Origin of the sequence: Ruminococcus sp. 5_1_39BFAA (genome assembly GCF_964240875.1) — a bacterium.
Lineage (GTDB): Bacteria > Bacillota > Clostridia > Lachnospirales > Lachnospiraceae > Blautia_A.
The window spans coordinates 57,672-109,645 of record NZ_CAXSVO010000013.1 but is presented as its reverse complement, the minus strand read 5'-3'; the positions used below and the strand labels follow the sequence as shown (position 1 = coordinate 109,645).

The 51,974-nt window shown below is 43.2% G+C and carries 42 protein-coding genes and 3 pseudogenes (1 of these 45 only partly in view); 33 read left to right on the top strand and 12 right to left on the bottom strand.

The window, feature by feature from the left end:
* The 10 genes and pseudogenes from ACESZH_RS14450 to ACESZH_RS14405 all read right to left on the bottom strand — a co-directional run.
* Positions 1–691 (bottom strand): annotated as a pseudogene (locus ACESZH_RS14450) (DNA primase); the annotation flags it as partial.
* Complete coding sequence (locus ACESZH_RS14445) at positions 691–1,020, bottom strand: hypothetical protein (RefSeq protein ID WP_373217338.1); 330 nt, start codon at positions 1,018–1,020, stop codon at positions 691–693. The gene ACESZH_RS14445 and the pseudogene ACESZH_RS14450, both read right to left, overlap by 1 nt.
* Positions 1,021–1,024: 4 nt before the next feature.
* Entirely contained in the window at positions 1,025–1,447 is a 423-nt protein-coding gene (locus ACESZH_RS14440; RefSeq protein WP_373217336.1) for a hypothetical protein, read from the bottom strand.
* An 86-nt stretch (positions 1,448–1,533) separates the two neighbouring features.
* Entirely contained in the window at positions 1,534–3,522 is a 1,989-nt protein-coding gene (locus ACESZH_RS14435) for a DNA polymerase (RefSeq protein ID WP_373217335.1), read from the bottom strand.
* A gap of 64 nt (positions 3,523–3,586) precedes the next feature.
* The gene (locus ACESZH_RS14430) at positions 3,587–3,778 is read right to left on the bottom strand and encodes a hypothetical protein (protein ID WP_373217333.1); all 192 of its coding nucleotides are present in this window, start codon (positions 3,776–3,778) and stop codon (positions 3,587–3,589) included.
* Between the two features lie 18 nt (positions 3,779–3,796).
* Entirely contained in the window at positions 3,797–4,369 is a 573-nt protein-coding gene (locus ACESZH_RS14425) for a DUF2815 family protein (RefSeq protein ID WP_138337770.1), read from the bottom strand.
* Complete coding sequence (locus tag ACESZH_RS14420) at positions 4,362–5,501, bottom strand: DUF2800 domain-containing protein (protein WP_373217331.1); 1,140 nt, start codon at positions 5,499–5,501, stop codon at positions 4,362–4,364. The genes ACESZH_RS14425 and ACESZH_RS14420 overlap by 8 nt, the downstream gene beginning before the upstream one ends.
* Positions 5,491–5,817, bottom strand: coding sequence for a DNA ligase (locus ACESZH_RS14415; protein ID WP_373217330.1), 327 nt, complete (start codon positions 5,815–5,817; stop codon positions 5,491–5,493). Before ACESZH_RS14415 ends, ACESZH_RS14420 begins: the two co-directional genes overlap by 11 nt.
* Entirely contained in the window at positions 5,753–6,010 is a 258-nt protein-coding gene (locus tag ACESZH_RS14410) for a hypothetical protein (protein ID WP_373217329.1), read from the bottom strand. Before ACESZH_RS14410 ends, ACESZH_RS14415 begins: the two co-directional genes overlap by 65 nt.
* Positions 6,011–6,116: 106 nt before the next feature.
* Positions 6,117–6,629, bottom strand: coding sequence for a sigma-70 family RNA polymerase sigma factor (locus tag ACESZH_RS14405; RefSeq protein WP_373217328.1), 513 nt, complete (start codon positions 6,627–6,629; stop codon positions 6,117–6,119).
* A gap of 467 nt (positions 6,630–7,096) precedes the next feature.
* On the opposite strand from ACESZH_RS14405, the gene ACESZH_RS14400 reads away from it, so the two are divergent.
* The 26 genes and pseudogenes from ACESZH_RS14400 to ACESZH_RS14275 form a co-directional block, all read left to right on the top strand.
* Positions 7,097–7,291: a helix-turn-helix domain-containing protein gene (locus ACESZH_RS14400; RefSeq protein ID WP_031475217.1), complete on the top strand. Its 195-nt coding sequence runs from the start codon at positions 7,097–7,099 to the stop codon at positions 7,289–7,291.
* 47 nt (positions 7,292–7,338) lie between these two features.
* Complete coding sequence (locus ACESZH_RS14395) at positions 7,339–10,017, top strand: N-6 DNA methylase (RefSeq protein WP_373217327.1); 2,679 nt, start codon at positions 7,339–7,341, stop codon at positions 10,015–10,017.
* Positions 10,011–11,219, top strand: coding sequence for a restriction endonuclease subunit S (locus ACESZH_RS14390; RefSeq protein WP_373217326.1), 1,209 nt, complete (start codon positions 10,011–10,013; stop codon positions 11,217–11,219). The genes ACESZH_RS14395 and ACESZH_RS14390 overlap by 7 nt, the downstream gene beginning before the upstream one ends.
* 15 nt (positions 11,220–11,234) lie before the next feature.
* Entirely contained in the window at positions 11,235–14,414 is a 3,180-nt protein-coding gene (locus tag ACESZH_RS14385; protein WP_373217324.1) for a type I restriction endonuclease subunit R, read from the top strand.
* Positions 14,414–16,969: a YgjP-like metallopeptidase domain-containing protein gene (locus ACESZH_RS14380; RefSeq protein WP_373217323.1), complete on the top strand. Its 2,556-nt coding sequence runs from the start codon at positions 14,414–14,416 to the stop codon at positions 16,967–16,969. Before ACESZH_RS14385 ends, ACESZH_RS14380 begins: the two co-directional genes overlap by 1 nt.
* Positions 16,970–16,989: 20 nt before the next feature.
* Positions 16,990–17,907, top strand: a complete 918-nt coding sequence (locus ACESZH_RS14375) for a winged helix-turn-helix domain-containing protein (protein ID WP_373217322.1) — start codon at positions 16,990–16,992, stop codon at positions 17,905–17,907.
* A gap of 39 nt (positions 17,908–17,946) precedes the next feature.
* Positions 17,947–20,979 carry a DUF4268 domain-containing protein gene (locus ACESZH_RS14370; protein ID WP_373217320.1) on the top strand — a complete coding sequence of 1,011 codons (3,033 nt, stop codon included), beginning with the start codon at positions 17,947–17,949 and terminating at the stop codon, positions 20,977–20,979.
* Positions 20,980–21,002: 23 nt separating this feature from the next.
* Positions 21,003–21,461 (top strand): hypothetical protein, encoded by a 459-nt coding sequence (locus tag ACESZH_RS14365; protein WP_015519168.1) that lies wholly within the window; start codon positions 21,003–21,005, stop codon positions 21,459–21,461.
* An 86-nt stretch (positions 21,462–21,547) separates the two neighbouring features.
* On the top strand, positions 21,548–22,900 hold the full coding sequence (locus tag ACESZH_RS14360; RefSeq protein WP_373217318.1) for an SEC-C metal-binding domain-containing protein: 1,353 nt from the start codon (positions 21,548–21,550) through the stop codon (positions 22,898–22,900).
* Between the two features lie 377 nt (positions 22,901–23,277).
* Positions 23,278–23,424: a hypothetical protein gene (locus ACESZH_RS14355; protein ID WP_373217316.1), complete on the top strand. Its 147-nt coding sequence runs from the start codon at positions 23,278–23,280 to the stop codon at positions 23,422–23,424.
* On the top strand, positions 23,402–23,701 hold the full coding sequence (locus ACESZH_RS14350; RefSeq protein WP_373217314.1) for a SymE family type I addiction module toxin: 300 nt from the start codon (positions 23,402–23,404) through the stop codon (positions 23,699–23,701). Before ACESZH_RS14355 ends, ACESZH_RS14350 begins: the two co-directional genes overlap by 23 nt.
* 2 nt (positions 23,702–23,703) lie before the next feature.
* Positions 23,704–23,964: a hypothetical protein gene (locus tag ACESZH_RS14345; RefSeq protein ID WP_373217311.1), complete on the top strand. Its 261-nt coding sequence runs from the start codon at positions 23,704–23,706 to the stop codon at positions 23,962–23,964.
* A gap of 83 nt (positions 23,965–24,047) precedes the next feature.
* Positions 24,048–25,382: an RNA-binding domain-containing protein gene (locus ACESZH_RS14340; RefSeq protein WP_373217309.1), complete on the top strand. Its 1,335-nt coding sequence runs from the start codon at positions 24,048–24,050 to the stop codon at positions 25,380–25,382.
* 628 nt (positions 25,383–26,010) lie between these two features.
* Positions 26,011–26,682, top strand: coding sequence for a response regulator transcription factor (locus tag ACESZH_RS14335; protein ID WP_373217307.1), 672 nt, complete (start codon positions 26,011–26,013; stop codon positions 26,680–26,682).
* Positions 26,683–26,688: 6 nt separating this feature from the next.
* Positions 26,689–27,594, top strand: coding sequence for a sensor histidine kinase (locus tag ACESZH_RS14330; RefSeq protein ID WP_373217305.1), 906 nt, complete (start codon positions 26,689–26,691; stop codon positions 27,592–27,594).
* A gap of 73 nt (positions 27,595–27,667) precedes the next feature.
* A complete protein-coding gene (locus ACESZH_RS14325; RefSeq protein ID WP_373217303.1) occupies positions 27,668–28,357 on the top strand; it encodes an ABC transporter ATP-binding protein in 690 nt (229 codons plus the stop codon).
* The gene (locus ACESZH_RS14320; RefSeq protein ID WP_373217301.1) at positions 28,354–31,038 is read left to right on the top strand and encodes an FtsX-like permease family protein; all 2,685 of its coding nucleotides are present in this window, start codon (positions 28,354–28,356) and stop codon (positions 31,036–31,038) included. The genes ACESZH_RS14325 and ACESZH_RS14320 overlap by 4 nt, the downstream gene beginning before the upstream one ends.
* Before the next feature lie 80 nt (positions 31,039–31,118).
* Positions 31,119–33,242 carry a recombinase family protein gene (locus ACESZH_RS14315; protein WP_373217299.1) on the top strand — a complete coding sequence of 708 codons (2,124 nt, stop codon included), beginning with the start codon at positions 31,119–31,121 and terminating at the stop codon, positions 33,240–33,242.
* 52 nt (positions 33,243–33,294) lie between these two features.
* Entirely contained in the window at positions 33,295–35,304 is a 2,010-nt protein-coding gene (locus ACESZH_RS14310; RefSeq protein ID WP_373217297.1) for a recombinase family protein, read from the top strand.
* A 979-nt stretch (positions 35,305–36,283) separates the two neighbouring features.
* Positions 36,284–37,072 (top strand): WecB/TagA/CpsF family glycosyltransferase, encoded by a 789-nt coding sequence (locus ACESZH_RS14305; RefSeq protein ID WP_373217295.1) that lies wholly within the window; start codon positions 36,284–36,286, stop codon positions 37,070–37,072.
* A 5-nt stretch (positions 37,073–37,077) separates the two neighbouring features.
* Complete coding sequence (locus ACESZH_RS14300) at positions 37,078–37,665, top strand: DapH/DapD/GlmU-related protein (RefSeq protein WP_373217293.1); 588 nt, start codon at positions 37,078–37,080, stop codon at positions 37,663–37,665.
* Between the two features lie 204 nt (positions 37,666–37,869).
* On the top strand, positions 37,870–38,940 hold the full coding sequence (locus tag ACESZH_RS14295; protein ID WP_373217291.1) for a glycosyltransferase family 4 protein: 1,071 nt from the start codon (positions 37,870–37,872) through the stop codon (positions 38,938–38,940).
* The gene (locus tag ACESZH_RS14290) at positions 38,937–40,046 is read left to right on the top strand and encodes a glycosyltransferase family 1 protein (protein WP_373217289.1); all 1,110 of its coding nucleotides are present in this window, start codon (positions 38,937–38,939) and stop codon (positions 40,044–40,046) included. Before ACESZH_RS14295 ends, ACESZH_RS14290 begins: the two co-directional genes overlap by 4 nt.
* Positions 40,046–41,053 (top strand): polysaccharide pyruvyl transferase family protein, encoded by a 1,008-nt coding sequence (locus tag ACESZH_RS14285; protein WP_373217287.1) that lies wholly within the window; start codon positions 40,046–40,048, stop codon positions 41,051–41,053. The genes ACESZH_RS14290 and ACESZH_RS14285 overlap by 1 nt, the downstream gene beginning before the upstream one ends.
* A gap of 15 nt (positions 41,054–41,068) precedes the next feature.
* Positions 41,069–42,232 (top strand): glycosyltransferase, encoded by a 1,164-nt coding sequence (locus ACESZH_RS14280; RefSeq protein ID WP_373217285.1) that lies wholly within the window; start codon positions 41,069–41,071, stop codon positions 42,230–42,232.
* Between the two features lie 17 nt (positions 42,233–42,249).
* A pseudogene (locus tag ACESZH_RS14275) lies at positions 42,250–42,678 on the top strand (coenzyme F420 hydrogenase/dehydrogenase beta subunit N-terminal domain-containing protein); the annotation flags it as partial.
* Here ACESZH_RS14275 and ACESZH_RS14270 read toward each other — a convergent pair.
* Positions 42,592–43,386 carry a WecB/TagA/CpsF family glycosyltransferase gene (locus ACESZH_RS14270; protein WP_373217283.1) on the bottom strand — a complete coding sequence of 265 codons (795 nt, stop codon included), beginning with the start codon at positions 43,384–43,386 and terminating at the stop codon, positions 42,592–42,594. The pseudogene ACESZH_RS14275 and the gene ACESZH_RS14270 sit on opposite strands and share 87 nt — an antisense overlap.
* Before the next feature lie 1,251 nt (positions 43,387–44,637).
* Between ACESZH_RS14270 and ACESZH_RS14265 the strand changes: the two genes are divergently transcribed.
* The 7 genes and pseudogenes from ACESZH_RS14265 (at position 44,638) to ACESZH_RS14235 (ending at position 51,506) form a co-directional block, all read left to right on the top strand.
* Positions 44,638–45,990 (top strand): hypothetical protein, encoded by a 1,353-nt coding sequence (locus ACESZH_RS14265; protein WP_373217281.1) that lies wholly within the window; start codon positions 44,638–44,640, stop codon positions 45,988–45,990.
* Between the two features lie 13 nt (positions 45,991–46,003).
* Positions 46,004–46,837: a hypothetical protein gene (locus tag ACESZH_RS14260; RefSeq protein ID WP_373217279.1), complete on the top strand. Its 834-nt coding sequence runs from the start codon at positions 46,004–46,006 to the stop codon at positions 46,835–46,837.
* Positions 46,830–47,282: a hypothetical protein gene (locus ACESZH_RS14255; RefSeq protein WP_373217277.1), complete on the top strand. Its 453-nt coding sequence runs from the start codon at positions 46,830–46,832 to the stop codon at positions 47,280–47,282. Before ACESZH_RS14260 ends, ACESZH_RS14255 begins: the two co-directional genes overlap by 8 nt.
* Positions 47,254–48,471 carry a hypothetical protein gene (locus ACESZH_RS14250; protein ID WP_373217275.1) on the top strand — a complete coding sequence of 406 codons (1,218 nt, stop codon included), beginning with the start codon at positions 47,254–47,256 and terminating at the stop codon, positions 48,469–48,471. Before ACESZH_RS14255 ends, ACESZH_RS14250 begins: the two co-directional genes overlap by 29 nt.
* 164 nt (positions 48,472–48,635) lie before the next feature.
* Positions 48,636–48,830, top strand: coding sequence for a hypothetical protein (locus ACESZH_RS14245; protein WP_373217273.1), 195 nt, complete (start codon positions 48,636–48,638; stop codon positions 48,828–48,830).
* Between the two features lie 306 nt (positions 48,831–49,136).
* A pseudogene (locus tag ACESZH_RS14240) lies at positions 49,137–50,608 on the top strand (AAA family ATPase).
* A complete protein-coding gene (locus ACESZH_RS14235; RefSeq protein ID WP_373217271.1) occupies positions 50,592–51,506 on the top strand; it encodes a hypothetical protein in 915 nt (304 codons plus the stop codon). Before ACESZH_RS14240 ends, ACESZH_RS14235 begins: the two are co-directional and overlap by 17 nt.
* A gap of 391 nt (positions 51,507–51,897) precedes the next feature.
* Here the strand turns inward: ACESZH_RS14235 and ACESZH_RS14230 are convergent, their stop codons facing one another.
* A protein-coding gene (locus ACESZH_RS14230) for an MATE family efflux transporter (RefSeq protein ID WP_373217269.1) crosses the window boundary here: on the bottom strand, positions 51,898–51,974 show its 3' portion. Its footprint extends 1,327 nt past the window's final position; 77 of the gene's 1,404 nt are visible here — the last part of the coding sequence; its start codon lies off the right edge, out of view — the gene reads right to left on this strand; its stop codon occupies positions 51,898–51,900.

Genomic DNA, 51,974 nt, shown 5'->3' with positions numbered 1-51,974 from the left:
CCAGACTGCGCGGTCGATTATTTGAAAAGCGGAAAAATAATTTGCCGTTTGCGTCTCTCTCAATTCGCTGTCCAACAATACCGGCAAAGCGGGACATGGTAGCGTTACGGCTGCCTTCCGGGATCACTACATCCTTTTCATGACCTCCGGGCAGGCCTGCATCGAACTCGTCATCATTCAAAAATTCCGTAAGATTCATGCGACCGGGATAGAGTTCCACGTTTGGCTCCTGTGTTCCGAAGAAGAAGCGAGCAGCATCCAGCGCATTCGTATCGAAATACGGAAAGATACAATTGACCAGCTTCTTCATATCGCTGTAGAGGGTAGCATCCGTCACGCGCTCGATGGGAAAGAGCACATGGAACTTTGGCCTTGCGGGCTTACCATTTTTCTCGCGCTGGTTGAAACGGCTGTAGTGGATAGCAATGCTGACGCCGGGAAAAGCCTCCAGCACATCTGCCGGTGTGATCCAATCCTTTGGATCTTCAGAGTGGTCATTGTCGCAGTCCACGGGAAGGCAGTCGGCAGAGAGAAAATTGGCACCGTTGCGGTAATGGTGTTTATATTCAGCGCATACATAGTCGTGGCCGACCGCAGCCTTTAAGCTGTCCGTATCCATGACCACGGTCTTATGAGGATAGGAGCAGTTTCCGGGATTGCCGATAAAATCAGCACTATAAAGCGTAAACATCAGTCATACACCTCCTCAGATTCTTCTTCCAGCACCTTCGTGATAAATTTCAGAGCGCGGATCATGGTCTCCAGCTCGCAGTCGCCGCCGAGGGTAACCTCGAATCCATCACAGCCGTATTTGCTGAGGATGGGCTTTATCTCCATATCCGTGCTGGCCTCGTCCTGAATGCGGAAATAGGTACGACCACCATGACCGGTGTCGCCGCCCTTATATCCGGTTGTTCCGGCCTCGACCTGCAGGATATTGCAGCTGATCACATCGCGGGTGTATGTGGTGATCTCGGTGCCATCATCGAGTTTTCTGCGTTTTTCTGTTACTTCATACATAGCGTTAAACCTCCTGACATTCTTCTGTGAAATAGCGCAAGCGATAGTCCTTCCACTTGGCGCGTTTGATTTCTGCTTCCATACCGGATGAGATACGGCTGCCGAATACCCAGACCTCGGCGCATTTGCTCATGAGGGCATTTCCAAAGAACAAACCGAGCTCACGTTCTGTTGGATTGTTATCATCAAGGAACTGCGGAAACAGCAGGTGCGGTGCGATAGGGATATATCCCTTGTCTACGGCAAAGCGGCTGTAGCGTCTGGCATTGGCCACGTTTGCATCCACATCTCCGGAAAACGGAGAGCAGATGTAGACGATAGGACGGAAAGCGCGTAGGGACTGCTTTTCGTTTACGGCAATCCGGGAGAGCGCTTCACCGGCAGTCGGGTCAGGATAGCCCTCGCTGTTGTGATAATCGTTACTCACTGGGGAGTCCTCCTTTCCGGGCAGACTTAAAGGCGTCCACCTCCAATTTCCACTGGAGATGAACGCCTGATTTGAGCGGACGATTTTTAATCTTTTTTGTAGAAGGGTGTGATATAACCGTCGGCGCGTAGCTTCAGGCCTTTTGCCCACGGCGGAGTTCTGCTCATCTGTTCACAGAGCACATCAAGAGACATACGCGGGTCGGCTTCAATGACCAGCTCATCATGGATATGCATAACGATGGAGCAACAGCGCAGCGTCTTCATGGCGTAGCAGAGAATGTCGCGGGAGGTCGCCTGCACGATGTTTTCCACAAATTTCGGCCCGTATGAATCGAGCCTATCCCATTTTTTCGTGCTGCCGATGCCTTCATAGGTGATACACTCGCCGCCGAATTTATTAGTTCCGATCTTCGGCTTCACGTAGCAGAGGTTTCTGCCGGAGGGCAGCGTAATAAAGAGCATCCCGGAGCGGCAGGAGAAGGTAAGCCCGTAGCTTGAGGTCGTGTGCTTATACTTCACAGCCTCCATGACAGCGCGGTCAACATCCCACCAGAATTTCACGATGTTGGGATTTGTCTGACGCCAAGCATCTACCAGCGGAGGAAGCTCATCTTCGGAGAGTCCCATCTCTATAGCGCCCATTGCCTTTAAGGCTCCGACCGAGCCGCCGTAGCCGAGCGCAAGTTCTGCAATCTTGCCTTTTTGACGCAGATGGCGGTTTACGCCGTGCTTCTCGACCGGGACATGGAACATCTGGCTGGCGCTGGCACAGTAAATGTCGCCTCCGGTTTCAAAGACCTTCTGCCGCCACGTCTCACCTGCATACCAAGCGATAACGCGGGCTTCGATGGCGGAGAAGTCGGAAACATAAAACTGCGTACCGTCCTTTGGAATGAAGGCTGTCCGGATCAGCTGCGAGAGGGTATCCGGGACATCTTCATAGAGGAGCTTCACGGCATCGAAGTCGCCGGATTTTACAAGAGCACGGGCGTCAGCCAGATCCGGGAGATAATTTTGCGGGAGATTTTGTAATTGTATGAGTCTTCCTGCCCATCGCCCGGTGCGGTTGGCTCCATAAAATGCAAACATGCCGCGAGCTCTGCCGTCGTCACAGACTGCACGCTCCATCGTTTGATATTTTTTGACCGAGGATTTGGCAAGCTGCTGGCGCAGTTCCAGAACGGTCTGCAGCTCAGGAGGAGCCGTTTTGATGAGCTCTGCCACGACTTTCTTTCCGAGGGTATCGGTTTCGAGACCGTTATCGGAGAGCCACTGCTTCATTTGCTGCACGGAGTTCGGATTATCGAGAGCCGTGATATCCTTCATGGCAGCAGTCAGCTCCGAGCGTGAGCGGGTGTCCATTTCGATAGCTTCCTTCACCAGATCCATGTCGAGCCGGACACCACGGTCGTTGATATCCTGATCGATGTGGTACTCGTCCCAGACTCCATCCGGTACAGGAAATTTTGCAAGGCGATCCTTGATGCCGATCTCGGTTTCCACATCACGGATGTTATATTTTTTGAAGGCCTCCCACTTGTCCGGCGCGTGGAAGGGATGGTTCCTTGTGCGACCGCCGTTTGCCTTTGTCGGAGCGCAGGGCACGGAGAAATATTTGATGAGCTCCTTGCCCTCGGTAAGCTTCTGTTTCTCAAGACCGAGGACGGCACCGACGCCTTCCAGAGAAAGTGGCAGTCCCATTGTGGCTGCCCAGACCATAGAGCAGCGCCAGCTTTCCGGATTCAGGAACCGGGAGCACTCCTGAGAGAGCGGATGATTATCGTGGAAAGGGTCAAGACTCACTCCAAGATCGGAAAGGTACCGGGACAAGCAGACTCTTTCAAAATTTGCATTAAAAGCCCATTTGATGACAGAATCATCGGTCAGAGCTTCTATAATTTCCTGCGGCAGGCGTTCGCCCTGTGCAAGGTCGATGACCGTCACATCGGAGCCGTCGGCGCTGTAGCCGAACAGCAGTATTTCAAAATCCGGTGACTCGGCATATTTATAAACGCCGCACTTGGACAGATTTACGCCGCTGTAGGTTTCAATATCAATACTAAGTGTTTGCATAGATTTTCACCTCAATTCAAACAAGCGGCTTAAGATCGCTCCTAAGCCGCCTGCCTGTACTGGATTATTTCAGGGCTTCCATACGTTTTACATGGTATTCGTCGTCCTGCGCGGCCTTTTTCTCCTCGCGTTTCTCGCGCTTGAAGTCATTGATCACCGTCTGGACAGCTACTACTGCCCAAGACAGGACTACGATGCAGAAGCACCCGATCAGGATGTTGCAGAGAAGGGATGAGATCATTACTGTGCTTTCCATAGTTTTGCGCTCCTTTCCTTAATTGAGAAAATCTTCATCGTCGTCAGTAGCAAAGTCGGACTCAGCGCTTGCCTTGCCGCCGAGAGGCTCACCGTCGCGGATCTTCTGCAGGTTGTTGAGCCCGCAGGCGATTCCCTTGTTACCGGAAGAGTTGAAAGCATAAAACGTGATGCTGGCTCTGCCGTACACGCCGCTGTACACTTCGGAACGGGTGAGAATCGGGTTCAGGTCTGCGTCTACGATGCCGGGAGCAGACGTGGCGTTGGCATTGACGAAGTAGGCGTTCTTGTATGCCTCGTCATCCGGACGCTCTGCATCACCATCACGCAGAGGTGTCTTAAGGACAGAGAGTGCCGGTACGGACTTGCCGTTGCCCTTGAGTTTGGCTTCGCCCTCCTTGTAGGCAGCCTCGATGGCAGCCTGAATCTTGGCAATGGTCTTGGTGTCGGACTTCGGAATGATGAGGCTTACGCTGTACTTGGGTGTGCCGCCGTTGATGGATTTCGGCTCCCAGACGTTCGCGTAGCTCCAGCGGGTGTCGACACCGGTGATAACCTTCATGGGATTGCTGATTTTTACATTCTTACTCATTGTTGTTTTCCTCCATAAAATCATTTTTTGCTGTGTTCATGGCCGGGCGCTTATCGCTATCCGGCACAAGTGTGGGTTTGCCCTGCGGCTTTTCGATGTAAGCCGTCAGGAGTTCATCAAAGCGGGACTTGCCGAGGAGTTTCTGCATGGCGGTAATGCCGAGCAGCTTTTTCTCATACGGGTCAAAGCCTGCTTTCTCGACCGCGTCAATGACGGCGGCCTCATTACTGTATCTGCGGTTGGCGCGTCCTTCGACGAGCTTGAAGCCTGACCATTCCTTGCCGGAGAGAGCCTGCTGCAGTGCGTATTCCTTGATATCGGAAGCCCAGCTGACCAGTTCATCGACCTTGCCGAGGATGACCTCGATCTCTGTATCTGTAAGAAGTGGCGGGAGCTTGAAATCATGCTGCGCGAGCTTCAGGTTTGCTTCGGCTCTGGCACGGCACTCGTTTTTGGCCTTACAGAAACCGCACCATTCGCCGCACAGGAAGTTCCCGTCTCCGGCGAAGGCCAGATCTGCGGTGGGTTTTAAGACTTCATCCGCCCAGCGATATAGATCGTCTTTGCTGATCTCGTAGGTGCTGACGTTCTGGCGTCTTGGCTGGTAGATTGTCATGGATACCTGATCGATGTCGTAAATGTCATCGAAAAGCTCCAAAGCGCCGAGGGCGTAACACTGCATCTGGGGATTTTCCTCTGCGGAGACCAGAACGCCTAAGCCGTGCTTGTAGTCGATTACCCGGAGCGTACCGTCTGCGATGATGATGCAGTCGGCGGTGCCGAAGCCTTGTTCTACCCAGCGGGAGAAGTCCACACGCTGCTCGATAAGAACTACCGGGTCGGCGCAGGTTTCTTTGGCGGCTTCGACCTGTTCCAGCACATATTCTGCATAGCCGGAGGTAGCATCCTCCATTTCCTCGGAATACCATTTGAGGCTGTCGGTCGGATTATTAGCTGGCATACCGAGAGCAGTCTTGAGCTTGTATTCGCCAAGCGCATGGGCGTCGGTGCCTTCCGCAGCGTAGTCGCTTCCCTTGTCCTCATAGGTTTCGCAGAGCCTCGCCGATGGCGGGCAGTGCAGCCATCTGTCGGAGCTGGACGCGGACAGGATTGCGTGTGCTTTAGCTGCCATTGCCGATTACCTCCGCGTCCTTCATCAGAGCTTCGTAGTTTGCCGGATCGATCTCCGAGAGCTTTGTGGCACCATACTTTTTAAGCAGGGCGCGTACTTCTGCGGTATGACCGGCGCGGGACTTTTCAGCAAGGACGGCTCTTACGTCTTCCAATTTCAGCTCCGGCTTCGGTTCTTCTTTGGCGGGTGCCTCAGAGGCCTGCGCCTCGTCCCCTCCGGAAAACTGCTGGTAGAGCCAGTCGGCTGCGGCATTAATAGAAGCAGCAGCGGTGCGGAGCTCTTCGATGGTCTGTGCCATTTCTGCCATCTTTGACATTTTCTTTTCCTCCTTCCTCGGATTGGCTTGCGGCAAGAATTGAGAGATTTCTTGCCAGTCTGGCGGATACGTGACTGATGGAATTCAGGAGCTTGATTTCCTCGTTCACGTTGCCGCCGGTGTCTGCGTAACTGCGGTACATCATGTTCACCTCGCTTTCTGAAGGCGTTGTTCTCTGTCCTTCATCTTCCACTGGAGATGAACTTCCGATTTGAGCGGAGGATTTTATAAAAAAGTTTTCCGGCCACCATCCGAAAGAGGGACTATGGCCGGAAAGGCTGTGTTTCGTGGTGCTTATATTACTTATCGCCTCTGATCCTGCGAAGGTCGGTACGATACTTTTTCATCTGGTCAGCAAAGGTCTTTTGAGGACGACCAAGCTCTCTGGCAATGGCACGGTCGGAGATGCCTTCCGGATGATCCTTCCAAAGCTGGATGATGGTATCGGCTTCCGGGTCGAGTTCACGCAGACGTGCAAAGAGCTGCTCCAACAGCATACGGTCGGCTATGACTTCATCCATCGGTTTGTTGCTGTCAGGGATATAATCGCCGAGTGTGCCGTTGCCATCCGGGAGAGGTTGATCCAAAGATGTGGTGTCACCTGCCGCGTGGTATTCACAGCCGATGCAATCGCCGTCGCACTTCCATATAAAGCGGTACGGACACATGCACCTGCCGTGATCCTGCTCCTTGTGGCGAATACGGTCAGCTTCCTTATAGAAGGAGTCGTGCTGTTCCTTGGTGACCGGCACCTTCTCGCCTGTGCTTCGAACGTAGATGAAATAGGTCTTCTGATTGTCGTTGTTTTGCATAATGAAAGCCCTCCTTCGGCTTTTGCCGAAATGGAGAGCTCCAGACATGCAAAACCAAACCACAGGTAGAGGGCATACCGAAGGATTACTCCATTTCGGCTGCACCTCACTTCCGGTGATCGGTACAGTATTTGATTGTCATAGGTAGTCACGTGGAACCGGAAACACCCTGCGCAGATGGCTCCCACGTGCTAAGGCAAGTATGCCATTTTTAGAGATTGAAACCTCGGACACAGGTATGTCCGTTTTTGCGGTACTAACAGGTAATAACAGGTAGGTTAAGATGGGCTATGTCTTGAAAAATAGGAAAAAAAAGACCGGACATAGTCGTGTCCGGTGGCGATTTTTGAGAACGCACAAATAAAAAATAATATCAACAAATAACAGCAAACTCTTGAAAAATTCACATTTTTGCTGTATACTAAAATAGTTGAGCTGTATTCAGATTCAAATCACGAGGTGAGAGCATGGAAGAAATCATGAATGACAAATGGATAAGTATAGATGAAGCTGCGGAATATTTAGGTATTAAAACGGTCACTCTTCGCAGCTGGATCAGAAATGGTAAAGAAGGTTTGCCTGCTCAAAAAATCGGAAAACAGTGGAAGTTTAAAATTTCCGAACTCGATGAATGGGTTAAGAGCGGTAAAAGCGCTGACTGATTCAAGGAGAAAATCAAAGAAAATCATTAGACAAGGAGCAGACAAAGATGGCTGTTAAGAAAACGCAATTATATGCATCGCTATGGGCGAGCTGCGACAAACTTCGTGGAGGCATGGATTCCTCGGAATATAAGGACTATATCCTGACGCTTCTGTTCATGAAGTATGTCACCGATAAATTTAAGAATAAGGGAGCCTATGAGGACATCAAAGTCTTCGATAAGGCACATGACAAAGATCCCGATCCGGAAAAGCGGACGGGCTGCTCCTTTGATGACTTTATCGCGCTTAAGGGAAAGAAGAACATCGGCGAGGGCATGGACAAAATCATCGCCCGTCTTGCTGACGAGAACACCGACCTGAAGGGCGTTATTGATATTGCACATTTTAACGATGAGAAGAAACTGGGTAGCGGTAAGGAAATGGTCGATAAGTTGACCGATCTCATATCCATCTTCCAGCGTCCGGAACTGGACTTCTCCCGGAACAAGGCTGAAGGCGATGACATCATCGGAGACGCCTACGAATATTTGATGCGCAAATTCGCTACAGAAAGCGGAAAGAGCAAGGGACAATTCTATACACCTGCAGAGGTTTCCAGAATCCTCGCCAATGTGGTAGGTATCAGTCGCTGCACGGATACCAGCGCCACGGTATGTGATCCTGCTTGCGGCAGTGGCAGCCTATTAATCCGAGCTATCGACGCAGCTCCATTTCCGATCATGGGTTACGGTCAGGAGAAGGAAAGCACGACAGCCGGTCTTGCCAAGATGAACGCTGTCTTGCACCGCAAGGCCGAAATTACCATCAAGAGTGGTAATACATTCTCGAATCCGCAGTATCTCGATAGAGCAGATAATTCTGTGCTTGAGCGTTTTGATTATATAGTTGCTAATCCGCCGTTCTCCATGAAAAACTGGAAAGATGGAGTTGCTGGAAAAGAATACGGTAGATTTGAAGGATATGGTGCTCTTCCTCCTGAAAAGCAGGGGGACTATGCATGGCTATTGCATATTCTTAAATCTCTTAAGTCAAATGGAAAGGCTGCAGTTATACTTCCTCATGGCGTGCTGTTTAGACCTAACGCTGAGGCAATAATAAGAGAATCGATTATAAAGAAGCACTGGATAAAAGGAATAATAAGTCTTCCGGCCAATTTGTTCTACGGAACACCAATTGCAGCTTGCGTACTTGTAATTGACAAGGAAGGCGCTGCAAATCGACAAGGAATATTTATGATTGATGCAAGCCATGATTTTGTTAAGGATGGAAGCAAAAATCGTCTTCGTGAAAGAGACATATATAAAATTACCACTACCTTCAATGAACAAATTGATTCCGATCCGCATTATGCGCGATTTGTTCCAAATGATGAGATTGAAGTGAAGAATGGGTGTAATTTAAATGTCACACGCTACATAGACTCTTTTGAGTCTGAGGATGTTCAAGATATTTATGCCCATATATATGGTGGAATTCCGGCAGTTGATATAGAGGGTCTTGATAGATATTGGGAAGTATTTCCATCGTTAAAATCGGAGCTTTTTTCCGTTATTAGCGAGAAATACTACAGTTTAAATGTCAACCATAATAACATCCGTCGAACGATATACAAGAACGCTGAGTTCTCCGAATATGGCGAAAAACTTGACGAGGCATTTTCTGCATGGAAGGCAAAGGAATATACAGCACTGTCCACGTTAGATGAAGATGTGTCCGCAAGGGAGTTGATTGACAATCTTGCGCAGGATATTCTCACCGAATTTGAACATCTTACATTGATCGATAAATATGATGTATATCAGGTTCTCTTGGCATACTGGAATGAAGTCATGAACGATGATGTTTCACTGATTATAAGTGAGCCGGACGGATATGCCAATGCCAGAGCTACTGATAATATTGAGGAAGAAATCACTCAGGGTAAAAACAAGGGTGAAATGAAAGTTACCGGATGGGAAGGTAGATTAATTCCGAAGGCAATTATGATAGATTCGTTTTTCCGCGAGGAGAAGAATGCCATTGAGGAAGCGGAGAATGTTGTCGCGGAGACGGATTCTCAGCTTTCCAATCTAATTGAAAGCGCCGACGAGGAATCTGCTCTTGCCGACATAGCCGACAATGGAAAAGTTAAGGCAAAAGACATCGAAGCAAAAATTGATGAGCTGACAAGCACTATAGAAACCGAGGAAACGATAGAGCTTGAAATTATCCGGATGGATCTCCACCTTGTAAACACTAAAAAGCGACTGGAGGCTTACCTTTTAGGACATCCGTTATGTAAGAGTGTTGTCAATGAAAACGGTAAGATTACGAAGGCATCTATTGATTTTCGTCTTCATATTATCAGAACTGAGGAAAGCGTGCCGGAAAGCCTACAAGATGATGTTAAACAGCTGAAGGATGCATTGGAGCTATGTGGAAAAATCTCTGATTATAGTAAGGTTGTGAAGGATCTGAATAAGGCGCTGGATGAAAAATGCAGAGCAAGATATGATGCGCTCACCGATGATGAAATACTGGACTTGCTGGTAAACAAAAAGTGGTTTGCAAATATATTCTCAGGAATAGCTTCTTTGTATACCGATATATCACATAATCTTACCAACAGAATAACAGAGTTATCTGAAAGATATGAGTTCACCCTTCCAGAGTTACTCGCCGATTCCAAGAAGTATGAAGGCACTATAAAGAAATCGCTTGAAGGGATGGGATTCAAATGGTGAGTAATATGAAGGCACAATGGAAAAGAGTCAAACTTGGCGATGTAGCCTCTATAAATGCACCTATGGTCAATCCACAGGATGAAAGATACTCTATGCTACCTCACATTGGAAATGAAAGCATAGAAAAATTTAGTGGTCATCTTTTAAATTACAATAGAGTAATAGACGATCAGTTGATAAGTGGAAAGTATTACTTTACTGATAAAGATGTTTTATACGGAAAAATCAATCCCCAGCTTAGTAAGGTTGCATTCCCGCAGTTTTGCGGATTATGTAGTGCAGACATGTATCCGATTTCATGCAGTAGTCAAATAATTCCTGATTACCTTAAATATGTTTTACTATCTCGGCAGTTCTTTAAATACACGGTATCTCTATCGCAGAGAAGTGGAATGCCAAAGGTTAACAGGAACGAGATTTATGATTATGGATTTTTCTTGCCTGATATTGATGAACAAACTGCGATAGCAAAGCACTTAGCTGAGTTCGATCAAGAGATCATGTATCTGCGTGACTTAAGGAAAAAACAAACTGATTTTAAGAGGGCGTGTCTTGATCAATTGCTTCCGAAGTCGGATAGAAGTATTCCGTTGGTTAGAATGAAAGGCTTTTCAGGGGAATGGAAAAAATGTCAACTTGGTGATATTGCTGTTGAGGTAACTCGAAAAGCAGATATTTATTCAGAAGCACCAGTAATGATGATATCTGCCTCTGCGGGTTTTATTGAGCAGAGCGAAAAATATTCTGACGATCATGCTGGTAGTAGCTTGAAAAATTACACATTATTGAAAAAAGGAGAATTGGCATATAATCACGGATATTCAAAAACAAGAAATTATGGTAGTTGCTTCGATTTAAGGATCGAAGAGGCCAGAATTCCATTTGTTTATCACGCCTTTTCTGTCCCTAATGATGATTCGATATTTTATGGATATTACCTGAATAGCGGAATATTTGATTCGGCTTTGAAAAAGATGGTTTCATCTACTGCACGAATGGATGGACTACTTAATATTTCTTTTGAAGACTATATGAGTCTGCAGATATGTAGACCAAGTAAGGAGGAACAGGAAGCCATAGGCGGTTTCTTCGCAGAAATAGATCATTTGATTGACTTGTATGATAGACAGATCGTTAAATATTCTGCCATAAAGAATAAACTTTTGTCTGAACTACTGACCGGTAAGGTCAGATTGATGTAAGGAGGTGCCTGTTGGATGAGTATTGGGGATGCCGAAATTAAAACACAGGAAAGAGTGATCCGCTTCTTCAAAGATCCGGAGATCTTGGGCTACCAGTATATTGGTAACCTGTCGGATTATCAGAATAAGAACATCAAGGAAGATCGTCTGCGCCAGTATCTTCGACTGAAGGGCTATGCAGACAAACTGATTGATGCTGCCGTAATGCAGCTTCAGCAGGAAGCAGGAAATCTTTCTCGTGGGGTCTATGATGCCAATAAGACAGTATATTCTCGGTTAAAGTACGGCATTCCGGTCAGTGAAAGCCCGGAAAAGCCTCCGGTGACAGTCGAACTTATCGACGAGGCCAATCCGCTGAATAATGACTTTGCAATCGCTGAGGAAGTTACTGTTGTTGAACAGCAGGAGAAGAGGCCGGATCTTGTCATCTATTTGAACGGTATTGCTGTGGCCGTTATCGAATTAAAACGAAGCAGCATCTCCGTGTCCGAAGGCATCCGCCAGAATCTCACAAACCAGAAGGACTCTTTTATTCGAGGCTTCTTTACTACCATGCAGTTCTGTATGGCCGGAAACGAATCAGAAGGTCTGCGCTACGGCACGCTTCTGACCGGAGAAAAGTTTTATATGGAGTGGAAGGATGACGGCTTTAAAGAACATGAGGAGGAGCGTGCTCCAGTAGATGTTCGTATCAGTAAAACCTGCGAAGGCATCGATAATAAACTTCTGAAGCAGATATACGCCATGTTCGATAAGGAGCGTTTCATCGACCTTATCATGAATTTTGTCGTATTTGATAAAGGCATCAAAAAGGTGTGTCGGTATAATCAGTATTTTGGTATCAAGCGTACTCAGCAGAGGCTTAATAATCTGAGAACGGAGCTTCATAATCCTAATAGAGATCCGGATAAACCGATGGGCGGCATCCTGTGGCATACACAGGGTTCCGGCAAAACGCTGACAATGGTGTGGCTTGCGAAGTGGATTCTGACACATTGGGCTGAGCTTAATGCCCGTGTCCTAATTGTGACAGACCGAGATGAGCTTGATGAGCAAATAGAAAAAACATTCACTGGTGTGGATGAGAATATTGCTCGTACTAAGAGCGGTAAAGATTTGCTGAATCGTTTGAATGTATATGATGATTCGCTGATCTGCTCCCTCGTGCATAAGTTTGGCCGTCGTGGCGGAGAAGCGACAGAAAATGACTACGATAAGTATATTGAAGAACTGAAAGCCTCCCTCCCTGCTGATTTCGAGGCAAAGGGAAATCTTGTGGTATTTGTTGACGAATGCCACAGAACACAGTCCGGTAAGCTCCATACGGCGATGAAGACTATCATGCCGAATGCTGTATTTATCGGTTTTACGGGTACTCCGTTGCTAAAAAAGGATAAAAAGATCAGTATCGAAGTTTTCGGTACATATATCCATGCTTATAAATATAACGAAGGCGTGGCCGACGGTGTCGTGCTGGATTTGCGTTATGAATACCGTGATGTTCCGCAGGATTTGTCGTCACAGGATCGTGTTGATCAGTGGTTTGATGTAAAGACCAGAGGCCTCTCTTCTCGCGCTAAGGCAAAGCTCAAAGAGAAGTGGGGCACGATGCAGAAGGTATATAGCTCTCGCTCTCGTCTTGAAAAGGTGGCGTGGGACATCATTCAGGACTTTAATATGAAGCCGCGTCTGATGGATGGAAACGGAAATGCGATTCTTGTAGCTGATGGTATTCCTACGGCTTGTAAGTATTACGAAATATTCCAACAGATGGGCTTTAAGAAGTGCGCCATCATATCTTCCTATACACCGAACAAGGGTGAACTGCGCACTGACACCGTCAGCGATGAGGATGATACTGAAACCTTCCTCAAATACGAGACATATTTGAAGATGCTGGGACTTGATCCGTCTGATCTTCCGAATGCAGGATCGGTTCAGGCTAAGGTGGAGGAATTTGAAAAGGAAGCAAAGCGGAAGTTTGTAGAGGAGCCCGCAAATATGAAGCTCCTTATCGTTGTGGACAAGTTACTCACCGGATTTGATGCACCTCCTTGTACCTACCTTTACATCGACAAGAGGATGCAGGATCACGGCCTGTTTCAGGCGATTTGCCGCGTCAACCGTCTTGACGATGATAGCAAGGACTTCGGCTATATCGTGGACTACAAGCAGCTGTTTGGTCAGCTCCAAACGGCAATGAAGGACTATACTTCCGGCGCTTTTGAAGGATATGATCCGGAGGATGTAAAGGGTCTTGTTAAGGATCGCCATGATGCTACGGTATCATATTTTGAGGAAGTGTACGACGCGGTCGAAGAACTCTGCGAAGGCGTCGAGGAACCTCGTGGAGAAATCCAATACATTCATTATTTCTGTGGTGTTTCCGGCCAGTCGGAAGAGAGCGACGAGATTTATGCACGCCTGAGAGAAAAACTCTATCGTCTGGTGAGCAGTCTTGTCAGAGCCTTCGCGGAAGCAAAACCATATCTGGTTGATGACATCTCATCCGGCAAGCTGAGTGAATATGACAAGAAGGTCACTTTTTACATTGAGTTGAAGAAAACCATCGGCACGGCCAGTGGTGACTTCCTCGATTTGAAGGCCTATGAGCCTGATATGAGAAAGATGATCGATAACTATATCACGGCAGCGGATGCTGAGAAGATTGGCGATTTTGATGATCTTACTCTATTGGATTTTGTAGCAAAGCAGGGTGAGACGCTTACCGGTGAAGGCGATAGCGGCCACAAGGAAGGTGCAGCAGAGGCCATCGAGAATAACATCCGTAAGAAGGTTATCGAAAAGGTCACCGTCAATCCGCGTTACTATGCAAAGATGTCAGAAATCCTTGATAAGCTCATTGAAGAGCGTAAGCAGGGAGTTCTTGACTACGCTGAGATGCTTGAGAAATATATAAAGCTGGCCAAGGATGTTGATTGCCCGGAGGATAACGATAAATATCCGGAAAGCATCCGTAAGAGCAAGGCACTCATGGCCATATATGACAACACCGGAGAGGATGAGAAACTGGCTATCAGAATCCACAAAGCCGTGAAAAAGCAGGCACTGTCCGGGTTCAGAGATAATCAGGTAGTAATACGAAGAATAAAGAAAGCACTCTATGAGATTTTGGGTGATGATTCCGAGGTGGAGCGCATCTATAAGATCATTGAGAAACAGGAGGAGTATTAATGCGCATTGTCATTTCCGGGATTCCGATTGATGTGCAAAAAAAGAATATAAAGAATATGCACCTTCAGGTGAAGCCGCCGGATGGACATGTGGTAATTTCTGCGCCTTTATCCGTGGACGATAAAGCTATAGAGGCTTATGCCAGAACTCAGCTGGGCTTTATCAAGAGGGCTATTGCGCAGTTTCAGGATCAGCCAAGAGCATCGAAGCGACAGTATGTTTCCGGCGAGACGATGTATATCTGGGGGAAGCAATACTTTCTTGTTTTCAAGCCGGACAATCAAAAGAACAGCTTCGAGATTCAGAATCAGAATATTGTTCTATCTATGAGCGCCAAAAGTACCGTGAAACAGCGAGACGCTTATGTGAAAGAGGAATATAGGAAGATCCTAAAGGAAGAAATAGAAAAGCGTCTGCCTAAGTGGGAGACACAGACAGGACTTAAATGTGATTCTTGGCAAACGAAATATATGGTCACAAAATGGGGTGCCTGCAGCACAGATAAAAAGAAGCTGTGGTTCAACCTGCAGCTCGCCCAGAAACCGTATGCCTGCCTTGATTATATTATTTTGCATGAGCTTACACATTTAATCACAAGAAAGCATGATGCTACATTCATCGCACACATGGATAGGCACATGCCTAATTGGCGTGAAATACGTAAAGAGCTCAACGACAGCAGACTGGACTACTATGAAGCGCAGGATGAAAGCCCACTGCAGAAACTGATCGACCAATCTCGTTATGACGACATCCGGGATGCGGCCATAGCTTATATTCAAGAGGATCATTCTGGTGACACGAAAAGACTATCGGTCATTGATATGGAAATCGAGAATGTTATCCATATTGAACAGCCGGAGGATGGCGTGATTGCTTTCGATGTAATTGCATCATGCGATGTCGAAATGCCATCCGCATCTCGCAAGGGATATTTTAATGAGCGCTGGCTTAAGATCCATTGTCAGGTTACTCTTGGCATCGATATGAGCGGGTTCCGGATCATGTCTGTTGGTAATTGTGAGCCGCAAGAGGAATCTGATAATGACCGTCTGTCCGGAGAGCTGGTACCTATTATCTCTCGCGACCAGTTTGAAGGCGAGGCTGAGAAGTTCCTGACAAGGTATTGTCCGGAAGCACTGGATAAACCGATGAGGGTTCCAATCGAGACAATAGCCAGCGATATGAAACTACAGGTTATCGAAGATGTTCCTCTGTCAGATGATCTTACTTACTTTGGGACTATCATATTTGATAACGGGAATGTTCTCGATAAGCACCGGAAGATTACAATTCGCAATGCCAAACGAGGAACCGTTTATCTTGATCCGCGTGTCTCCTATGAGAGATCTGTAGGAACAAAGCGCACTACTCTGGCTCATGAATGTTTCCACTGGTACCGTCATCAGCCTTATCATGTGTTGATGAAAATGATAGGTGCTAACGATAATCTTGGAAGGGCTATCCAGTGCCAAATAGCTGCAAACACAACTGATTCAGATAAATGGAAGGCCGTAGACTGGATGGAGTGGCAAGCCAAAGGTGTCGCTCCGAGAATCTTGATGCCTGCGAAAACGACGCGCTTGAAGGTAGAACAGCTTCTTGCAGCTTATGGCGGGGCTGATGATGCGAGCATTGCAGCCTATGAGAATGTCATTGATGAACTTGCGGAGCTGTTCGATGTGTCGAGGCAGGCAGCCAAGGTTCGCCTGATGGATCTGGGGTATTCCAAAGCTGAGGGCGCATATCCGTTTGTGGATGGTCAGTATGTTCGCGGATATTCATTTGAAGCCGGTGCCTTGGATAAGAATCAGACATTCACTATTCCCTATGCCGATTTGTTTAAGGCATACTGCTTTGACCGTGAGTTTAAGAAGCTGATTGACAGCGGACAGTTTATTTTTGCAGATCGTCATCTCGTTCTCAATAACGAAAAATACATAGCGAGAGATCAGTCTGGGAATGCTACGCTGTCAGAATATGCGCTCTCGCACATGGATGAGTGCTGCGTCGTCTTCTCGAAGGGATATAGTTATCAATCGAAATATCAAGGGGCGAGGTATTACACGCAGTTTATGCGTAATTCAGCGCCAGTTGAAAATCAGGTCGAGTATTCCTTCGAGCTTAATGCACACAACAAGGCACTTCTTGATCAGATCAAGAACGCAAAGCGCCGTTCTGAAGCATTACGCAGATATCCCGGCTCTTTTGCAGAGACACTGGTCGCGTTGCAAAAAGAGAAAAAGCTCTCAAATAAGCAGCTGTCTGACCGCTCACTCGTGGGAGAAAAAACCATTCAGCGTTTGAGAAACGATGAAGAGTATCCAACATCTGTGCAGACAGTTCTGGCGTTATGCGTAGGTCTGAAGTTGCCTTTGCCAGAGGCTGAGATGTTTCTCGGTAAAACAGATTTTAAATTGAATTCGATGAAAAACGAAGGTTACGTTTATCAATGTGTATTAGCGGCCTGCGCTGAGAATTCGATTTATGAAATAAATGAAATGCTCAAAGAAAACGGAATTACACCGCTTGGAAGTGATCCCGATCTTCAGTGAGTCAAGGAGGAGGACTAACAATGGCAGTGCCAAAATACGATGAATTGATGAAGCCTTTACTGACAGCAGTAAAAGACGGTGAGGTCTATAAAATTAAAGACGTTACTGCCGTGTTAGCTCAACAGCTAAATTTATCAGCGGAAGACCTCGCAGAAATGCTTCCGAGCGGCAGGCAAACCGTGTTTAAAAACAGGGTCGGATGGGCGAAGACTTATCTGAAAAAAGCTGGACTCCTTGATAGTCCTGCCCGCGCTACTATTGTTATTACAGAAGCTGGAAAGAAGGTGGTTGAAGAAAATCCGGAGAAAATAGATTCCAAATATCTGGAACAGTTTCCTTCATTTGTAGATTTTGCATCCGCCTCTGATCCTACAAATGGAGATGATACAGTGCCTGTGATTTCAAAGCAGACGGATCTTACACCCGATGACCAGCTTGAAGACGCATACAAGCAGATTAATGCAAGCCTTGCATCTGATTTGTTGAGTGAAGTTCTGAAAATTTCACCATACACCTTTGAAAAGCTCGTTGTTGATCTTCTTTCGAAGATGGGATATGGAACTGTGGCTTACGGAAGTCATGCAACAGTCGCTTCCGGTGATGATGGAATTGATGGCGTGATCATGGAGGACAAGCTCGGCTTTTCTTTGATCTATATGCAGGCTAAGGAATGGGCACCGGATAGAGTCGTTGGACAGCCGGACATTCAGAGCTTTGTAGGTGCGATTGCCGGGAAGCACGGTGATGGACTTTTTGTTACAACAGCTAAATTCTCGCAGAAGGCTAAGGATTACGCAAATACTCATCACATTATTCTGATTGATGGTGAGAGACTTGCAAAACTGATGATTGAGTATAACTTCTGTGTGTCAACGAGGAAAACGTTTGAAATTAAGGCAATCGATACCGATGCTCTGGCTGAATATCAGGACGAGTAATTCGATTGCGAAAAAGCAGGAAGTTGGAGGGAATACATTATGGCAAATGAGCTGCAGCCATTGTCGCTGCTCTTTCAAAATAGATTATTCCGGATACCGGACTATCAGCGGGGTTATGCATGGCTGCAGCAGCAGTTGGTGGATTTTTGGGATGACCTTGTAAATCTTCAGACTGATCGGTATCACTATACAGGCCTCCTGTCCCTTAAGCCTCTAAAAGGCAAGGAGACCATCAGTTGGGGTGAAGATCTGTGGCTGGTCGAGAACGGATATAAGCCTTGCCATATAGTCGATGGTCAGCAGCGCATTACCACGTTTGTCATTCTCTTGAACGAGATTGTGGGATTCGTGCGCAGCTTGGATGAGAACAAGGGCAAGTCTGATAAGGAAATCACGCTGGGGTATGAAACGGTCGAAGAGATCGTCTCAAAATACATCTGCCGAAAAAGACCACCGAATGGAGTAGTAACAACATACCTTTTTGGTTATGAGGTCGATAATCCCAGCGCGGAATACATGAAATATAAGGTGTTCGATGAGCCGTATTCCGGTGCAGTGAATGAGACCTACTATACAAAAAATCTGAAGTTTGCAAAGAGCTTTTTTGCAGAGAACATCAGAAAGCTATATGAGGAGTCCGGAGAAGGCGGACTTGAGGCAGTAAATACTCTGTACAAGAAGCTCACCCAGCGCCTGATGTTTAATCTCCATGAAATCGACGATGATTACGATGTGTTTGTAGCTTTCGAGACCATGAACAATCGTGGTAAGAAGCTGACGAATCTTGAATTGTTGAAAAACAGACTGATCTATTTGACCACGCTTTATGATGATGAGGTGTTTGACGAGAAGGACAAGTCTGCCCTCCGTAAGAAGATAAATGACGCTTGGAAGGAAGTCTACTATCAGCTTGGTAGGAACAAGAGTGTTCCTCTTTCCGATGATGACTTTTTGCGTGCCCATTGGATTATCTACTTCAGGTATTCCCGTAAACGTGGCGATGACTACATCAAATTCCTGCTAAGCAAGTTCTCTTCAAAGGGCATATTTGAAAAGGCACCCGTTCTGGTTGAGACAGAGGCCGAGTCGGTTATCAGCGATGATGTCACTGATGCAGAAGACACGGAAGTTACTGAAACAGAAGAACAGGAAATCATAGAGGTATCCAAACTCCAGCCAAAAGAAATTGAGGACTATGTCAATAGCCTCAAAGATATGGCGAAGTACTGGTATGACACATATTTCCCACTTGAAAGTGTTAATCTTACTCCTGAAGAGCAAAAACGAGTCGATAGGCTTAACCGTATCGGCATCGGACATTTCAGGCCGCTGGTTACTGCGGTCATTAGTCGGCGGGATATTTCTGCGAACAGCAGAGTTAAAATCTTTGAAGCAGTTGAGCGCTTTATCTTTGTTGCATTTCGCTTGGGTAATTTTAATGCATCCTATGGCAGCAGTGATTATTATCGAGCTGCACGTCAGGTGTATGTGAAAGAAACGGATGTGGATGAGCTATGCAAAGAGATATATGACAGGACAACGAACGATATCGATTTTGCCACGCAGAACTTTGTCACCAGAATTGAGAAATATTTTTCTACAGGGAATGGCTACTACGACTGGAACAGTCTGCGATACTTCTTTTATGAATATGAGGCTAAGTTGGCAGAGAAAAATAATATAGATCGTTTCTGCACGTGGTCAATGTTTACAAAGTCCGAGAAGGATAAAGTGTCTATCGAGCATATTCTCCCTCAGACACCGACGAAGTATTACTGGCGTAATATGTACCGTCAGTTTAAGGATTCAGAAATCAAGATGCTTTCCGGAGCACTTGGGAACCTTCTGCCGTTGTCTCAGAGCGTAAACTCGGCTTTGCAGAATGATAGTTTTGAGGATAAGAAGCATTCCAAAACCACAGGACGTCGCGGGTACGAGAATGGATCTCACTCAGAGATAGAGGTATCCAAGCTGCAGGATTGGACTGCATTTGAGATATACAGCAGAACTGAAAAGCTCCTCGTTTTCATGCAGGAACGCTGGAACCTGCAATTCGACGAAGAACAGTTGAAAAAGCTGATCGGCATTTCGTTCGTTAAAGATGGACGAGAAATCCCGGAGGAGTTGGAGGAAGTATCGGCAAACGTACCGGAATCCGAGGAAAGTGCAGAAGGCTCCGGAGATGATCAAAAACTGCAATTCTGGACAGCATTCGTAAACTATGCTTATGAGCACGGCAGATCAAGTGATATAGCAAAACAGAAAGCTGCTGGTCGAACATATTACGATGTGCACATAGGCGCGAACGGTTATCATTTATTCTTTTCCATTCCCTATGGTAAACGAATCAAGATGGGCATCTACACCTATAATGTGGATACCTATAACCGTCTGAAGGAATTAAAAGACCAGATTGAGGCCGAATTTGGTGAGAACCTAAATTGGGAATACTCAAAATTGACAGGTACAACACGTTCCATCGTTATTGAGGAGAAGGCTGATGTATTCAATCCAGCAGAGCAGCCGAAAATATTTGATTGGATCATCGACCATTTTGACCGGATCACGACAGCGTTATCTATGACTGGAGAGCATCTCAGTATAAGCGGTGATTCCTCTGAAACGAGATTTGAGATCAGAAAACGTTACTGGACGTATGCCTTAACACAAATCCATGAGGCTCATGGTAATCCCGGCTCTTTCAGCAATGTAAATCCGAGTACGGACAACTGGATAAACGGCTTCTTTGGCATTGGAGGTTTCTACCTCTGCTGTGTTGCGAATTTTGACTCTGCACGTTCAGAGGTCGTGTTTGCCAGAGCGGAGAGGTCAGAGAATAAAGCTGCGTTTGATGCTCTTTACCAGCACAAGAGCGAGATTGAATCGAAGCTGGGAACGGAGCTTCAGTGGAACCGTGGAGATGATATCAAATCCTCAAAGGTATTTATTCAGCTTGATAACGTGAGCATTGAAAACGAGGATGACTGGCCGCAGATGGCAAAGTTCCATGCAGAATGGTCAAAGAAGTTCTACGATTTGATTGTGCCGTATATAACGGTAGATTGGCAATAGTCCACTCAGGACGAGGAGCACTGATGGCAAATTTAAATTCTGAGAATCCGCACGTCGGACGCAAGTTCCAAGAATTTGTGCAAACGATTCTCAAAGAAAAATATAATACATATTTTGAGCAAGAAGCAGCAATCCCCATCGGCAGACCGCCAAAGGAGCACAAGTTTGATCTTGCCAATGCTGACAGGTCTATCGTGGCTGAGTGCAAATGTTATACGTGGACTGATTCCGGGAATGTTCCGAGCGCAAAGTTGATGGGCTTGGACGAGGCTGTATTTTACTTTGGTTTTCTGCCTTCTGGGACAAAGAAGCTGCTTTGTATGAAAAAAGCAGTGTTTCGTGGCAAGCAGGAAACACTGGCTGAGTATTATGTTCGAGCACATGGGCATTTACTTGAAGATGTCTCTGTAATAGAAATTTCTGATGATGGAACAATCAAGATTGTCAGAGATGGATCATCGATCCCAGCAGAGGCATATTAGGGCTATGACGGTGAAAATCCATGCACTTGCGGAGCTGTCAAAGGTTGAGGCGATTTAATGCTTTATAATATGAATGGAGAAAATGCATGGTTTTTAATACATTTATAAAATGTCAGGTTTGCGGAAGTATTACCAGAGTCCGATTACAGGTTGGATGGCAAGAAGAACATCCTATTGTTGTGGCTTGCGGTAAATGTGGTACTTCCTTATCTGGCAGCGTTAAGATAGGACAAGACCGACCGGGGCTAAAGTTTTCTTTTGACAATGCGGATGAAATCCCGGATGCTGAAGCTGATTACATGGTTGAATGCTCTGGTGAATTTCCGACCGTGAAACAAGGCAAAGCAGCGGAGTTGGAAGAAGTCGTCATTACTCCGTTTATCCGCTATATGAATCGTATGAAGACGGATGATTCATATGAGCAGTTCGGAAAAGCGGTATCACAGCTTAATGCAACAGAAAAGAAATGGAAGAGCTATAAAAGAATCATTGACCTCTTCAGAAGTAATAGTGAATACCTTGTTCAGGAGATACAAAAGGAATTCTCCGGACAATACTTTCAGTGCAGAGATGAGTCTGAGGTACTGAGAGCTGTTCATATGATTGAGGTTCATGGGTTTTATTCTGCACTCAAAAAAGACATCTTGGATAATCCCTCTTTTAGTGCAGGAATTATGAAACTGGACTCTGTTCAGCTGAAGAGCTTAGTAGACTTCTTAAATTCACATGATGGTTATCATCTTGAGGAGCTACAGGATTTGATATATAAGGTCTATGATGATTTTATAAAAATATACCAGCGCCTCATTCCTGCTCTTTCTTTACAATATTGCAAAGATGATTCTTTTGATTTTGAAGTTGAAGGCTCGACAACAAGTAGCTTTGATAGTGTAAAACAGTTCTATTTGGATGTTTATGAAGCCCTTGGTAATTTGCTTGTTATCCCGGTCGCTCTTAATAACATAAAATACAGGGCTGACGCGAATTCGATGAATCCTTTGGAAAAGAATGTATCTTCTTTAGAGGATTATTTAAAGCTCCCAAAGGCATCAAGGTATCATTTTTGCTTGAACACAGAAGTCTATACCGATTTCTTGGATGTTGTAGTAAATGCAAAACTGAGAAATGCGATTGGACACAATGATGTTGAATGTGACGCGGTGAGTCAGGTTATTACTTACATTCCAAATCCAAAAGACAGAACCATAAAGAAAACGGAATACCTTCTCGAATTTGAAAATGAAGCGATGCACATGTTTCAGGCCTTATTGGGTGTTTCAGAATACCTGTATCGACTAAGAGAACTTTCTCTTATGTATGATGGCAAAATACCACTTATGGTTCAGGAAAGAGCAAACTGGCCAAAGAAGATAGGACGTAATGATCCATGTCCATGCGGAAGCGGAAAAAAGTACAAATTCTGTCACGGGAAGAATTAAGGTTGAGGCGATGGGATTTCGGACTTGTTCCCTCAGAGCGTAGGATTGAGGCGATTGGAGGATTTGCCGGTTCCATATTTATAAGTAGGGACAACCATATCGACCTGTTTCCAAGAACGAGCGCGGTCGAAAAAATGGCTATTTTGAAGTCAAAAATACCGTTGATATATTTCCGAGAACGAACGGCTCGGTCCGGCGGATTTTTGACATCAATCTGGAGCAATCGAGCCACGTTGAGACCGTGTGCCTCTTGAGCAACCGAAAACCAGATACGAAAGTCAGGATCGATGTGGATCTGGAAGACTACTACCGTATCAAGGACGCAAAGAAGAATCAGAACTGAAAATAGAACACCGAACTAAAAGCGAAAGCTGCTGATGTGTAAAAGCATTGGCAGCTTATTTTTTTCGCCGAGGGGAGGTGGTGCCTATGATCTGGATCCGGTGATCGTGGAACTGAAGCTGACAATCAACGACAATCTGAGAAACGGAGGAAATCATAATGGCAAAGAAGAGAAGTGTTAAGGTTTACGGACAGAGCGGCTATAAGTATCGGGAGACGCCGACGATTATGCTGAAGGGGTTATGGCTTAAGGAAGCCGGTTTTGATGTCGGGGATTATATCTCCGTCACTTGTGAGGATGGCAAGATCATCATCACCCAGGATACTGAGAGGGCTGCTGTGAAGGCCGCAGAAGCCGAGTTTATGGAGAGGGAGATGAAAGCCTTAAAGAAGCGCTACGAGGTCGAGAAAGTCAAAATAAGAGCGCAGATGGTAACGGAGCCGGGAGCGAGGTGGTGAGCATGTTTACCACAGAAGAACTGCAGTCTATCGACAGGAAGTATTTTATGGTGATCGTGGCGAATGCCTATGATGTGACACTGATCAGCAACAACACCCGGCATGTTTGGTACATCCATAATGTGGAGCTTGCCGATCGGAACCTTTGTCTGGTCTATCATAAGCATCATATCAGCCACCCCTATCACAGCTATTCCCGGTGTGGGACACTTCGGAGGGCAATACATCGTATGGATCGCTCTGGGAGGTGTCCTTCACATTGAAAGAGTTCTGATTGTAAATTATATAGTAAAAAAAATGTCACTTTGTGGTATAATGGTGTCACTTTGAGAAGTGGAGGGACATCATGAATCTGGGAAAAGAAACGGAAACTCTTGAATTTAAGAAGACAACTGGTGAAATGAAAGAAGCAATGGTTTCGATTTCATCAATTTTAAATAAACATGGTATAGGCACGTTGTATTTTGGGGTAAAACCAAGCGGTGATGTTATTGGACAAGATGTCTCAGAGTCATCATTAAGGGATGTCTCCAGAGCAGTATATGAGAATATCAGACCTCAAATATATCCTGTTATTGAAGAGGTCGTGCTGGATCACAAACATTTGATAAAGGTAGAGTTTAGTGGCGAAAATGCCCCATATTCCGCAGCAGGAAGATACTATCTGAGAACGGCTGATGAAGACAGAGAGGTCACACCTGATGAATTAAAGGCTTTTTTTGTTGCTAATAAATATCGGGAATTATGGGAAAAGGGAAAGTCGAATGCAACAGCAAAGCAAATTGATAAGCCAGCAATCAAATCATTTTGGCAAAAAGCTATTTCGGCAGGAAGATTACCTGATGGAAGGTATACATGCCCGATTATTTTGAAAAGATTTGGACTTGTTTGCGATAATTATTTAACAAATGCCGGAGAAATACTTTTCGGAAACACTCGTCCAGTCTCGCTAAAAGCTGGGATATTTGCGACAGATGAGAAGCTGACATTCCTTGATATGAAGCTGTTTGAAGATAATATCTATAATTTGTTGAATATCGCGGAAGAATATATCTTAAAGAATATTCGATGGAGAAGCGAGATAACCGGAATGGAAAGGGAAGAAATTCCTGAAATTCCTGTGGCTGTAATCAGGGAGGTGTTGGCAAATAGTTTCGCACATGCAATATATAATGGTCGGACAACCCATGAGATATGCATTCATCCGGGAATGATTACGGTCTACAGCCCCGGAGAATATGCAAGTAAACATAAGCCGGAGGAATACATAAAGGACAATATCGAATCGGAAATTAGAAACGCTACGATTGCCAAAATTTTGTATTTGAGTAAATCTATAGAGCAGTTTGGCAGCGGATTCAAAAGGATTAACAGCTTGTGTAACGATGCCGGCATCAAATATTCCTATGAGAATAGAGAGAATGGATTTAAGTTTGTCATCTACAGGCCAGAGCGTCAAAGTGACATTCCAAGTGTCACTTTGGATGTCACTTTGAACGGAACGGAGATGGCGGTTCTTGCTATTTTGAAGCAGAAACCAGATTCATCAAGGGATGAAATTGCAGATAAGATTTCCAAAACCGTAAGAACAGTGCAGAGAGCATTGGATTCATTGAGGGATAAAGGCTATATCAGAAGAGTAGGATCGAAACAAAATCCAGTATGGGAAATATTGAAGTGAAATCATGCCGCAAAAGGAAATTAAAATTGGATCGGGAATCCGGCACTGGATGTCGGGGATATCTTATCTTTTTCCGGCGGTCAGGCAGATGCCACGAAGTACCCCTGCATTACATCGAATAGCGTCAAGATTGGCGGCAGACAGACAATCAAGTGCGTGGGGAAGAATTCGAAGCTGTCCCAGGCAAAGAGCAAGAATGATAAGAACATCTCCGGGCTACTGACCATGAGAAGGAGCATATGGGGTTGACAACATGGAAGAATGCTCCGGATGGGAGAGTATTAAAATCAGATGTTGCGATTGCAAGATATGAGGATTGGGAAAGATTACGACAAGTATCATCTACGGGGAATATTTACATTCCAAGGTTTTATAGAGACGAGATTGTTTCTATAGATGGTAATACAAATATTTTATTTATTCTGAAAATATGCCCGTTTTTTCACATAATGTTATTACTTTAAGACCTCGTACACATGCAACTATTTCATGTGCATTATGTCGGGCAGGAATGGATATCAATGAACCAAATAGGCTTGTAGCAGAAACAGAATTTTATCTCGAGAATTTATTGCTAAATTGTGCATAACATTTGTGCCTTGTTCAACATGGAAGGATACTGGTCAAAATGAGTAGGATATTGATTATCGAAGATGATATAGATTTGCAGGAGGGATTGTGCTTTTCTTTGCAGACAGAAGGACATCAGGTCATGGCTGCTGCTACAGTAGAAGAAGGATTGGGAATTTTCCATAAGCAGGGTTGCGATATGATTTTATTGGATTGCAATCTACCAGACGGTAATGGATTTGACTTGTGCTCTGCTATAAAAAGAGAACAGGATGTCCCCATTTTGATGCTGACTGCAAGAGATACAGAGATGGATGAAGTAAAAGCATTGGAACTTGGAATGGATGATTTTATGAGCAAGCCATTTTCGCTTGCGGTTTTGAAAGCAAGAATTAAAAAGCTTTTACGAAAAGATATTCCTAAGATGCAGATGGTTTCCGGAGATATTATGATTGATAAGAATTCTTGTAAGGTATACAAGGGTGGAGAGGAAATCAATTGCAGTAAAATAGAATATCAGATGTTGACTTACTTTATGGAAAATGAAGGCATTGTTCTTTCAAAAGAGCAGATATTGCATTATGTATGGGACAGTCAGGGGAATTATGTAGATGAGAATGCAGTACCTGTCAACATTCGAAGACTGCGGACAAAGATTGAAGACGATCCTAAAAATCCAAAACACCTTGTAAATGTTTATGGAATCGGATATATCTGGAAGAAAGCGTAGGAGGAAATGATAGGAATATTTGTAATTATTCTGATAATAGCGTTGGTTGTAGTAGTCTTAGAGCGGTATCAGAGAAGGAAAATGTATCGGCAGATAGATAAGATGCTGGAACAGGTACTTAATAGGGAAATGATTGAAATATCTGATATTCAGGAGGGAGAAATATCTGCTCTTGCGAGTAAGATGATTCGTGTACAGGAAAAACTTGAATATGAACTGAATTCGGCACAGGAAGAAAAAGAACAGGTGAAAAGTCTTATTTCCAATATGTCTCATCAGCTCAAGACTCCGTTAAGCAGTGCTATTATGTACAGAGATTTGCTGGAAATGGAAACAGAGCATGAACAGCGACAGTATTTTTTAGACAGAATGAAACTTCAATTGGGTAAAATTGATTGGATTTTGCAGTCCTTGTTTAAAATGGTCAGGCTGGAGCAAGGTGCCATTCAGTTTGACACAGGAAGCACATCATTGAAAGACACTTTGCTTAGTGCATTGAACAGCACATATGATCAGGCGGAAAAAAAGGAAATCTGTATTGTTACAGAACCATTTGCAGATTGCCTGTTGCTTCACAATAAGAAATGGACTGCAGAGGTGTTTGTTAATATTCTGGAAAATGCCATAAAGTATTCAGAAAAAGGCAGCACCATTGAAATCGAGGTTCATCCATTGGAATTATTTACAGAAATCAGATTTCAGGATCATGGAATAGGAATTCGAAAGGACGAGCTTACAAATATTTTCCGGCGTTTTTATAGAAGCAAGGACGTAGAGAACAAAGAGGGATCAGGAATTGGTCTATATCTTTCAAGATTGATTTTGGATCAGGAAAAGGGATATATGACGGTGTCATCAGACTATGGAAAAGGAAGTTGCTTTTCAGTATTCTTACAAAATTGTCAAAATTGAAAGGGGATTTTGTCAATGATATGAAAGATTTGCCTGCTATTCTATGCTTATTAACAAAAAAGAGGTGAAAGAGATGGAAGTATTGCAGGTAAAAAATGTAAGTAAACAGTACGGAGAAAAAGAAAATCTGGTACACGCATTAAAAAATATCTCGCTGCAGGTAGAGCAGGGAGAATTTATTGCGATTGTGGGAACCTCCGGCTCTGGAAAGAGTACATTATTAAATCTGATAGGAGGGCTTGACGTTCCATCAGAGGGAGAAATTATTATCAGAAAGCATAACATTGCCGGGTTGAAAAGAAAAGAGTTGACAGTATTCCGAAGAAGAAATATTGGTTTTGTGTTCCAGAATTATAGCTTGATGCCTGTGCTAAATGTATATGATAATGTGGCCCTTCCGGTAACTCTTGATAAAGGGAAATATGTAGATCATCCTTATATTGAAGAACTACTGAAAGAACTTGGATTATGGGAAAAAAGAATGCGTTTTCCAAACGAATTATCCGGAGGCCAGCAGCAGAGAGTGGCTTTGGCAAGAGCACTTGCTAATAAGCCGGCAATTATTCTGGCAGATGAGCCGACTGGAAATTTGGATTCTCGAACAACAGTAGAAGTGATGGGGCTGTTAAAAAACAGTTGTAAAAAATATAATCAGACGATCCTGATGGTAACACATAATGAGAGTTTAGCAGGTAATTGTGACAGGGTGTTACATATAGAGGATGGCATGATTTTGACAGAAAAGGAAGGTGAGTGGTTATGAAAAATATCATTCATATTTCCTTTTCTTACTTAAAATATTACAAAAAGCAGACGGCTGCTCTTTTTACAGGTATTATACTTTCAGCAGCTCTCTTAACAGGGATGGGTGGTCTGTTTGAAAGCGGAAAAAATGCAGCGTTAGAAAATGCAAGAACAGAATATGGCGACTGGCATTACTGTACGAGGGGAGATGCTGACTGGATTCATGATTTTAAAATGAATTCTGCAGGAAGTGGTTATAAAATTGAAAAAACAGGCATGGAAACGGTTCGTAGGATAATAGAGGAGCCGTTTGCGATTGAGTTGGTGTATGCGGATTCCGGGTACCTGGATATGATGGGACGGAATGTGATAAAGGGATATTACCCGCAAAAAGAAGATGAGATTGCCATGGATATTCAGACATTGCAAAATCTGGGAATGGCGGATGATCTGGGAAGTCAGGTACCCTTAGATGGAAAAGTATTTACACTTTGCGGAATTATGGGGGATATGCCGGAAAAATTACCGGAGTTTCTGGGGGATTTCAGCCAGGTATTCGTGAACTCTTCTTTGGATTACGGGGAAAATGGAACCTTTTTATATTTGAAGTTTGAAGAAAATCGTAAAGTATATAAACAATTACAGTCGTTCTGCAAAAATTTTGGCATATCGTATTCGGATATAAAAAGAAATAATGGAATCGCCGGATATGTAGGAGGATATATACCGGAAAAAGTGTGGGAGATTATAAAAGGAGGATTATCCAATCAGGGGTTGGGACTGCCTTATATATGGGGAAACCTGAATGCGGATGGACAATTAACTGAAACAGTCATCCTTCTTGGAATTGCATTTTTCGGAGCTTTCATAATATACAGTTTGTTTCAGATTTCGATGATTCGAAGAATGTCCCAGTACAGCATCATGCAGACATTAGGAATGACAGACGGTTATAAGATGGGTGTTCTGTTATGTGAACTGGGAAGCATTGGAATTGCAGGATATCTGGTCGGATGCGTATGTGGAAATTTGATTGCAGGGTCAATTTATCAGAAAGCAGGGCGTATTTTTATATTACGGGATCAGACACGTCATACGGGTGTTGATGATGCAGTACAGAAATTTGGAGTTGCGACTCTTCCGGATGCGGGAAATTACCAGATAAGCTGGCATACAATCCTATGGGGATTGTTGGGGGTAACAATAGCTGTTTTTGTTATCAGTGGTATTTTTGTTTATCGAATGAAAAAACAATCGATTCGGCAGATGCTGTCTGGGGAAGTTGTAAAACATCCGAAGCATAAGGTTTATAGTATAAGTCATAATAATCTCACAGGCATTCTTACTAAAAAGTTTATGTTTTCCAGAAAAGGAAGTTTTATAGGAATTTTGCTGTCGTTGTCCATAGGCAGTATTCTGTTTTTGGGATCATTCTATGTAACAGAAAATACAAAAATCAACAATGAATTGACTTTTAAAGCAGATGATGGTCTTGGTTCAGATATTCAGGTCTACATTCAGTCAGATCAGCTTACAGACTGGATACCGGAAGATGCAATCAAAGAAATGGAAAGAATATCCGGTATTGATGAGCTGCATCCGGTCCGTTATCTTCTTGGTGAAATTCCATTCTATGACGGAACTTTTACATGGACTTCTTATTTTGCAGAGACTGCAAATGATGAAAGTTTTCCGCCGGATCCGCAGATTATGGAAAAATACAATGGAGTTGCAGTACAGGTCGGGGAAGATGATTATAAGCTGAAAGTGAATATCTATGGATATGATGATGCCATGTTGGAAGATATGAAGGATTATATTTTGAATGGCGAGATTAACCCGGAACAGATGCGGAGAGAAAACAGTGTTATTGTGAAAACGCTTATGGACGGACAGGGCTACTATGACGGTGTTGATGTGGAACCAGGTGATGAGATTACGCTCACAACAGTCAGCGGCAAGGAAGTTCCGCAGGAAGCATTACGCTTTCAGGGAGAGAAGGAATGGTATCAGAGCAAGTCATTGAAAGTTACGGCACTTGCCAGCAGACCGTTAGCGAAAGTAGATACTTATATTGGTGATACTGGCGATACGACCGTAGATATTATCATGACAAATGAGCAGATGGAACGCAACTTTGGCGTGAAAGAATATCAGACAGCCAGCATTTCAGTAAATCCGGAGAGTGAAGCGAAGATAGTATCTACAGAGCTTGGAAAAATAACAAAAGAAATAAACAAGTGTGTTGTAAAAGACTACAGTGAACAGATTAAGCAGCAAAATCTGTATCTTTATCAGAAAATGTTCTTTTATTACGGAATTGCGGCTGTACTGCTTGGAATCAGTCTTCTTCATATTATGAATAGTATGCAGTATCTGATTGTCGCAAGAAAACGGGAATTCGGTATTCTGCGGGCAATGGGTATTACAGATGACGGATTTAGAAAGATGATTGTAAAAGAAGGGCTGCGATATGGAATTTATTCGGGAATGACTGTGATGATCATTTATTTTGTGGTACAGAAGATTTTATATTATTTCATGGTACATGTATATCTTTATCTTCATCCGAAAGCTTTCATATCATGGGAAGTTCTGGTGGCAGTTATTTTGCTGAATATGGTTATCTGTGTCGGTGTAACCCTGATGTCAGGAAGGACAATTTTAAGGGAACAGATTATAGAGGAAATCAAGGAATAGAGGGATTTTCCCGTCCGGAATAGGATCCGCGATATTTTACCGATGCTCAAAAATTCAACTCCTTTGCAGGAGATAAGCCGATGAGTTGGCGTATCTCCTGCAAGGGAGTTTTTTATGTTGCAGGCTGGCTGCGCCGAATTGGAATGGGCGGACCGGAATTTAAAAAGGACCGAGCGATACTGATGGAGAAGCTTGGCGGGCAGATAGCGATTCAGGAAACGGAAACACCGACCGCAAGAAAGGCAGATGCACAGAATATGCAGGATTTTCAGCAAAATACCACAACCGTGATTTTACAGTCCGAACCATGCGCTGCTTTGACGTATCCGCAGCCAGATGCCGTATCCGGCCCGGCTCTATCGCATGAAACCTTCCGGCAAACCAACGGAAAGCCCGAAAAACTGAAGGTTGCCGCATACATCCGTGTTTCTACAGATATGACGGACCAGGAAAATTCATACGAAGCGCAGGAAAGGTATTTTAATCAGCTTCTCATCAGAAATGAAAAATGGATATCAGCCGGCATCTACTCAGACTATGGGATTACCGGTACATCCGGACAAAAACGTACTGGTTTTAAGCGGATTCTCCGGCATTGCCAGGAAGGCAGGATTGACCGCATTGTGACCAAGTCCATTTCCCGTTTTGCCCGGAATACAGTGGATTTCATGACTGCATTGAATACTCTGCATGAAGCGGGGGTAACGATCCTTTTTGAAAAGGAAGGGCTGGATACTGCGGATTCTACCAGCAGCTTCATTCTGACTACGTTGGCGGCAATTGCACAGGAGGAAAGCCGTTCCATTTCCGCCAACCTTATTTGGGGTAACCGAAAAAGGTTTCCGCGGGGAGATGTACGGAATCAGGATATCTATGGATACCGCTTTACAGAGGAGCATATTACCACGGAAAGCGGTTACCGCTATAAGGATGTTACAATTGTGGAAGAGGAAGCAGAAGTTGTGCGCTGGATATTCCAAAGCTATGTGGAAGGAAGGGCGTTTAAGGATATGGCAAGAGAGTTAAACCGCCGCTGCATTCCATATAAGGTGAGCCATTATGCGAAAAAGCGAATGAAAAACGCTGTAAAGGGACAGTTGAATGCAGATATTGACGAAGGATGGACTTCAGAGCAGATTAATTCTATTTTAAAAAACGAGCGCTACACAGGGAACGTACTGGTGCAGAAAACCTATACGGAGGATTATCTTACCCACAAGATAAAGGTAAATAAAGGGGAGGCGGTACAGTATTGGGTGAAGGATCACCATCCGACCATTATCAGCCAGGAACTGTTTCGGCAGGCCAGAGAAATGCGGGAAGTTGCTTTTGCCATGAGAAGCCATTATGGCAGACGGGCGCCTTATGCCTTTTCCGGCAGACTCATTTGTGGAAGCTGCGGGCGTTTTTACAACATTCGGAATGTGAACAAGTACCCCATCTGGTTCTGCCCATCTACCACCAGGAATAACGGCAAAAATATTTGCCATAATGAAAAGATTTATGAGGAACAGATTGTCAGAATGTTCCGGAAAGCCATCTCTGAGCGGTTCCAGCTTATTGTTCCCCCCGTGCCTTTTTCCGGTAATTCTGCGGGCTTTGTCAGACAGATGCTGACAAGGCTTGAAAATATACAGCGGATGGATTTCATGGAACGTGACAGGGCATTTATAAAACGGCAGATTGCAGCAGCAAGCATGTCAGCGGAGCGTGCACGCAGGAGGGTAAGATTTTTGCAGACCAGGAAAGAGGCGTTGGAAAACGGGAGGCTGATTTTGACAGAAAATTCCGTTGCGGATGTGCATATTGCAGATGCTGAAAACGAATTGAGAACGGAAGTGGAAAAACAGGCTGCTGCTGAAGCTGAAGAGAAGAATCTGACAGAACAGTTAGAGTACATGGAGAACTATTGGGAAGAATTGGAGGCAGATCACGAGTGCCGTGAAAAAGCGATTGAGTGGATGAGGGATTTGCCGGAGGGCGAGGAAGGATTGATCCGCTTCTTGAACGATATGACTGATACTTATGTAAAAGCCTTTGCTCTTTCCATTACAATCCACGATCCGCTGCATTACACCGTTCACTGGTTTGACGATACCAGGACAGATGTAGAAATGTATACGAACATTAAAGATCATCGCTGTGCGGCGGCGTATTTTGATGGACATATTATGAGAGAAAAGGAACACGAAAGAAGAGCTTAAGCAGCCCATAGCGGCTGTTTTTTTGACCGATATAGAAAGCGAGGGTACAATTATGAGTACAGTGAATGTGATTCCGGCGACAAAACGGGCAGTGAAAGGCGGCGGTCAGCTAAAAATCCAGAAAGATATCCGGGTTGCTGCCTACTGCCGGGTGTCTACCGGGGATGAGAGCCAGCAGACCTCCTATACAAACCAGAAGGCTTTTTATACCGCTTACATCAATGGGAAGGACGGTTGGAAAATGGCTGGCATCTACGCAGACGAAGCCATATCCGGGACAAGCCGCGCTCATAGAAAAGAGTTCAATCGTATGATCACCGATGCTGAAGCTGGAAAAATTGACTATATTGTAACAAAATCCATTTCCCGTTTTGCCCGCAACACAGTGGACACCCTAAACTGCGTGCGGCAGCTCCGGCAGCAGGATCCGCCTGTGGGAATATATTTTGAAAAAGAAAACATTGATACGCTGGATGCCACCGGGGAATTGATCCTGACCATTCTCTCTGCTTTGGCGCAGGATGAATCCAGATCTATTTCCGACAATATCCGCTGGACTTTCCAGAAAAATTTTCAGGCAGGAAAGCCGCAGATCAATCTCAATAGGATGCTGGGCTATGATAAAGGAAAAAATGGGGAGTGGCTCATCAATCCTGAGCAGGCAGAAATCGTTCGCTTTATTTTCCGGAAATATGTTCGCGGCCATTCAGCAAACTCCATCGCACAGCGGGCCAACACTGCCGGAATGCGTACTGTCAACGAAAAGCTGTGGACATCCGGAGCGGTTCTGGATATATTGCGCAATGAGAAGTACGTGGGTGACCTTGAAATGCAGAAGACGATCACCAGAGATTTTCTCACGCACCGTTCTGTCAAAAACAATGGCGAAGCCCCCAAATATTATGTGAAAAACCATCATACTGGTATTATTGACCGTTTAACCTGGGATAAGGTTCAGGCGATTCTTTGCAGCGGAAGAGTAAAAAAGACAAAGGATGGGGAAAAGGCCAAAGAAGGTCCAAAGGGTTCTCCATTTTTCAATCTGATCTGCGGGGCAGTTACGGATGGAAAAGAGTGTGGGGAAGAATTCTTTCGTATGACTTATTCCGCAGTTGCAGGCGGCTACCGCGATGAGCGCAGCGAGGGTTTTGACCCGGCAGTTCAACTGGAAAAATACATTTATGCTTACCCTGTCTGGAGATGCAAACGGAAATATCGTTATTGCCGTCAAAAGCAGGATCCCGCAGAAAGCACCTGCCCCTCAACCGTCCTCCGGGAGTGTGCTTTGGAGCAGAGTTTCATGGAGATGCTTTACTGGCTGAAACGCGACCTTGTGAATAACGGCAAAAATGCCTGGGTAGAAGACGAGTTCAGGCGTGCGTACCAGTCCATGAACAGACGTCTGGGCGTGAACAGCCAATCTGATCAGCGAATTAAGGTTTTGGAGGATCAGATCAGGGAACTGGAAGAGACTTTACAGGGGAACCTTGAAAGGCAGGCGGCAAGGACAGGGGATAGGGAGCAGTCCAACGATCTGCGTCTGCGATTAGAAGATTATCGGCATGAAAGGGATACGTTGGAAGCGGAACAGAGCGCAGTAGCCGTTATGAAAAAGAATTATGACTTTTTCATCCAGTGTCTCAGGGAGCTGCCGGAGGTCAATCCCGCCGGTATGAAGATGAATATCAACGGTCAGGATGTTCAGGGAACAATGTTCCGTGATATAAGCGGCAAGGCAAAAGCAGGCGTTCGCAGCGCCGTCAATGCCGGACATATCAAGGTGACACCGGAGAAGATTGCACAGGCACCGGATTTTCTGCGGTTCGAGAGAGGCATCTACGCCGCTTTCATCCAAAGCGGCACGGTCAGAGGAGATGAGATTGAATACAATACAAATTTCGGTGTGCGCCTCAAAAGTTATGGCAATGACCGGACGTTGGGGAGCTTCTTAGGCTATCGCAGATGCAGAGAGGACGGCACGGTGGAATTTCTGGATGCTTTATGGAAGGTTAATAACAAGAAAGTGCAGTATCGACGTACAGAGAGAAGGCGGAAGGGGTGAAGGGATAAAAAATAGTAGGAGTGGGTATCTGGAAATATGGTTTTGGTAGTTTGATTGTAGGCCGTTGGAGTAGTGTCCAGCGGCCTTTTTATGCCTGGAGAGCGTAAGGAACCGAAGAGGGATGGGGATTACTGTGGGAGTGTGAACTTTTTGGTAACGATATTGTTGGTTTTGGGGGAGTTTCGGGTGAGAGAATGTCTGACGGGAATTTTCAGTTTAGTTCTGATGGGGTATGGTGACAAAAATTATCATTGGCGCTGGCAGTCAAATTCTATTATACAAACGAAACTTATTGCAGACGATTGCCGGTGCCGATAATTACATTTTTACACGAAACTTTGGGTGAACATTGAAATTTGAGTTAAGGCTGATAAATGAATTGGACATTGCGAAAAAGCTATTTAGCAAACGAAATTTCGGGTTGAGGCTTGCGGATACTGATAATTACATTTTTACGCGATATTTAGCATGAACCGTAGGGTTTTCAGTTGACGCTGATAAATAAGTTGAAGCTATTTTGCAAACGAAAATTCAGGTCGTAAGTTGCGGAAGCTGATAATTACATTTTTACACAGAACTTTGGATGAACATTGAATTTGGGGTTTGTGTTGATGGGATATGTAAAGAAAAGCGGGTTCAGATGAAATTATCAGTTTAATAAGAAAATGTGCTGTACCAGGTTTAGCTATAGGGTTTTAGTGAAGTATGAAGGCTACATTTATATAGAAGGAATTTGTTACGGAAATCATTTGAAAGTGAAATAGAAGTTATTGCCATAGCGTTTTATATAGATTTATTGATTTAGACTATCCGAGTTATATCGGGGAAGAGAGGAAAACTAAATGGAAAAGCAGATTCAAATTGCGGTTGCGGGCACGACAAGTGCTTAGACGATGTGAAAGAGAAAGTATTCATAAGGGATCTGTTCGGCAGGGATTGAAAATAGGTTTTATTAAGCAAATAAAGGAGGGATCAGCATATGAACACATCAGCATATAACGAAAATTACCAGCGGATAGTGAACAAGAACGAAATCCCTTCTTGTAATATCTTGGGTGTGAATATTGCAGCTATTGATATGAAGTGGCTGCTTAATTTTCTAAATGAAAATATAAGCAAATTATCCGGTGATTACATATGTGTGTCTAATGTGCATACCACAGTGACGGCGTATGAAGATGAGGAGTACTGCAAGGTACAAAACGGTGGAATATTAGCAATACCGGATGGTGGTCCTCTTTCCTCAGTCGGTCAGAAGCGTGGGTGCAAGAACATGAAGCGTACTACAGGGCCGAGCCTGATGGGAGAGATTTTCAAGATTTCTGTCTCAAAAGGGTATCGGCATTATTTTTACGGTTCAACAGATGAGACTCTGGAAAAGTTGTATTTGGTATTAAAAGAGACGTATCCCGGTATTCAGATTGCGGGAATGTATAGCCCTCCTTTCCGGCCTATGACAGATGATGAGGATAAGGCGATTGTTGAGCGAATAAATGAGACTGAACCTGATTTCGTTTGGGTCGGTCTTGGAGCACCAAAACAGGAGAAGTGGATGGCAGCACATCAGGGACGAGTGAGCGGACTAATGGTTGGCGTCGGCGCTGGTTTTGACTATCACGCCGGAAATATCGATCGAGCACCAGAGTGGATGCAGAAGAGTAACCTGGAATGGGTGTATAGACTTCTGCAAGATCCAAGGAGACTGTTTGGGAGATACTGGCACACGAACACGAAGTTTATTTGGAATGCTATGGTGAGGGGGAAGTGAATGGAATGAGATGTGGAGCTACAAAGTCACTTGCACGTTTGATTTATAGAGTCATAGAGATTTTGTATAAAGGTTTTAATAAAGCTTTTATTGTTCCCGGTTTGAAAGCATCCTTTGCAGAATGTGGAAAAAACGTTCGGATTGCCTATGATTGTGATATCAAGGGCGGACAGAATATATATGTGGGAGATGACTCGCAGATTGGTCCACATTGCCTGTTCTGGACAACCCGTGCAAAAATATGCATTGGCAAGAAAGTTTTAATGGGTCCAAATGTGACGATTATTACCGGCGACCACAGGGTTGATGTAGTAGGAAAACACATCATTGATGTTAGCGATGATGAAAAACTGCCTGAGCACGATGCGGATGTGATTATTGAGGATGGTGTCTGGATTGCGTCCAATGTGACAATCCTAAAGGGAGTTATTGTTGGTGAAGGTGCTGTTTTGGCTGCAGGTGCGGTTGTAACACAGAGTGTTGAGCCATATGCAATTTACGGAGGTGTGCCTGCTAAAAAAATTAAAATGCGGTTTTCGGAAAAGGAGCTAATAGAACATACATCTAGATTGATGAACAGAGAAAATAATTGAGAAGAAGTTAGATAGAAGCATTCAGAAGATTAGCTGGCTTGGGCTCGTTCCTTTTTATCTCATACACATATAGCAGTTTGCTTTCTTGTTAAAGTGTGCTGAACGAGGTACTTCTATTGAAAAAGGTGTGGGAAAGTTGTGATTTTTTGTTTGCGTATCAGTAGAGAGCGGTATTTTAATTAATAGAAATTAGAAGGTTAATATATGAAAAAAGTATGTATGGTAGTTCAGAATCCAAAAGTTAAGGGTGGCATTGCCGCTGTAGTGAACGGATATCGAGGATCCCAATTGGAGAAGGATTATCAGATTATTTACGTCGAGTCTTATATAGACGGCGGAAAGTTTACAAAAATTCTAAAGGCTATATGCGGCTATTTCCATTTTGTAAAAGTTCTCATTGTGGATAGACCGGAGCTTGTACATATCCATTCATCTTTTGGTCCGTCATTTTACAGAAAACTTCCATTTATCTATATGGCATCTTGGTCTGGCGTACCGATTGTGAACCACATCCATGGAGCAGATTTTGACTCGTTTTACAAAAATGCGGGAGATAGAAAAAAAGAGCTTATTCGGAAGGTATATGATAAATGCAGTGTATTGATAGCATTGTCGGAAGAGTGGAAAGAACGTTTGAGTAGTGTGGTTGATGCTAATAAAATTGTGATAATCGAAAATTATAGCGTCTTAAATGAACAAGCATATGAAGAGAGAGTTTTGAGGGCCTGTAATAACAGTGTGTTATTCTTGGGAGAGCTAGGTCAGAGAAAAGGATGCTTTGATATTCCTAAGGTAATTGAGAAGGTGTCTGCTGCTGTTCCGGATGTCAAATTTGTTTTATGCGGTGCAGGCAGCAAGACAGATGAAGACAAAATCAGAAAAATGATTGAAGAGACAAAGATAACAGCAAATGTGAAGTTTCCGGGATGGGTCAGAGGGGCAGAGAAAGATCTAGTGTTGCGAGAGGCTGATGTATTTTTCTTGCCCTCCTACAATGAAGGAATGCCGATGTCTGTCTTAGATGCAATGGGATACGGCCTGCCGGTTGTCAGTACAAATGTTGGCGGAATCCCCAAAATTGTACATTCAGGGGAGAATGGAATGTGCTGTAATCCTGGTGATATCGATACCATGGCGAGTGCCATTACAGAATTGCTGAAGAATGATCAAACTAGAAAAAAAGCTGCCGCCGTTTCAATGAAGATCATGAAAGAGAGATACTCTTTGGAGAAACATTTGAGACTATTGGATAAAGTATATGAGGACGTTACATGATTAAGATTTTAATTTGGGGAGCAACAGATACCGTTGGTGGAGTTGAGGCGGTGTTGTGGAACTACGTTTCACATATACCAACAAATCAGATTCAATTTGATTTCATCAATACGTACGAGGATATTTCGATTGGAGACAAAGTGCGTGAAAGAGGCAGTCAGGTTTTTGCATTGCCGAATAGGAAAAAACACTTGTTTGCATATCGGAAAGCACTGAATAATTTTATGAATGCTCATGCGAAGGAGTATTCTGCAGTATGGCTGAACGACTGTATGTTTGGAAATATCGATATCTTAAAGCTAGCAAAAAAGTATGGGATACATAGAAGGATTATTCACGCCCACAATTCCTTGAATATGGGCGGCGGTGCGTCGAGACTGATTCGGCATAAGGTTAATTCCTGGTTGTTAAGATTTTATGTGACTGATTATTGGGCTTGTTCGGAGCTTGCAGCGGATTGGAGTTATCCGAAGGATATTATAAAAAAAGGGCGAATCAAAGTGATTCCCAATGCAGTGGATGTTGATAGATTTTCTGTACAAGAGGAAATCAGGTGCAAAATACGCACTTCACTCAAAGCGGAGGATAAGTTCATATTTGGTCATGTGGGTAGATTCCATTTTCAGAAAAACCATTTGTTTCTGATTGATGTATTCAATGAAATACAAAAACTGATGGATAATGCTATTCTGATTCTAATTGGATCGGGAGAAGATGAATCTGCAGTTAGACAGAGAGTTTCCGAATATGGCCTTGAACGCTCTGTTAAATTTTGGGGAACACGGAAAGATGCAAATGAGTTGTATCAAGCAATGGATGCCTTTCTGCTTCCGAGTTTGTTTGAGGGACTTCCCGTTGTAATGGTAGAGGCACAGGCCGCTGGTCTGCCCTGTTTTGTTGCAGATACTATTACGAAGGAAGCTGATATTTCTGGAAATGTAAGATTCTATCCGCTGTCAATGGGATCAAAGAAATGGGCCGAAAATATTGTAGATGAATTAGGACACTTTTCCAGAAAAGATATCAGGGAAACAATTACGGAAAAAGGCTACAATATCGAAAGAACAGCAAAGAATTTGCTCTCTGAGCTGAAAGGTAGGGAGTAATGAAAATCGGAATACTGACTGTATTTGATGCAGTCAATTACGGGTCTTTTCTGCAGGCGTACTGTCTTCAGACTGTGATTCAAAGAAAGTGCAACACACAGGTGCGAATGATAAAGGATTCTTCACTGCTCTATGAGAAATGGAGAATAACCTCGTTGATTTCTTATAATCCGAGGAAAGCAAAATTTAAGGGAAAATTGGCGGCTGGATACCTGAAAAGCTGGAAAAATTTCAAAGTAAGTTCTATGCGGGAGCAGTTTGACCTAGTAGTTGTGGGCAGTGATGAAATGTGGGAAGTAAACAATATCACCATGAAGCCTCGCCCTTCTTTCTGGGGCAATGGACTAAAAACAAGGCGATTGGTCACATATGCGGTGAGCTCAAATTCCGCAAAGACAGAGCAGTTAAGTAAGTACGCTTTCATTGAAGAAGGACTAAAGAAGTTTGATAGGGTTTCAGTTAGAGATGTATCAACTTTTAATGCGTATCTTCCTCTGTTGGGCACAGAACCCGTGTATTGTATTGATCCTACGTTGTTAGTCGATTTGCATCAGCTTGCGAGAAAACAAAATAAATACAGCAATTATATCCTCTGCTATACATATACGTTCAAGCCAGAGACACTGAAGGCTGTACAAGATCTGGCAGAAAAGTATGGTAAAAGAATAATTGTTGTTGGACAGAATTTTAAATGGGCTGATGAATCAATTCCGGCAGATCCTTTTGAGTTCCTTGGGTTGCTCGAAAGTGCCGATTTTGTTGTTACAGATACATTCCATGGAACAGTTCTGTCAATTGCATTGAATAAGCAATTTGTAACTGCTGCATACAAGGAAAAAGTATTTCGGATAATCGAGCAGTTTGATCTTCTGGATAGAAATATAGACGGATGTTCAAACATTATTTCATATTATCAGAGCGAAATAGATTATTCTACAATTAACAGGAAGATTGATATTCTTCGGCAACAATCGTTAGAGTACATTGATGAGTGCTTAATGATGTAAGAGAGAGGAGGCCCTATGAAAGAAAGAATATTTATTTGTACGCACAGCCAATTACCTCGTGGAGATGCGAATTCGAATTATATTTTTCATATGGCACTATCGCTTGTTGAAGAGGGATTCGAGGTCATAGCGATTGGAAGATCAAAGTCATCCAATACAAGTATAGAAAAGGTGGAAGGCGTTTTATGCGTAAATATTGCAAGAAGTAAGCGACTTCCGGCAAAAATAGAGGGCCATATCTTTTTCGGCAGTCAGATGTGCAGAGAATTACGAAATTATCACATCCGGAAAGATGATTATCTAATCTTGTATGGAGGCTATGTCAGCCTATTTCATTCTATCGCAAACAAGATGAACTGGCTTGAAAAAGGCCATATCACTGCATGCGTTGTTGAATGGCCGACAAAGCAACAGTTCAGGTGGAAACATATCGATCCGAATTACTTGCTTTGGAAATACGTCTTTAACAGAATGATACCAAAGTGGAAGAAAGTAGTGGCAATAAGTGAGAATTTATGCTCACATTTTACTGAATGTGATTGTGATACATTTTTGCTGCCGCCGATGATAAACGCACAGAGAAAAATCAGTGGAGAGAGAAAATCTTTTGAAAAGCAGGTTTTTATCTATGCTGGTGCAGATACGCAAAAAGATGCTATCAGGAATATGCTTTTTGCAGTAGAGAAACTTTCGGATCAAGATAGGAGCTGTTTTGATTTCCACATTACGAGCTTAACAGAAGAAAAGGCAAGAAAGCTCCTAGGAGAAAAACAGTATATCTTAGATGAATATGAGGAGTGTTTGCATATACACGGATGGATGGAGTATGAGGATCTGATAAATCTGTATTACGTTTCAGACTATTTGTTGCTTGCGAGAGAAACAAATCAGTTTACACGGTCTAACTTTCCGAGCAAGGTTCCGGAGATGATGAATTATGGAATTATTCCAGTCTGTTCACGAGTTGGGGATTATACAGATTCGTATTTACACCACTTAGTCGACAGTATAATTTTTGAGGGAGCAAGTTCGGACGCATGTGCGGATGCAATCAGAACTGCTATTTCGATACCCGAAGAAAAACGTATATGCATGAGCCAGAAGGCAATAGAAAACGCCAGAGACCACTTCGATTATAAACAATGGGGAAAGAAACTCTCAGAGTTTATTTTAGACTGATTTGTGAGGATGGATAGATGGAAAAACAGTGTTTCGCATTTAAACATAAAGATGACAGGATTCGAAGTCGAAGTACATCTGGAGGAGCTTTTTCTGCTATCGCAGAGGAAATAATCCGAAACGGTGGTATTGTGTATGGGGCTTCTTTAAATCAAGGTGATATGACTGTTAGCCACATACGTATAGATACAATTGCAGATGTTGACAGATTACGAGGTTCAAAGTATCTGCAAAGCAGAATGGGAGATACTTTTATTCAAGTAAAAATAGACTTGAAATCGGGGAAAAAAGTATTGTTTTCAGGAACACCTTGTCAGGTGGCTGGTCTGCGACACTATCTTCTTAAAGAGTATGAGAATTTATTCACCTGTGATATTATCTGCCATGGTGTTTCCAGTCCGCTGATTTGGAAAGAATTTGTGAACAGCATTGAGAGGGAACATAGGACAAAAGTAATAAACGCTTGTTTTCGAGATAAAGAAGAATATCAGTGGAATAATTGCAAAGAAACTTTGTATGTTCAAGCCCCTGGTACAGGTGAAGTGGCAAAAGTTCCTGCGGATGATTACGCAAAGATTTTTTATGAACATGAGGCTATGTGCTCCAAGTCCGACCCACACGAAATCCGGTTTTGTCTCATTGATCCGTTCCACAACTGCCCTATCCTCATCCTCTGTCATTGGACGGAAAGGTGGGCTATACATCCCTGCAATCTGGATGCCAGGGTAAGCATCCATCAGGGTCCTGTACAACTTCTCCAAAGTTTCATCCGTAGATCCATAAAAATAATGCCGATATCCTTTGGCAGCGGAGATTTTGAAAATCTCTCCCATTAGACTCGGCCCTGTTGTACGTTTCATGTTTTTAAATCCACGTTTCTGGCCGACTGAAGAAAGAGGACCGCCATCTGGAATTGCCAATATTCCGCCGTTTTGTATCTTACGATATCCCTCATTCTCATATGCCGTCACAGTTGTGTGTACATTTGACACGCATACGTAGTCTCCAGAAAGGTTCTGCACATTATTGTTGAGATAATCAACCAGCCAATCCATATCAATAGCCGCAATGTCTACGCCCATGATATTACAAATCGGGATAGCAGACTTGTCCACAGTACGTTTAAAGGATTTGTTATATACTGTTGTACTCATTTGCTTCTCCCTCCCTAACCAAGATAAACCGGAACCATTTTTCGCAATTTATGAAAGATTTCGTTTCTAAATGCTTAAAATATTTGTAAGTCAATTATCATTCCTCCGCTCAGTCGCGTTGGAAAATGTCGCGTGTATGTACTATATCATTTCAGTGTGGTTATCCACACCGTTCTATCTAAAACCATACTGCCGAATCCATTCCTCCGCAGTGTGGTTGTATCATCAAACCTGTATTCATCCAATAAAATCAGTGGGTATTGTTATGTCCTTCTCTCATATGCTACTCCAATTGTGCTTTTCTCATCACAAACAACCACTTAGCTTCATCCTACCCAAGTCTACCCGACATGTTTCAGTGTCATAAAAAAACTATAAAAACATGAAAATAATGAACATTTCTCTCTATGTTTTTCTTGGTTTTCATTATTTACCGTTTCGGGTAGACCTGTTATATTCATCCTTTGCATTTGGGATAAATTGACAAAATTATCGTTCGATTTTTAAACGCATTTTATATATCTTGCACAATTTCCGATCTCTTTTTCTGCCGATTTCAATCTCTGCGCTTTTTCCATTTCATTTGAAAATATTTTTGTCACTATTCCCAGACCTGTACCCTAAACCTCATTTTCCAGCCAATACGGATGATAATTCCTGTCACCATACCCCATCACAATCCAACTGAAAATTCCCACCAGACATTCGCCTAGCCTAAATTTGCCGTAAAATAGAAATATCATTACAAAAAAATCATAATTACAGAACAATCCACGATATATAGATTATTCAACACCTTTCACACACCTTTAGTCATGATGCAACAAGGCTGAAGTTAATCCTGGAGTTTTATGTATTGCTCAGTAAATTTTTTGAGCAAATATGTTGTTTGAAAATCAGATGTCTTGTTTAGGATTTGTTTGGAAATAGAAGAAACGATACAACTGCAAATCAGAAAAGTTATTTGCCAAATTGATATGATTTGAGTAGTAGTTCCAAGATATAGTGGCTCCTTATATATCTCTGTACTACTAAATTTGGTACTGGAGGTTGTATACAAAAAAGAAATTTAAAATTGGTAAGTATTTTTTCGGGTCTTATGATATGATGTTTAAGAATTTGAGCAATATTAAAGTCATGTCATATCTGTTCAGAAAGACAGAATCAAGCTTTATTCGGCAGCAGATCTCACAGATTTTTCAAGCATTTTGCGGACATTGACAATATAGTGGGGAGTTTAAAAGGAAAACCATGGGGCAAAAACCAGGAAAACATGGAAGAGTCAGGTATAGAACAGAAGAGCGGGAATTCGAAGTAAGGTTGAACAAAAAATACATTTGGATCATCGGAGTGACAACGTTTATCGTTATTATGACTGGGATATTGGGAAGGAAATGGCTGAAACAGGGATTTATTCTTTTACTTAGGATATTTGGAAAATGCGAGACGGAAGTGTTCCCGAAAATGCAGGAAAGGGCTGATTTTCTGGGCGGTTCCGTATGGACATTGTTTACCATTTTAGCTTCCTTTATCATATTTTATTATGGCGCCCTGGGATATAGGAATTATGGGATTTCCAACAGAAAAATCATTGGTTATACATTCGGCTCGTGGTTTCTTCCTGCTTTAATGGCCATAAATGGGGGTGTGGTATTGTTTATGACCATTGCCTTTTATTTGAGAGAATACATTCCATTTTATGTCTGGGCTTGCTATTCCTGCTTACTGCAGGCGCTTCTCATAATAATTTGTATTAAGTCCACATCACAGGAAGAATGCTATAGGGTAATTATAAACATAGAACAAAAACAATATCAATCACTGTGCGGGCTTAGTTTGGGCATAAACGAAGAAATACATGGATACCAGAGTACGAAAGAGCAGGAGAAAAACAGAATCGTCTACCATATCTACAATATTTTAAACGGAGACGAGACTCTGGCTGAAAAATTTGAGATTATTCAGGAACTGCTTTTGATTCCTTTTTCTGAGCAGTTTAAAGGGGATAGTAATAATCAGGAAACCTATTATTATCTGTACCACAATATGCTGTTTGTCGCCGAATATTTGTGCAATAATCCGGGAGAGGAACAGTTAGCATATTCTGTTTTTTACGAAAATATAGACTGTATCCAAAAGAAATATCTGGAAGCACAGGAAGAGGAAAAGACGCATATATTAGAAAAGATACTCATTTATCTGAGCGCCTTTTTTCATTCTCTGGTTCCCAAAAAACTTGAACAGAAGTACAGTTTTTTTGAATGTATTGTGAATGAAATTATAACGGACGAGACATTGCGGGAAATGACCGTAATGACGTATCTGGAGAGCTTTCTTTTTCTGTGGTATAAGAATTTGGTTGATTCCGGTGAGATTTATCAAAAAGTACCGCAGAATTTTATACGTTCATGTCGATATCAAGGTATAAAGGAGCCGCAGGATCTTAAAGAAAAAATGCTGCCGATTTTGGGATCCTGGATGATTGAGACAACAGAAGGGACAAATAAGTCTGGATGGGAAAATATGAGAAAAATAACGGAAAATATAGGGCCGTATTCAAGCGTTGATTTTATCGGTTATCTTTATAGAATACTGTATATTTGAGGGGAATAGACAGATGATAAGATGTTTTATGTTTAAAAACAGTTTTTTGACGGAAAACACGGAAATGGTTTCCGCGGAATATAGTTCAGTGGGCTATTTCGATGCATTGGATATCATAAAAGCTCCCGATGAAGAAGGAAAAAGTGTTCTCAGTGCACCCATGCAGGTCAAAATCGTGGATGGTTTTTATGAAACCTGCGATTATTTTAATATTGCTGGTATGAGGTGGAAGGATGATGAGGATTTCTGGAGAGAAGAGAAAAAACCATTTCTGTTTATTTCGTGTGTCAGGCTGAAAAAAAGTTCGGATAAACTGCAGGAGATTTCAGGAAAGATTGAGGAAAAATATACGGCAAGCTGCTATTTTACGTTTGACAGCAGCGATCTTGTTATTTGTATGAGGAGTAATAGTTATATCCAGGGATATAATGATATAGAGCAAGGATATCCTGAAATTATTATGTCTTGTGACAAAGAAAATGGTGTGCAAAAGTGCTATTCCATTCTTTCTGTCAGGCAGGAGATATTGGATAATTTGCCGAATGACAGTGATGGAATGGCGGAAGAAACGGTTTCGTGCCTGCTAAGCGGAATAGTAAAAAGATGGAGTGAGGTAGATGCTTTTATTGCAGAACTGGAACGCGAAAGCGGCGCATCAAATTGTATCAGATATGGTATTTTGGGAAGTGATGATGTTATCATTTCGGTCCAGAATGTGAAAATTATTGATTTGTTTAACCTTTACGGAAAGAATAAGCTTTTAACTCATGGAAATGATCTCTATAAGAGGGCTTTTTACAAAATAAAAACAGAAATCCTGGTAAAGGCGGGGAAGAGAAATGAGTAGACAGAAATTTCAGGAGGAATTGAAAACCCTGGAGGAGCTCAGGACAAAGTGCGATAGCTGCGCTGAAGAGACTTTAAAGTTTTACTGTAACTGTTTGATGAAGATGCACCGGGCGTGTTATAAGATTGAGGAAACAGAAATGCTTTCCTATGTAAGGCAGATCGTATCGCCGGCTTTTCCTTTGGTGATCCGTTATTTTGTAGATCGTGTAAAGGCATGTATTGATGAAACAGTACCAGAAGATACAAAGGGAATTATCCGTCAGGATGTTGAAGAATCAGTTGTTGAGTTTGGAGGCGATCATCCATTCTACAAATGGTGCGGATCGTATTCTGCTTCAGACTGCACCTATCGACGTAGGGATCCGGTATGCAGCGCCAAAATTATGTGCATACTATTCGAAAACCCTGAATGCAGTGGCAAAATTATTTCAGCATCAGGATGAGAATGAATACGCCTTCTGTGTTTACCCGACGCTTAATAGCTGCGCAGAAGCGTTATTGCTGTTTTCCACAATGGAGAGGCGGGGAAAGGTGGGAATTATCAGGATTCCTGGATATCAGATCGCTGATATTTCTTACATGCGGCTGTTGTTGCTGCACGAAATTTTCCATGTGCTGCCGGGGGCTTTAAGAAAGCGAAAGGAGAGAGCCAGGGCTTTCCAGATAATACTTCTCTACAGCGTGGAAAATGAGCTGATTGGCAAATGTAAAGAGATTTCGGCGAAAGACAGAAAGCGTCTGGAGAAATTTTTCTTTGCTGAGATGGTAGAGAGAAGCGTGAGATATCTGCGTGAGAAAGAGGAGGGCGACCGCATTTTTTACAGCAGGAATATTTCGGAATATTATGTAAATGAATTTGCAAAACAATTTTATGAGACTCAGAAAAAAGACATTAAGGATTATGGGGATTGCCTGGATGATGGAAAAGGGTGGGAAACATATGAAGAATATTCCGCCTGGATGAGAAGAATAAGGCAGCTTAGCGAGAGGATTCAGGGGAATATATTAAGGATTCTCGCGAATGGAGAGCTGACTGAAAAATGTAACTGTTACATGGATTTATTCTGGGAAGCGTATTCAGACATTATGACAATCATCACCCTGCGTTTGCCACCGGATATGTATTTCTCTGGCTTCCATTATGCTCCGGATGATGAGGATGACAAGCGCTTAAGGTGTACTCTCTATTTAAGAGCAATGTTTGTGGCAAAAACTATGTGCTGTATGTTTGAAGATATTTCTGCTGAACAGAAGAAATTGTTTGAAATGTGGAGAAACTGGAAAAACTGTTGCCAGAATACTGAAACGGAGTCTTTTGTAAAAGGCGTGGCAAGCCTTTCGGAAAAATATCCGTCCTATACAGAAAAAACTGCGGCAAAAGAAAAAACAGAACAGGAGACTGGGAGTGCAGTAAGGATATTAGATGGAAAATCTTTATCCATTCATCTGAATGATTCAATGGAACAGAAATATATGAATTATTTTAAAGATTGTTGTCGGGAATACCTTGAATATGAAAGAAAGAATCATGAGAAATTCTTAGAGTTCAGGAAACTGTGCGGTATTTCTGATGATGGAAAGACAACGAACTTGAATTTTGCAGTCAGCTCCAGAGCTTGGGAGAATGCTTAAATTTAAAAAAAGTATTCGGTGCAGCATAGGAATATTAAAATAGGGTAAAAAGAAAATGCCATTTTAATAAATTTATGTGCTAAAGCGAAAAAGTTCTTGATTTTTGAGTGCCATACATTTACAATGAGTGATATTATAGGTTATATCTTAGGAGGATATTTATAATGGAAACAATAAAGAAGCGTAGCATTCCAGAGGCGTTTCAAGTAAAACCCAAATTGAATCTGGAAGAAATATATATTACGGTTCCGCCTAAAAAGGTCAGTCGATTTCGGGATGAGGTGGAAGAACTAAAGTATCATCTGGAAACCACTGATAAAGAATATAGATCAGATTTTTTTGAGAACATATCTTTTTGACGAAATAAAATCCTCTCTGTAAATGAATGAGGAGGGCATTTACCGAAGGGATTTTTGGGATAAAAATGAGGATGATCAAAGTTCTTGAGAGTTTTACAATCTCTTCGAGGGTCTTTTGTGAGGGTCTGGCATGTGCCAGACCCTTTTATTATGCGCTGATAGAGCAACAATGCCCGACTTTCTCCTTTGATAACGCAGCGGTGTCACAACGAAAAAGTCTCAGGGATCGGCTTGCTATTCACCTGTCAGTGAGGTAAAATAAAGTTGGAATGGTGCAGAAAAAACCGTACCAGCCGGGAAAGGAGGATGAGCCATATGCAGAAAAAGAAGCTGCCTGTCGGCATTGATGATTTTGGAAAATTTCGCAGGGAAGATTTCTATTATATAGACAAAACAGGCATCATCCGCGATTTGTTGAACAATTGGGGTGAGGTTAACCTGTTCACTCGTCCGCGCCGTTTCGGAAAAACACTGAACATGACTATGCTGAAATGTTTTTTGAGATTGGGACGGACAAGACACTGTTTGATGGCCTGGAAATTTCACAGGAGACGGCGCTGTGTGAAGAATATATGGGAAAGTTCCCTGTTGTATTCATATCATTAAAAGGTGTGGATGGACTGAGTTTTGAAGAAGCGTATGGAGCTTTATGCAGAATTATCCGCGCAGAGGTATTAAGGCTGAAGTTTCTGATAAAAAGTGAAAGGATTACAGAATATGATAGACGTTCTTTTGAACGTTTTCTAAAAGAAGAAGAAACGAAGGACGATGAATATGACGTACCATTAGACAAAGCATTCCAGCACAAATATTATGACGAAATGGTATTATTGATTCGCGGATTATTCGGGCAAGCACTAAAAACCAATGAATTTCTGCAATTTGCTGTCTTGACGGGCTGTCTGCGTGTTTCAAAAGAGAGCATTTTCACAGGATTGAATAATTTTGATGTAAATTCGATTGTGGATGTAGACCATGACGAACATTTTGGGTTCACAGATTCAGAAGTACAAGGGCTTCTGGAAGACTATGGCTTAAAAGAAAAAGCTGCTACTATAAAAGAATGGTATGATGGATACCGTTTTGGCAGCGTAAACATTTACTGCCCGTGGGACGTGATTAAGTATACGAAAAAGCTGCTGGCAGACCCTTACGCAGAACCGGAAGCCTTTTGGATCAACACCAGCGGGAATGATCTGGTGAAGCGTTTTATCGATAAAGCGGATAAAACCACACAGAATGAAATCGAGCGCCTGATTGCAGGAGAGGCGATCGAAAAAGCAATCCGTTTGGATCTGACCTATAACGAACTGGACGCCAGCATTGCAAATTTGTGGAGCGTCCTCTTTACCACAGGCTATCTGACACGGACAGGCAGGGCGGTAAAAGGTAGCTATAAACTGGTGATTCCCAACCGGGAAGTGCGGGAAGTTTTTGTATTGCAGATACAGGAGTGGTTCAAAGAGACAACCCTTGCAGATTCTACGAGAATTAATCGCTTCTGCGCAGCTTTTCCCGCTGGAGACGTATCGACCATTCAGGATATGCTGCATGACTATCTGTGGGATTCGATTAGCGTGAGGGACACGGTAGTGCGGACGAGTATGAAGGAGAACTTTTATCACGGCATAGTACTGGGACTGCTGCGGAGCCAAGGGAATTGGCTGATCCTGTCCAACGCGGAGGCCGGGGAAGGTTACAGCGATATATCCGTAAGTACACCTGCACGCACAGGATTTTTACAAAGAGGAAATTGCAGGTATGCTTCAGGAATATGAGGCAGATTATCATACGGGCATGAATATCAACGGGATGGCTGAGCTGATTTATGATTACACCTCTGGATACCCATTCCTTGTATCCAGATTATGTAAGCTCATGGATGAAGAAATCAGCAGAACGGACTATCTTGGATCAAAAAGCAGAGCATGGACAAAGCAGGGATTTGACGAGGCGATTAAGCTGATTTTGACTGAAAAAAATACATTGTTCGAATCTCTGATCGGGAAGCTGGAAAATTATCCTGAGCTGAATACTATGCTTGAGTCTTTGCTTTTCACTGGAAAAAGCATTGTGTATAATGCTGATAACATAGCTATAGATAATGCAACAATGTTTGGATTTATCAAAAATCAGCATGGTACAGTGGTAATTGCCAACCGGATTTTTGAGATGAGGCTTTACAACTTTTATCTTTCCAGCTCTGAGATGCAGAACCAGGAGATTTATAAGGCATCGCTGCAGGATAAGAGCCAGTTCATTATTAATGGTCATTTGAATATGCGTTTGATTCTTGAGCGGTTTGTGCTTCATTTCAATGATCTGTATCAGGACAGTGATGAAACGTTTCTGGAAGATGAGGGAAGAAAATACTTTTTGCTGTATTTGAGACCGATTATTAATGGTACAGGGAACTATTATATTGAGTCTCGTACCAGAGAGCTACGGCGAACAGACGTGATTGTAGATTATCGGGGCGAACAGTATGTAATTGAAATGAAAATCTGGCATGGTGCGGAGTACAACAATCGTGGGGAAAAGCAGCTTGTTCAGTATCTGGATGATTATCATCAGAATAAAGGATATATGATTAGTTTTAACTTTAACAAGAAAAAACAGATTGGCGTTTATGAAATCGTTGTTGGAGATAAAACACTAATAGAAGCAGTTGTGTGACTATGGAAATCAGTGCTGGTGATTATAACGAAACCTGCCGTTTGTCCTGGAATGGGATAAATGGCAGGCTTTTTATAGTATGGCAGGAGCTATTCCTGATATAGCGACAGGCATAAGATTGTGCTTGCGGTAGCTTTGTGAGAATTTTAAGGACACCGTAACAAGGGACTGGGTAATGAAGGTCCAGAATATGGTACTAGTAAAACTGACGAAATTTTTTGAATATAGATATAATGTTGAAAATATTCAGAATAAATGATAAAATGACTTATAACTCGAACGATACTATTCACGAATAGGAAATGGTGCAGCAGTCGGAAATTTGCAGGCGGGAGATTATAAGTAAACTGCCGCTTACCCTTTCTGCAAAAAGGATAAACGGCAGTTTTTCTCAACTTCTTCTCAGCTCTTTCCGAAATTCCTCCAAGGTTGCCTGTCCTTCCGCTGTAACTGGCTTGATCCATTTGC

Bases quoted from the DNA above. Each gene is read 5' to 3' on its own strand.
- ACESZH_RS14435 (WP_373217335.1), bottom strand. From the start codon at position 3,522: ATGCAAACACTTAGTATTGATATTGAAACCTACAGCGGCGTAAATCTG.
- ACESZH_RS14320 (WP_373217301.1), top strand. From the start codon at position 28,354: ATGAAAAATATCATTCATATTTCCTTTTCTTACTTAAAATATTACAAA.
- ACESZH_RS14350 (WP_373217314.1), top strand. From the start codon at position 23,402: ATGGCAAAGAAGAGAAGTGTTAAGGTTTACGGACAGAGCGGCTATAAG.
- ACESZH_RS14330 (WP_373217305.1), top strand. From the start codon at position 26,689: ATGATAGGAATATTTGTAATTATTCTGATAATAGCGTTGGTTGTAGTA.
- ACESZH_RS14385 (WP_373217324.1), top strand. From the start codon at position 11,235: ATGAGTATTGGGGATGCCGAAATTAAAACACAGGAAAGAGTGATCCGC.
- ACESZH_RS14265 (WP_373217281.1), top strand. From the start codon at position 44,638: ATGGGGCAAAAACCAGGAAAACATGGAAGAGTCAGGTATAGAACAGAA.
- ACESZH_RS14415 (WP_373217330.1), bottom strand. From the start codon at position 5,817: ATGTCAAAGATGGCAGAAATGGCACAGACCATCGAAGAGCTCCGCACC.
- ACESZH_RS14305 (WP_373217295.1), top strand. From the start codon at position 36,284: ATGAACACATCAGCATATAACGAAAATTACCAGCGGATAGTGAACAAG.
- ACESZH_RS14395 (WP_373217327.1), top strand. From the start codon at position 7,339: ATGGCTGTTAAGAAAACGCAATTATATGCATCGCTATGGGCGAGCTGC.
- ACESZH_RS14370 (WP_373217320.1), top strand. From the start codon at position 17,947: ATGGCAAATGAGCTGCAGCCATTGTCGCTGCTCTTTCAAAATAGATTA.
- ACESZH_RS14380 (WP_373217323.1), top strand. From the start codon at position 14,414: ATGCGCATTGTCATTTCCGGGATTCCGATTGATGTGCAAAAAAAGAAT.
- ACESZH_RS14310 (WP_373217297.1), top strand. From the start codon at position 33,295: ATGAGTACAGTGAATGTGATTCCGGCGACAAAACGGGCAGTGAAAGGC.
- ACESZH_RS14375 (WP_373217322.1), top strand. From the start codon at position 16,990: ATGGCAGTGCCAAAATACGATGAATTGATGAAGCCTTTACTGACAGCA.
- ACESZH_RS14405 (WP_373217328.1), bottom strand. From the start codon at position 6,629: ATGCAAAACAACGACAATCAGAAGACCTATTTCATCTACGTTCGAAGC.
- ACESZH_RS14245 (WP_373217273.1), top strand. From the start codon at position 48,636: ATGGAAACAATAAAGAAGCGTAGCATTCCAGAGGCGTTTCAAGTAAAA.
- ACESZH_RS14445 (WP_373217338.1), bottom strand. From the start codon at position 1,020: ATGTATGAAGTAACAGAAAAACGCAGAAAACTCGATGATGGCACCGAG.
- ACESZH_RS14425 (WP_138337770.1), bottom strand. From the start codon at position 4,369: ATGAGTAAGAATGTAAAAATCAGCAATCCCATGAAGGTTATCACCGGT.
- ACESZH_RS14400 (WP_031475217.1), top strand. From the start codon at position 7,097: ATGGAAGAAATCATGAATGACAAATGGATAAGTATAGATGAAGCTGCG.
- ACESZH_RS14420 (WP_373217331.1), bottom strand. From the start codon at position 5,501: ATGGCAGCTAAAGCACACGCAATCCTGTCCGCGTCCAGCTCCGACAGA.
- ACESZH_RS14270 (WP_373217283.1), bottom strand. From the start codon at position 43,386: ATGAGTACAACAGTATATAACAAATCCTTTAAACGTACTGTGGACAAG.
- ACESZH_RS14295 (WP_373217291.1), top strand. From the start codon at position 37,870: ATGAAAAAAGTATGTATGGTAGTTCAGAATCCAAAAGTTAAGGGTGGC.
- ACESZH_RS14345 (WP_373217311.1), top strand. From the start codon at position 23,704: ATGTTTACCACAGAAGAACTGCAGTCTATCGACAGGAAGTATTTTATG.
- ACESZH_RS14315 (WP_373217299.1), top strand. From the start codon at position 31,119: ATGAGTTGGCGTATCTCCTGCAAGGGAGTTTTTTATGTTGCAGGCTGG.
- ACESZH_RS14340 (WP_373217309.1), top strand. From the start codon at position 24,048: ATGAATCTGGGAAAAGAAACGGAAACTCTTGAATTTAAGAAGACAACT.
- ACESZH_RS14260 (WP_373217279.1), top strand. From the start codon at position 46,004: ATGATAAGATGTTTTATGTTTAAAAACAGTTTTTTGACGGAAAACACG.
- ACESZH_RS14290 (WP_373217289.1), top strand. From the start codon at position 38,937: ATGATTAAGATTTTAATTTGGGGAGCAACAGATACCGTTGGTGGAGTT.
- ACESZH_RS14280 (WP_373217285.1), top strand. From the start codon at position 41,069: ATGAAAGAAAGAATATTTATTTGTACGCACAGCCAATTACCTCGTGGA.
- ACESZH_RS14360 (WP_373217318.1), top strand. From the start codon at position 21,548: ATGGTTTTTAATACATTTATAAAATGTCAGGTTTGCGGAAGTATTACC.
- ACESZH_RS14390 (WP_373217326.1), top strand. From the start codon at position 10,011: ATGGTGAGTAATATGAAGGCACAATGGAAAAGAGTCAAACTTGGCGAT.
- ACESZH_RS14255 (WP_373217277.1), top strand. From the start codon at position 46,830: ATGAGTAGACAGAAATTTCAGGAGGAATTGAAAACCCTGGAGGAGCTC.
- ACESZH_RS14300 (WP_373217293.1), top strand. From the start codon at position 37,078: ATGAGATGTGGAGCTACAAAGTCACTTGCACGTTTGATTTATAGAGTC.
- ACESZH_RS14365 (WP_015519168.1), top strand. From the start codon at position 21,003: ATGGCAAATTTAAATTCTGAGAATCCGCACGTCGGACGCAAGTTCCAA.
- ACESZH_RS14285 (WP_373217287.1), top strand. From the start codon at position 40,046: ATGAAAATCGGAATACTGACTGTATTTGATGCAGTCAATTACGGGTCT.
- ACESZH_RS14235 (WP_373217271.1), top strand. From the start codon at position 50,592: ATGCTTCAGGAATATGAGGCAGATTATCATACGGGCATGAATATCAAC.
- ACESZH_RS14335 (WP_373217307.1), top strand. From the start codon at position 26,011: ATGAGTAGGATATTGATTATCGAAGATGATATAGATTTGCAGGAGGGA.
- ACESZH_RS14355 (WP_373217316.1), top strand. From the start codon at position 23,278: ATGTGTAAAAGCATTGGCAGCTTATTTTTTTCGCCGAGGGGAGGTGGT.
- ACESZH_RS14430 (WP_373217333.1), bottom strand. From the start codon at position 3,778: ATGGAAAGCACAGTAATGATCTCATCCCTTCTCTGCAACATCCTGATC.
- ACESZH_RS14325 (WP_373217303.1), top strand. From the start codon at position 27,668: ATGGAAGTATTGCAGGTAAAAAATGTAAGTAAACAGTACGGAGAAAAA.